Source organism: Streptomyces sp. NPDC058284 (assembly GCF_042881135.1).
Taxonomy (GTDB): Bacteria; Actinomycetota; Actinomycetes; order Streptomycetales; family Streptomycetaceae; genus Streptomyces.
Genome location: NZ_JBHVYE010000018.1, coordinates 1 through 57,671, shown reverse-complemented (window position 1 = coordinate 57,671; position 57,671 = coordinate 1). Strand labels below are relative to the sequence as shown.

Genomic DNA, 57,671 nt, shown 5'->3' with positions numbered 1-57,671 from the left:
TCCTCGGCCTGGGGCACGCAGATGTCGACGAACCGCTGGCGCAGCTCGTCATTGGGGTGCCGCTTGATGCCCCAGGCGATGGCCCGCGCGGTGTGCTTCGCCCCGAAGGCAGCCGCGCGGTCCTTGCTGGCCGGGGTGTCCGGCGGCCCGAACATCAGCGCCACGGCCGGCAGCCACCAGCGGTTCACCGCGTCCTGCGCCATCTGCCGCTGCTCGGGCGTGCCCTGGCACAGCGCGCGCAGGGAGTCGAAGCCCTGGCGTACGTGGAAGGTCTCCTCCTGACAGATGCGCAGCATGGCGCGGGCGTACGGGCCGTACGACGTGCGGCACAGCGGCACCTGGTTGATGACGGCGGCGCCGTCGGTGAGCCAGGCGATGGCCCCGGTGTCCGCCCAGGTGAGCGCCGGGTGGTTGAACGTGCCCGCGTAGCGCTGGCGGCCGCTGTGCAGGGCGTCGAGCAGTTCGCCGCGGCTGACGCCGAGGGTCTGCGCCGCCGCGTAGAGGTAGAGCCCGTGCCCCGCCTCGTCCTGCACCTTCGCGAGGAGTACGGCCTTGCGGCGCAGCGAGGGCGCGCGGGCGATCCAGGCGCCCTCGGGCTGCATGCCGATGATCTCCGAGTGGGCGTGCTGGCCGATCTGCCGTACGAGCATGCGCCGGTAGCCGTCGGGCATCCAGTCGTGCGGCTCGACCCGTTCGTCGTTGCGGAGCAGTTCGTCGAAGCGCTCCTGAAGGCGTTCGGGGAGCGCGGTGTCAGCGGTCAAGTCAGGCCTCCCGTCCGGTGCCTGCGGGCTCGCGTCCGGCGACCGCCGACGGGGGCGCGGCGGGTTCGTCCCGCTCCTGGAGTCCGCTGAGGAAGCGCGTGTGGAAGCGGCGCAGCGGACCGGGCGCCCACCAGTTGGCCTTGCCGAACAGTGCCATCAGCGACGGCACGAGGAGGGCGCGTACGAGGGTGGCGTCGATGATCACCGAGACGGCCGTGCCGAAGCCGAGCTGCTTGATGAAGATCAGCCGGGACAGTATGAGGGCGCCCATCGGGATGCAGAAGAGCACCGCGGCCAGCGTGACCGTGCGGCCGACCTTCTCCAGGCCGCCCGCGATGGCCTCGCGGTCCGGGAGCCCCTGGTCGACGCCTTCCTTGATGCGGGAGAACAGGAAGACGGTGTAGTCGGTGGACATCGCGAGGGCCACGGCGAGCAGGATGATGAGCATCGTCGGCTGGAGCGCGTCCTGGCCGGTGAAGTCGAAGGCGCCCGCCAAGTGCCCGTCCTGGAAGGCGAGGACGAGCAGGCCGAGGGTGCCCGCGAGGGTGAGCAGGTTGGTGATGACCGCCTTCAGCGGGAGCACCACCGAGCCGGTCATCGCGAAGAGGATGAGCAGCGTGGTGAGAGACATCAGGATGATGCTCAGCGGCAGGTGGTCGCCGAGGCTGCTCATCATCGCGTCGTAGAGCGCGGTGTTGCCGGTGGACACCGTCGGGTACGGGGCGTCGACGGCCTTGACCGCGTCCAGGGTGTCCTGGGCCTCCAGCGACAACGGCGCGTCCTTGAGCGCCAGTTGGGTCTCCCACATGCCGTCGCCGATCGGGCGGGGCTGCGTCACGGCGGCCACGCCGTCGAGCCCGGCCAGCTGCTCGCGGTAGCCGGCCAGCTTGGCCCCCGCGTCCTTCGGCGCCTCGGAGATGAGGTGGACCGGCGACTGGAGCGAGCCGGGGAAGTCCTTCTCCAGCGTCGCGTACACCCGGCCCGCGTCGGAGTCGGCGGGCATCGAGGCGGAGTCGATGCCGGTGAACTTGGTGCCGAAGGCGGGCAGCGCGAGGACCACGAGCACCGCGCTCGCGGCCACCGCGGCGCTCACCGGGCGGCGCATCACGCCGTGCGAGAAGCGGTACCAGCGGCCGCCGGACTCGTTGCCCGCGCTCAGCTCCTGGGAGCGCTGCCAGCTCTTGGGGGCCCACTTGTTGATGCGCCCGCCGAGCGCGGTGAGCAGCGCGGGAAGGCCGAGCAGCGCGAAGATCAGCGCACCGAGGGAGGTGGCGATGCCTGCGATGCCCATCGTGTAGAGGAAGCGCTGCGGGAAGACGAGCAGCGAGGCCAGCGCCACGGCGACGGTCAGGCCGCTGAACAGGACGGTGCGGCCGGCCGTGCGCATGGTCCTGCCGACGGCGTCGCGGGTGTCGTGGCCCGCCCGCAGCTCCTCGCGGAAGCGGGAGATGATCAGCAGGCTGAAGTCGATGGACAGGCCGATGCCGAGCGCCATCACCAGGTTGAGGGCGAAGATCGAGAGGTCGAGCACGGTCATCACCGCGCCGAGCACGCCGAGCGCCACGGCGATGGCGACGAGGGCGCCGCCGAGCGGGATCAGCGCCGCGATCACGCCGCGGAAGATGAAGAGCAGCAGGATCAGCAGGATCGGGAAGGCCAGTGCCTCGGCCTTGCCGAGGTCCTCGCTGGAGATCGCGCTGGCCTCGACGTTGGACGCGGTCGGGCCGCCGAGGGTGACGCTGTCGCGCAGCTGCTTGTCCGCGTCGAGGGCGTCCTGGGTGGCGGTGACGGCCTTGGTGACGGCGTCGCCCGGCGCGAAGCCCTTCACGGAGGCGACGAAGTACGTGCTCCGGTGGTCCTCGCGCACCATCGCGGGGTTCTTGGCGGAGACGAAGTCCGCGACGTCCGTGACCTCGGGACGCTTCTTGATCAGGTCGATCGCGCGCCGCAGCCGCTCCGGGCGCTCGGCGGACCGGGGGTCCACGGGCTTGTCGAGATCGACGAGGACGACGTAGCCCTGTTCGAGGCTGGCGCCGGTGGCCTTCTCCACGTCGCCGAGGACCTTGACCGCGGCCGACCCGGAGTCGTCGTAGTCGTCCACGCCCATGGTCATGGACTTCATCTGGGATCCGCCGGCCGCCAGACAGACGAGCGCGAGAAGTCCGACCGTCCAGAGCAGACGCCGCGGTCCCCTCTCCAGCAGGTGCAACAGCCTTTCGAACACTTCGCAAACTCCCTTTCGCGGAGGGGGGCGTGACAGGGCTGAGGGCGGGACACCCCCGTCGGTGATGAGGTCGCGGAACGGCCGTGCAATCCACGGCGGGGCTATGGGGTACGCCACACCGTCTTTTCCGGCCGGCGAGGGATAGCCGGGGCGGTGCGGCGGACTCTTCTGTGGTGCGTGCCGCTTCGGCGCGCAGGCCCTGTGCCCGTTTGCGGGCCACTTCCTTACGTACCGCTTCCGCATCGCCCGAGCGCCCCACCGCTCCCGTACCGCTTCCGTACCGCCCGAGCCCCCGCCGCGCGCTCGTGGCCCTCGCTCGCCCCGCCTGCCAGGAAGGACCGCGCCACCATGTCTTCTGACGTCCGCGCACGCGCCGCCGCGCCGCCCCCCGAGGGGGACGACGGCGCGGATCCCGCGCTGCGGCCCTGGCTCTCGGCGCTGCGCGAACTGGTGCCGATGCCGGAGCGGTTCCGGGAGCTGCGGGTGGGGCGGGACGAGGCGCGTGCCCTGCTCGGCTGCGACGACGCGCTCCTCGACCGGCTCGCGGCGGGCGGCCTCGCCCACGCGGGGTCCGGCGCCGGCCTCCGCTTCGACTACCACGACCTGGCCAACACGGCCCTCTACTCCGGCGCCGTGAGCAGCGTCCCGCTGGCCGGGCAGCGGATGATGCTCCGGTTCGCCTCTGGCGCCCCCGAGACCTGGACCCCGCCGCGCCACTGGACGCTGGACTGGCGGCTGCGCTGCCGCGAAGACCGCTGCCCGGGTGGCGGCTGGCGGATCGCGCTGCCCACGCCCGAGGTCTTCGGCGGCAGCGTCGACGCGCTGGAGTGCGAGCAGCCCGCCGTGCGCGAGGGCGGCGAACTCGTCGTCGAGAACGCCGCGGCACTGCGCCTGACCGGCCGGGTCACCACCTCCGGCCGGCGCGCCCCGCTGCTCTCGGCGACCGCCAGGCGCCACTTCGACACGCTCGTACGCGAGTTGCGCGACGGGCCCTACCGCTTCCAGTGGATGCATCCGGCTCTGCGCACCGACCCGGCCGAGACCGAGCGGCTCGGGATCATGGACTGCACGGTCTGCTCCCTGGAGCTCCGGCGCCGGGCGGAGGCGGACGGGCTCACCGCCCGTACCCGCCGCGGCCGCTACCTGGGGGTGCTCGACGCCGAGCACGCCTGGTGCGAAGTCCTTGACGAGGACGGCGTGTTCAAGCCCGTCGACCCGGTCTTCGCCGTCCTCTCCGAGCGGCACAGACCGCCTCACGAGGAGTTCTCCGATTTCTGCGCCGGCTCCGTCCCGAGCCGGTTCCTGCCCTGGTCCGTGCCGGCCGGCGAACCGCTGGCCGTGCACGACTGCCCCGTCGGCGACGGGTCCTGGGACAACACCTTCAGCGGCACCACAGCGAAAGGCAACGCATGAGCACCGTACGGGAGATGCTCGTCGAACTGACCGGCCTGACGGAGTTCGGCGGCGAGATCACGGACGACGCCAACCTCAGCGCGAGCGGCGTCGACTCCGGCGACCTGGTCCGCCTGGTCCTGCTCATCGAGGAGCGCACCGGCGTGGAGGTCACCGCGGAGGACATGGACGACCTGTCCTCCATCGCCGACTACGAGCGCATGATCGCCGCGCGCCGCCCGGCAGCGGGAGCCGCCTGATGTGGCTCGGGCAGGTCCTGCACCGCAACCGGCAGTGCTTCGGGGACCGCACGGCGCTGATCGACGCCGAACGCTCGGTGACCTGGACCGAGTTGGATGAGCGCACGGCGAGGCTCGCGCGCGCTCTCGCGGCGCGCGGCGTCTCCAAGGGCGACCGGGTCGCCGTCCTCTCGCTCGACCGCGTCGAGGTCATCGAGTCGTACTTCGCGCTGGCCAGGCTCGGCGCCCTCTTCGTACCGCTGAACCACAGCCTCACGGCGACCGAGGTCACCGGCATGGTGCGGCGCACCGGCGTCAGCGTGATCCTCGGCGAGGCCGCGCTCCTCGACCGCCACCCCGGGCTGCCGGTGCGGATGCGCCTCGCGGTGGACGGCCCGGAGTACGCGGAGCTGACCGCTCCGCGGGCCGGGGACGCCGCGGACGCCGATGACGCCGCCCCGGACGACGGGGACCTCTTCCGGTTCCCGCACGTGGCCGACAGCGACCTCGCCGCGATCCTGCACACCTCGGCCACCACGGGCCGGGCCAAGGGCGTCACCGTCGACCACGGTTCGTTCCGCGGCATCTCGCTCGGCTGGCTCGCCGTGGCGGCGCCGTCCGACGACATGGTGCTGGTCAACTGCTGCCCGCTCTACCACGGCAGCATGACCGTCATCCTGACCTACCTGGCGGCGGGCGCCACCGTCGTACTGCTGCCGGGCTTCACGCCGCAGCGGGCGCTCGCGGCGATGGAACGCCACCGTGCCACGCACGTCTGGCTCGTCCCGCAGATGCTCCGCTTCCTGCTGCAGAGCAAGGGCATGGCGAGCGCCGACCTCGGCTCCCTGCGCGAGGTGATGTACGGGGCGGCGCCGATGCCCGTCGAGGTGCACGCCGAGGCCGCCGAGCGGCTCGACTGCGGCTTCCGGCAGGTGTACGGCATGACCGAGGTGGGCGGCCCGTTCGCCACGCTCGGCCCGGCCGACCACCTCGCCGCCACCACCGACGCGCCGCTGCCCGCGGGACGGGTCATCCCCGGCATGTCGGTACGCGTACTCGACGAGGCCGGTGAGGAGCTGCCGGTCGGCACCGTCGGCGAGATCACCGTGCGCGGCCCCGGCCTGATGCGCGGCTACTGGAACAATTCGGCCGCCACCGAGGAGATCACCGTCGACGGGTGGATCCGCACCGGCGACCTCGGCCGCGTCGACGGGAGCGGACTCATCCACCTCGTCGACCGGCGCAAGGACCTGATCCTGCGCGCCGGGCAGAACGTGTACCCCGCCGAGATCGAACGCGCGCTGCTCACGCACCCGCTGGTGCGCGACGCGGCCGTGGTCGGCGTCCCGGACGCGGACTACGGCGAGGTCCCGAAGGCGTACATCGTGACCGGCCCCGCCGGGGCGGGCGACAGCGCCCCGGACGACGGCACCGCGCCGGACGACACCGCACCGCCCGTCACCCGGGCCGAGCTGACGGCCCACCTCGCCGAGCGCCTCGCGCCGTACAAGCGCCCCCGGCATCTGGAGTTCATCGACCACGTGCCGCGCAGCCCCGCGGGCAAGATCCTCAAGCGGCTGCTGCGCGCCTGAGCCGGAAGGAAGGCAAGGCCATGACCAGCGCACCTACGCTCGACCTGCGCTACACCGCGGAGCGCACGCTCCGCGTCTCGGACGACACCGAGCTCTACTACGAGATCCAGGGGGACGAGGGCCCGCACCTCACCCTGGTGAACAACTTCTTCATCATCGCCCCGATGTGGCGCAACTTCACCGCCGAGCTGGCCAAGCGGAACCGGGTCCTCACCTACGACCTGCGCAACCAGGGCGCCTCGTCGGTCTCCCCGGACATGACCTGGGACGACCACGTCGAGGACCTGCGGGTGCTGCTCGACGGTCTCGGCATCGAGCGCACCCATCTGCTCGGCACCTCCGCCTCCGGCTTCATCTGCCGGGACTTCGCGGCCCGTTACCCCGAGCGCGTGGACGGCCTCATCCTCACCGGCCCGTCCTGCACGCCCTCGGACGGCATCCGGCGCAGGGCCACCGAGCGCGCCTGCATCAACTCCCTCGAACTGGGCGGGACGCAGGCCCTCTGGGACCACCTGTACTCGGTCGTCTTCAGCGAGGCGGCGATGCGCGAGATGGGCGCCACCGGCTACCTCGGACTGCGCTCGGCGTTCACGGCCATCCACCCGCCGGACCCGATGCTCACCAACCTCAAGTGCGCCACGCAGGTCACCGACGGGCCCGAACTCCTCGCCGCCATCAAGCAGCCCACGCTGCTGCTGCTCGGCGACAAGGACGACATGTGGAACGAGGCGCTCGGGGCGGAGGCCGGGCGGCTCATCGAGGACTGTGAGGTCGAGTGGATGCACGACGTCGGCCACCTCCCGTACATGGAGGACGGCGACGGTTTCCAGGCCCGCGTCCAGCGCTTCCTCGACTCGCTGGCGGCCCGCGAGGCGGCCGTTGCCCCGCAGACCGGTGACGAGCGGGTTCCGGACACCGCCGGTGGCGCGGCCGAATCGCCCGGTGCGGCGGCCACCGCGCCGGCCACCGTCCCCGAGGGCGGCGACGCGCTGCTCGCCGTGCTCTGCGCACTGCTGCGCGAGGTCGTCGCCGACCGGGCCGACCTGCCCGCGACGGGCCTCGCCGAGACCCCGCTGAACAGCATCGGCCTGGAGTCCTGGGCGTTCACCCTGCTCCTCGGCCGGATCGAGGAGCGGCTGTCCGTCGAGTGGGACATGGACGTCCCGCCGGAGGTCTTCGAAAGCCTCGCCTCCATCGCGGCCCACCTGCGCGCCCACCACAGCCCCACCCTGCCCGACACCTCCCAGGAGTCCGCACAGTGACCGCCACCACGACTTCCGTCACGCCCGTCACACCCGCCGTACACGTCATCACCGGGGCGACCGGGTTCGTCGGCGGCGCCTTCGCGCTGGAACTGCTCCAGCAGACCTCCGACCACCTGGTGTGCCTGGTGCGCGGCGCCGACGACGAGGCCGCGACCCGCCGCCTGCACGACGCCCTCGGCCACGCGGCCGAGATGTACGACGTCCCCGGCCTGCTGCCCGCGATCCTTGAGCGCACCCGCGCGATAGCCGGGGACATCACGGACGAGGCGCTGCCCGGCTCCGCCGACCGGTTCCTGGCCGCCGCGGGAGGCACCGCGCCCGGCACGTTCTGGCACGTCGCCGCCTCCCTCAAGTACGAGGACCGGCACGCCGACGAGATCAACCTGATGAACGTCACCGGCACGCGCAACGTGCTGGCGCTCGCCAAGGCCCTCGGCGAGCCGGTGTTCAACCACGTCAGCACCGCGTACGTGGCGGGCAGGCGCACCGGCCTGATGCACGAGGAGTTCCCCGGCGACACCGAGTCGGCCAACAACGTCTACGAGGCCACCAAGACCATCGGCGAGCAGGAGGTCGCGGGGTCCGGTCTGCCGTGGCGCGTGCTGCGCCCCTCCATCGTCATCGGCCACTCCGGCACCGGCGCCGCCACCAGCTTCACCGGCATGTACGGCTTCGTCTCGTCCGCGCTGCGCTTCCGCCGCGCCGTGGAGAAGGAGTTCGGCAACCTGCTCCAGCACCGGCGGGTGCCGATCATCGCCGACCCGGACATCGAGTGCGACCTCGTCCCCGTCGACCTGGTGGCGAGGAACGCCGTCGCCATCGGCCGCGAGGGCGCGCTGAGCACCGTCTACCACCTCAACAACGGCGGCTCTCCGACGGTCGGCGAGGTCATCGAGGAGGTCTTCGCCCTCGCCGGACTGCGCGAGCCCCGCTTCGTCTCCAACCGGGGCCTGCTCACCGCGATCGACCTGAAGCTCGACGAGGGCATCCAGTTCTACGCCTCGTACATGATCAACGGAAAGCGCTTCGACCAGACGAACACCGAGTCCGTCTGCGGCGTCGGCGCCCAGCGCTTCGACCTGGACCGCGCGGAGGTGCGCCGCTTCGTGCAGTGGTACCTGGACCGCATCGAGGCCGACGGCCGCAGCTCGGCGCCGGCCCGCGCCGCCTTCGCCTTCAAGCCCACGCGCCGACTGGCCACCACCGGCTGAGCCACTGATCACCGACCGCGCCGACGGTGTCCCCCACCGCCGTCGGCGCCCGGTGCCCTCGCTCCACCGCACGCCGCCGTACGCCGCCACCCACGCCCGAGACGCCGCACCCGTCTCCCGTCCCCTCCAGGAGAGGAGACCGCGCATGCACCTGCCCGACGATCTGCCGAAGCCCGGGAAGCTGTTCACACTGGGTCTGATCACCCAGCAGGCCGCGAAGAAGTACCCCGACTCGCTGTTCTACCTGGACCGGCCCTTCGACCTCGCGCCCGGGCTCGGCCTGCGGCCGACCTACGCGCAGGCCGCCGGGCTCGTCGAGGAGACGGCCGCCCGGCTGTACGCCGCGGGCGTACGCCCCGGCGACACCGTGGCCGTCTTCAAGAGCCACAACGCCGACATCCTCTTCCTCGCCTGCGCCATCGGCCGGGTGGGCGCGGTCCCCGCGATGCTCGCGCCGTTCCTTGAGTGGCCGACGGTGGTGACGATGATGAGCCGGCTGCGGCCGGACCACTTCCTCACCGATCCGGCCGTCCTGGCGCGCGCCGGGGAGCACGCCGACGCGCTGCGCGAGCACACCCCGTCCGTCCTGCTCACCCACGGCGAGCAGGACGGGTTCGACTCGCTGGCCGCGATCGCGCCGGGCGAGGCACCGCCGTACCCCGACATCCCCGAGGACGCGCCCGCACTGATCACCCACACCTCCGGTACGACCGGGGTGCCCAAGCTGGTCGCCGCCGCGCGCCGGGGCACGCAGCTGCCCATCAACACCCAGGCGAAGATGGCGAAGCTGCTGCGCTACCGCGAGACGTTCGCCATGTGCATCTCCTTCGTGCACGCCCGCACCTACGCGGCCCTCGCCACCGCGCTCCAGCTCGGCATCGGCATCGCGCCGCTCGCGAGCGCGGACGTGGACAGCGTGCGCGAGGTGCTCTCCGAGTGCAGGCCGGGCTGTGTCGAGGCGCACCCCAACATGTACCTGCACTGGGAGGAGCTGGCCGGCATCCCGGACGGGCCCTTCGAGCGCGTACGCATCTTCATGAGCACGTTCGACGCCATCCACCCGCGCAGCATCCGCACCCTGCTCGGGGCGAGCAGGCGGCGCTCCCCGCTCTTCATCCAGACCTACGGGCAGACCGAGACCGGCCCGGTCACCATGCGCATCTACACCCGCCGCAACATCGAGAAGGCGGACGGACGTTGCGTCGGCTTCGTCTTCCCCGGCATGACCAAGGCCCGCATCCGGCCCCGCCCGCAGGACGAGGGCACCCGCAACGGCTACATCCAGGCCAGGTCATCCGGCGTCGCCCTCACCTATGTGGGCCAGCAGGAGCTGTACGACGAGCGGTGTGACGACGACTGGTGGAACCTCCAGGACATCGGCTACAAGACCCGCTGGGGCTGTGTGCACCTGATGGACCGTGAGTTCGACCAGACGGACGGCCTGGAGAGCCTGCTGGCCGCCGAGGACTCCCTCATCGAGGCGCTGCCCGAGCTGACCGAGGCCGTCTTCGTCCGGGTCGGCGACACCGTACGGCCCGTGGTGAGCACCCGCAGGGACCAGCCGCTGGACCGCGCCGCGTGGAAGGCCGCCGTCGCGCACCTGCCCGAGTTCCCGGATCCGGTGCACGTGGCCTGGGAGCACATGCCGCACACCGCCACCTGGAAGGTGCAGCGGAACGTCCTCGCCGCCGGTCTGACGGACGGTTCCATTCCGGCTCTGGACGGGGTGCTGAACTGAGATGACCACCCATCCTCTGCCCGTTCCGCTCCCGCAGGAGTGGACCACCGGCGCCGGGGTGCGCGTCGAGCGCGCCCGCACCGCCGTCGACGGCGAGTCCGCCCTGCGGGAGCTGGAGAACGCGCTGGACACCCGCAGGGGCGCCGTCCTGCGCTCCGACTACGAATCCCCCGGCCGCTACCGTCGCCACGCCGTCGGCTACGTCGACCCGCCCGTCGAGATCGTGCTGCGCGGCCTGCGCACGGTGGAGGTCCGCGCGCTCAACGGGCGCGGCGAGGTGCTGCTTCCCGTGCTGCGCGCGGCGGCGCGGCGGACCTTGCGTGACGTCCGTGAGCTCGGTGGCGCCGACGAGCCGGGCTTCACCGGCCTGGTGCGCGCCACGCCCGGCCAGGACATGTTCAGCGAGGAGGACCGGTCGCGCAGGCCCGGCGCCTTCGACTTCGTGCGCGCCGTACGCGACGCGCTGTCCGGCCCCGCGGGTGACTTCCTCGGTCTCTACGGCGCCTTCGGCTACGACCTCGTGCTCGCCTTCGACCCCGTACCGCCACGGCAGCCCGGACGCTCGGCGCACGACCGCGACCTGGTCCTCCACCTGCCGGACGAAGTGATCGTCACCGACCAGGCCGCGGGCACCGCCTGGCGCCACCGCTACGAGTTCACCGCCCACGGCCGCTCCACGCACGGGCTGCCGCGGACCACACCCGCGCGGCTGTTCCGCGCCGGGAACCCCGCGGAAGGACCGGTCGGCGACCACGCCCCGGGCGAGTACGCCGCGCTGGTCGACGTCGCGCGTGAGCGGTTCCGCGCGGGCGACATGTTCGAGGTCGTGGCCAGCCGTACGTTCGACCGGCCCGTGCCCTGCCCGCCCTCCGAGCTGTTCCGCGCCCTGCGCGCCCGCAACCCCTCGCCGTACCAGATGCTGGTGAACCTCGGCGAGGGCGAGCACCTGGTGGGCACCTCGCCGGAGATGTTCGTACGGGTCCACGCGCGGCACACCGCCGACGGCACCGGCTGGCGCGTGGAGTCGGCGCCCATCAGCGGCACCGCCGCCCGCGGCCGCGACGCCATCGAGGACGCCGAACAGGTCAAGGCCCTGCTCGCCTCCGAGAAGGAGGAGGCCGAGCTGACCATGTGCACCGACGTGGACCGCAACGACAAGTCCCGGGTGTGCGAGCCCGGCACCGTCCGCGTCATCGGCCGCCGCCAGCTGGAGATGTACTCGACACTGATCCACACCGTCGACCACGTCGAGGGTGTGCTGCGCCCCGAGCGCGACGCGCTGGACGCCTTCCTCAGCCATATGTGGGCCGTGACGGTCACCGGCGCGCCCAAGCACGCGGCCGTCGCGTTCCTGGAGGAGCACGAACGCTCCCCGCGCCGCTGGTACGGCGGCGCCGTCGGTCGCGTCGGCTTCGACGGCACCCTGGACACCGGCCTCACCCTGCGCACCGTGCAGGTGCGCGACGGTCGTGCCCGGGTGCGCACCGGGGCGACCCTGCTCTACGACTCGGTGCCCGAGGCCGAGGAGCGGGAGACGGAGCTGAAGGCGAAGGCGCTGCTCGACGTGCTCACGGATCTGTCGGTCTCGGGGGCGGGTCGGGGCTCCGGGGTCGGGGAGGCCCGTGGGGCTGTCGGGGCGGGCGAGGTGACTGCGGCGACTGGGGTGGCTGGCCGGGTCGCCCGCGGGGTGGCGGCTGTCGGGGCGGGTGGGGACGGGGCGGGTGGGGACGGCGGCTCCGCGTACCGTCCGCGCGTGCTGCTCGTGGACCACCAGGACTCCTTCGTACACACCCTGGCCGGTTACCTCCGACAGGCGGGCGCCCGCGTCTCGACGTACCGCAGCGGCTTCGACAAGTCCCTGGTCGCGGACGTCGCTCCGGACCTGCTCGTCCTCTCGCCCGGACCCGGCCGCCCCGACGACCACGACACGGCGGGCACCCTGCGCGTCGCCGAGGACCACGGCATCCCGGTGTTCGGCGTCTGCCTCGGCATGCAGGCCATCGTGGAGTACCTGGGCGGGCGCCTCGCCGTGCTCGACCGCCCCTTCCACGGCAGACCGTCGCCGGTCTCGGTGGTGGACGGCGGCGGCGAGCTGCTGCGCGGTCTGCCGCCGCGCTTCACCGCGGGCCGCTACCACTCCCTGTACGCCGACGCCGGGTCCCTGCCGCCCGGCCTGCGGGTCACCGCCCGCTGCCCGGACGGGGTGGCCATGGCCGTCGAGCACGAGAGCCGGCCGCTCGCGGGCGTGCAGTTCCACCCCGAGTCCCTGATGACCCAGTTCGACGACCACGGACAGCTGCTGATCGGCAATGTCCTCGCGCGACTCGCACGACGGCCGCAGCCCGTCGGCGGCGTGCCCCGTGTGTGAGATGGAGAGAGGTTCCACGAGCATGACCGACACCATTGCCCCGGCCGTCGTCGATGCGGCCTCCGCCGAACTCCGGCGGACCTGGCTGGCCCCCGGCGAGCTGCACCCCGACGACCGCCGCGAGTTCGCCGCGATGCTGCGCTACTGCCTGGACGGCACCGAGGACGCCCGGATCCACCTGGAGTCCGTGCCCCGGGTCGAGTTCGGCGCCGCCGACGACGCGCACGCCGACCGTGTCGAGCGGTTCCTCGGCGAGGCGTTCAAGCGGTTCGCGGGCGCCCCGCAACGGGCCGACCGCACCCGCCTCGACCGCTGGGACCTGCCCGCCGAACCCGCGGCGCCCGCCGCCCCTGGCCCGCTCGGCGACACCCCCGCCGACGGCCGCATCGGCCCCGGCCTGTTCGTCAGCGGCCCCCGCAACGCGCTCCTCATCCGCACCCTGGAACGGCTCCTCGGACAGCGAGCCGCACGGCTCGGCGCCGCCGAGTACACGGTGCCCGCGCTGCTGCCCTGGACCACGCTGGAGAAGGCCGGCTACACCGGCAACTTCCCGCAGCACATCACCGCCGCCGGCGTCGTCCGCCCCGACCTGGACGCCCTCGACCGCTTCGGCACCGCCACCGACCCGGCGGCCCGCGCGGCCGAGCTGGAGTTCACCCCGGTCGCCCTCGCGCCCGCCACCTGCCTGGGCCTCTTCGAGCGCTTCCAGGGCGCGCGCCTCGACGAGCCCCTGACCGTCACGGCCACCGGCCAGTGCAGCCGCTACGAGGGCAAGGCCACCGCCGACACCTCACCGACCCGCCGCTGGTCGTTCAGCATGCGCGAGATCGTGTACGTCGGTGACCGACCCGGCGCCCGTGCCTTCCACGCCCAGGTCCTCGAGGAGCTTCTCTCCCTCGCCGAGAGCCTCGGCCTGCCGTGCAAGGTGCAGCCCGCGTCGGACCCGTTCTTCACCAGCGCCCGCCCGCAGCTGGCCCAGTACCAGGCGGCGATGGACGTCAAGTACGAGCTGGTGGGGCGGATGGCGCACGACGGCTCCGGCGTCGCGATCTCCTCGCTCAACTACCACAACCAGCACTTCGGCAAGGGCTTCGACATCGCCTTCGCCGGGCAGCCGGGCTTCTCCGTCTGCTGGGCCTTCGGCCTGGAACGCTGGGCGGAGTGGCTCGGCGGCTACCTCGGCGACGACCCGGCGCAGTGGCCGACCCCGCTGCGCGAGCAGCTCTGACCTCGGGCGCCGGGGGGCGTCGCTTTGGCAGCGGCGCCCCCGCCCCGCCGTCACACAGCGCGCCGGGTCAGCTCCAGGCGTCCTGGAAGTTCCGCCGGGCACGGTGCAGCCGGGAGCGAACCGTGCCGACCGGCAGCGAAAGGACGCGCGCCGTCTCCCGCTCCTCCAGGCCGTAGACCGCGCGCAGCGTGAGGATGTCCCGCTGGTGCGAGGGCAGCCGCTCCAGTACGTCCGCGATGGCGACGCCGAGCGAGGGGTCGGCCGGGGACGGCTGGTCGACCAGCTCCGCCGTCGCGACCTGCCCCGCGCGCCGTGCGGTACGCGCGGCCTCCCGTACCGTCACGGCACGCACCCAGCCGTAGAACGCCGCGGGTTCCTTGAGGGTGCGCAGCCCGCGGTACACGGCGAGCAGCGATTCCTGGACCGCCTCGGGCCGGTGGCCCGCGTCCACCGAGGAGCAGAGCCGCCGTACGAACGGCGTGATGTGGAGCAGCAGATCGTTCACCGCGCGGTGGTTCCCCGCCTGCGCGCTACGGATCAGGTTGGCGATTGGTTGGGCCATGGCCGTCTCGTTCATTCCCCCGCCTTGCATACTTGTCGCAATTACCGGTGAATTCGCGGGGGAGCACACTTACCGAAGGCAGCCGGAATGCCCGGCTCCCTTCTGTCCATCCCCCGTGCGTTCGAGGCTAGTGACGGAGATTCACAGAACAAGTGGGTGGCGCTGGCTGGATTCCGCCATGGCAAATCTTCGCCATCGAGTGGCGCGGAGCGAGGGGCGAGAGGCGAGGGCGGCGATAGGGGACCGCAAAGGTGATGGTCCATACCGATAGTCACAAGCCCCGCGCCCGAAGCGTGATCTGACTCTCACTTACCGCCCTCACCTGCGAGGCCGCCTTAGAGTGACCACCTACGCGTCGGTAGCCGCTGGACAGTGCACAGCTCATTCACCGCGGGGGGCCGCTCTGTGAAAAACCGTGTAACCGGCATCAATGCACAGGTCTCCGAAGCCTCTCGGCTCGCCGTCTATATGGAGCTGCGCGAACGCGGAGGTTCCGATCCGGAAGAGCTGACGGAAAGTTTCGGATTGTCACCCGCGGAAGCGCGGGCGACCTGGGCTTCTCTGCGCCGCCTCGGATTGGTGAGCTGGCCCGCCGAGACGGGGGACCGGGTCGTACCGGTGGATCCGGAATTCGCCCTGATGCGCATGCTCCGGCAGCAGCAGGACATGGCGCAGCGCAGCCTGGAGGAATCCCTGCGGATGCACGAGGCGATGGAGTCGCTGCTCGAGGTGTACCTCCCGGCGACCGGCTCCTCCCAGTCGCGCGTCGAGGTCAGCGCCGCCGGCACCGTCGACGAGATGGTGCAGGCGCTGTACGACGTCACCGACTCGGCGCGCTCCACCCTGCGCACCGCCTACGCGGAGAGCAGCCTTCCGGCCCGGCTGCGCCGCAGGCTCGGCCCGCTCCGCCAGCAGATGTTCGACCGGGGCATTCAGATCCGCTCCATCAGGCTCCGCCGCGACTCGATGTCACCCGGCACCTACGACTCCTTCAGCCGCCTGGTGTCGGCGGGCGTGGAGCTGCGGCTCGCCTCGGTCATCCCGATCAACATGGTGATCATCGATTCCGACTACGCCGTGCTGCCCGCCTCCGCCGACAGTGAGGGGCGCGGCTGCCAGCTCACGATCCGTGGAGCGCCCCTGGTCAACGCGTTCTCCGCGGTGTTCGAGCACATCTGGCGCGAAGCGCCGCCACTCGCCCCTGAGGGCGAGCACTACCCCTCCGGTCACCCCTCCGGCCTCTCCAACGAACAGCGCACCCTGGTCCAGTTGCTGGCCGACGGCATGAAGGACGAGGCCATCGCCCGCACCCTCGGCGTCTCACCGCGCACCGCCAGCCGGCTCATCGCCGATCTGATGCAACGCCTGGGCGTCACCAGCCGCTTCGCCGCGGGCGCCCGCGCCGCCCAGTACGGCCTCCTCACCGACGCCCACCCCATGCAGCTGCCCCCGGTCCCCCGACCGGACCCGGAACCGGAACCGGCCCTCGGCGGCTGACCGACCATCAGGGCAGCCGGCTCTCACTTAGAGCCAGCTGGCCCTCACTTAGAGCCGACTGGCCCTCCCTTAGAGCCAGCTGACTCTCACGCTGGTCACCACTCCTGAATCCGGTCCACCCGCGTCCGGACCGTCCACATCCGAGCCAACCGGGTCCGGACCCACCGGATCAACTTGTCGTCGGCCGAGTTCGCCGGCCCACACCCGCTCCAGCATCCGGCGGACGGTGCCCACGATGTCGGGCGCCGCTGCGCGCAGACCATCCGCGTCCGCCGCCGAGATGTCGTCCGGGGAGATACCGGCCTCGTGCAGCAGGCTGGAGATGTCCGTGAGCCTGCTCGTCAGCCATGCCAGGGGATCGTCGGACAGTTCCTCGACGAAAGTCCGCGGACCGGGTTCCCAGCCGACGATGCCGGGGTGATGGTGCGTGCGGTCGAACGTGTTCGGTGCGGCGTTCGCGTCCTGGAGGAGATCCAACCGCCACAGCGGGCGACCAATCGTGATGGGGCGCGCCGAGTACATGGAACCGGGCAGCTCGCCACTTTCGAAGACTCGTAGCTCCAGCCGTACGCCGCGCTCGGCGGACTCCTGGCCGTCCAGCGGGTACGGGTTCAGGAAGTAGAGGTCGCTCACCACGACACCGACCCGCTCGAAGGCGAATGCGCACAGCACGCCGACCCCCTGGGCTTTTCGTGGACATGCGAATCCTGTGCTGCCGAGCCTACGGAAGCCTGCCGCTGCCACGCGGGCCAGAACCGGCCAAGACGAACTTCACTTCCACGCGACTCCGTATGCGTTCCTCTATACGCGTGGTGTGAAGCGCTGTTCGGGTGAGCTTGCGGCCGGCTCCGGCTCAGGCGGTCGCCGACGGGCAAGACGATCTCGACAGCGTCTTCCGAACAGAATGAGGACTCCCCATGCGTCTGCGTACCACCGTCGCCGCGACCGCCCTGGCCGTCGTCTCCGTCCTTGGCATGGCGAGCGCCGCGGCTGCCCATGACAACCCGTACCACGACGGGGCCACCGACCAGACCGGTGCCGCCATCGCCGGCTCCAACGGAAGTGGCCTGGCCTACCACCACAACCAGTCCTGGGACTCCGACCGCTGATCTGACAGCGGACGGAAGCGGCCGGAGCGGCCGGATCGCACGAGCGTGCGGCCCGGCCGCTCAGCGCTGTCCGGGCGCTCTCCCCGTCTGCGGGGCCTGGGTTCGGGCGGGGGCCTGGGTTCGGGCGGGGGCCTGGGTTCGGGCGCGGGCCCGGGTTCGAGCGCGGGCCCGGTGGTCAGCCGGTGCCGCCGAGGAGCCCACCGTTCCCGCCGGTGGCTCCTGTCCCGACGGGCGGCGTGGACGGCTGGAGGGTGACGCCACCGGAGCCATCACCGGCCTGGCACTCGAAGTCGTACAGCAGGCAGCTCGCTTCCGGCGTGGGACTGGCGGCCGGGCCGCTCGTCGGCTCGCCGGTGGGCCCGCTGGCGTGCTCGCTGGTGGGCCCTCTGGTGTGCTCCACCGGCTGAGCGGTCGGCCGGCGGAGCGGTTCAGGGCCGGGTCGGGGACTCCCACCGAACACGGCGACGGCGATCGAGACGACCACGGCGCCGACAATGACGAGGACGACGGCGACGACGAGTCCGCCCGTGCGGCGGGAGGGCGCGGGAGCGCTCACTGACGGTTCCTTCCGGGCCGGGGCGCAGAGCCGGACAGTCGTCCTGAACGAAACATGCGTCGCCGAGCAGGCTCCTACCCGCAACCCCGCGCTATTCCACCTCCGGCACCACCGTCGCCTGCCATGCGCCCGGGCGCATACCTGTCGCCTTCCGGAAGAACGCCGAGAAATTGGACGCGTCGGGAAAACCGAGCGCGCCGGCGCAGCGGGCCGAGGTGAGACGGTCGTGTGCGAGGAGCCGCTTGGCTTCCAGGACGAGCCGCTCGACGATGTACGCCTTCGCGGTCCGGCCGGTGACCTGCTGCACCGCCCTTGAAAGGGTGCGGGGCGCGTATCCGAGGGCCTGGGCGTAGTAACCGGCGTCGTGATGCTCCCGGAAGTGCGCCTCGACACTGGCCCTGAACATGCGGAACACCGGATGCGTCGCCCGCGCCTCGGTGTGCGGCGGCCGGAGCCGGGCGATGAGGGCGGAGAGCAGGATCGCGGGCAGCTCCGCCGAGGCACCACCGGGCGGGGCGGACGCTTCGAGAAGGAGATGGTCTCGCGCGGTGTCGACGAACGGCCAGTCGGCGTCGGAAATGCTCCAGTGCGCGACCAGGTCGGGGGCCGCGACAAGGTCCCGGGTGGCGGGGGTGACCGGCGCCGTCGGCACGAAAAGCACGACGTGCCCTGCCACACCGGCGATGTCGTCCCATCGATGCACCGCTCCTGGGGCCACCCACACCGCGGACCGCTCCCGGAGCGGATGCCGGACGAAGTCCACCGTGACGGATCCGTGCCCGGCATCGACGACCGCCAGGACATGGAAGTCGGCACGCTGTGTCCCGCCGTCGTTGATCTCGCGGAGGCGGTCGAACGTCATCGTCTCGACAGCGGCGGCATCGCACCCGACGGGCTGGTAGGTCATCTGCCTGATCACGGCCATGAGTCCAGTTTTCACCATCGAGCGACCGCTCACGCCGATGCCCTGGCACAACCGCAGGCATTCAATGAAGACACGGAAAAACCGTCCCGCAATGCCGTGCCGATGGGCGCCGATGAACGCCGATGGGCGCCGATGAACGCCGAACGGAAGAGCCACGATGAACACGACACAGCAGCCGCTCCTGCCCGCTTATGACCACCGGCCGGGAACCGGACCCACCCTCGTGTTCCTGCACTACTGGGGTGGCTCCGCCCGCACCTGGGACCTCGTCGTCGACCGTCTTGCGGGTCGCGACATCCTCACCGTCGACTTCCGCGGCTGGGGTCGCTCCAGCGACATGACAGGCCCCTACACCCTCCGCCGGTTCGCCGACGACACACTCGCCGTGATCGCCGACGCGGGCCTCACCGACTACCTGCTCGTCGGCCACTCCATGGGCGGCAAGGTCGCGCAGCTCATCGCGGCGACCCGTCCCGCCGCCCTGCGCGGGATCATCCTCGTCGGCTCCGGCCCGGCGAAACCGGCCGCGCAGATCACCCCGGAGTACCGGGAAACCCTTTCCCACGCCTACGACTCCGAGGAGTCCGTCGCCTACGCACGGGACAACATTCTCACCGCGACCGCCCTGCCCGAACCGATCAGAGAACAGGTCGTGACCGATTCACGCACCGGCACCGACGCCGCCCGCACGGAGTGGCCGCTGCGCGGCATCGCGGAGGACGTCTCCGAGTACACCCGCATGATCGACGTCCCCGCCCTCGTCATCGCCGGAGAGAACGACCATGTCGAGCCAGTCCACGTCCTCGTCGACCACCTGCTCCCCTACCTCCCCGAAGCCGACTTCACGGTGCTCCCGGACACGGGCCACCTGATCCCCCTGGAAGCTCCAGCCGCCCTAACCAAGGCCATCACGGCTTTCGCCCCGACCACCTGACCATCCGATCGGCCTGCCCGTCGCCATGCACCAACTCCCCGAACCACTCGGCAGTGCCCTCACCGTCGAAGATCTCCGACCGCTCCTTGCCCCCACGACTGCCCCGGCCGCCACCGGACCACCCACGAGACCCGACCACCCTTGCGCCCACGCGCCACCCCCCGCGCCAGAGTGGGCACACAGGGCACGAACAAGCCCCTCCGACCTACGTTTCCGCAGGTCAGAGGGGCTTTCCGATTGTGGAGCCTAGGGGAGTCGAACCCCTGACATCTGCCATGCAAAGACAGCGCTCTACCAACTGAGCTAAGGCCCCAAGACGACACCTCGACCGGAAGAAGCGCCTCCCGCCGTGCATCGCAGACCAGAGTACCGGGTCACCCCCCGGATCCCGCAAAAGGATTGGGGCTCCCGGTCGACGACCACGCTCCGTAAGATGCACGACGTGGTTCGCGGCAGCGAACCGCGGTCTTAGGGGAAGCGATGGGGAGACGCAAATGGACGCCGCACAGCAAGATACGACCGCGAGAGCACGAGAGCTCCAGCGGAACTGGTACGGGGAGCCGCTGGGGGCGCTCTTCCGTCGCCTCATCGACGACCTCGGCCTGAACCAGGCACGCCTCGCCGGAGTCCTCGGCCTGTCCGCGCCCATGCTGTCCCAGCTGATGAGCGGGCAGCGCGCCAAGATCGGCAACCCCGCCGTGGTCCAGCGCGTCCAGCTCCTGCAGGAACTGGCGGGCCAAGTCGCGGACGGCAGCGTGAGCGCCGCCGAGGCCACCGACCGCATGGACGAGATCAAGAAGTCCCAGGGCGGCTCCGTCCTCACCAACACCTCGTCGACGGCGACGAGTTCCGGCGCCCCCACGGTCAAGCGCGTCGTGCGCGAGATCCAGTCGCTGCTGCGCTCCGTCGCGGCCGCCGGTGACATCATCGATGCCGCCGACTCCCTCGCCCCCACCCACCCGGAACTGGCAGAGTTCCTCCGGGTGTACGGCGCCGGGCGCACCGCGGACGCGGTCGCCCACTACGAGGCGCACCAGAGCTGAGCCGTCGACCGGGTCGCCGCCCGGCCCGGAAGGGGAGCGGAGCGCGACCATGGGTGAGGTCTTCGCCGGCCGGTACGAACTGGTCGACCCGATCGGACATGGGGGAGTCGGAGCGGTCTGGCGCGCCTGGGACCACCGGCGACGCAGGTACGTGGCCGCCAAGGTGCTCCAACAGAGCGACGCACACTCCCTGTTGAGGTTCGTACGGGAACAAGCCCTGCGAATCGATCACCCCCATGTACTCGCGCCCGCCAGCTGGGCCGCCGACGACGACAAGGTCCTGTTCACCATGGACCTGGTCGGCGGCGGCTCGCTGGCGCATGTCATCGGGGACTACGGCCCGCTGCCGCCCCACTTCGTCTGCGCCCTCCTCGACCAGCTCCTCTCCGCACTCGCGGCCGTCCACGCCGAAGGCGTCGTACACCGTGACATCAAGCCGGCCAACATCCTGCTCGACGCCACCGGCGCCGGCCGCCCGCATCTGCGCCTGTCCGACTTCGGCATCTCGATGCGCAAGGGCGAGCCCCGGCTGACCGAGACCGACTACGTGGTGGGAACGCCCGGCTACTTCGCCCCCGAGCAACTACTGGGCTGCGAGCCGGATTTCACCGCCGACCTCTTCGCCGTCGGCCTCGTCGCCCTGTACCTCCTGGAGGGCGCCAAGCCGGACAGCAAGGCGCTGATCGAGTACTTCGCCGAGCACGGCACACCACGGGCCCCGCAGGGTATGCCCGAACCTCTCTGGCAGGTCATCGCCACCCTTCTCCAACCGGATCCCCAGACGCGCTTCCGTACCGCCACGGGTGCGCGCAAGGCGCTTGCCTCGGCCGTGGAGATGCTGCCCGAGCCGGGCCCCGACGACGAGCTCATCGAGATCTTCGACCAACTCCCTCCACTACCTGCCGGTTTCGGCCCCGTCGGGCCTCTCGCCCCCATGCCACGCACGGGCTCCCGCCCCCGCCATGCGCGCCCCACACCTGGGTCCACACGGCCCGGCACGTCGGCCGCGCCACCTTTGGCACCACCTTCTTCGGCCCCGCCTCCTTCAACGCCGCCGTCTCCCGCCCCGCCGTCTTCAGCCCCGCCTTCCTCAACGCCGCCGTCTTCAGCCCCGCTTCCCTCGGCGTCGCTGTCTTCGGCACCGCCTCCCTCGGCGCCACTGTCGTCCGCCCCGCCTCCCTCAGCCCCGCTGTCTTCGGCCCCGTCCCCTTTCACACCACCACCTTTCGCTGAGGCACCTTTCACCTCACCGTCTCTGACCCCACCGGACGTGGCGCCGCAACCGCTAGCCCCAGCGCCCATGGCCCCGCCGCCTCCACAGTCACCGGCTCCGATACCACCAGCTCCGATGCCACCGATGCCATCGCCCTCGGCATCAGCTCCCACGCCCCTTCCGACGCCGGCCCCCACCGCCACCTCGACGCCGACTCCGATTCCCCTCGCTGACGACTCGCCTGAGCAGCCATCAGGTCTCGGGCCAGGCGCCCGGCCGCCCTCCCGCTCGGGCACGGGCGGCTTCCACTTGCCCCCGCCTCTGCTGCCCCCTCAGCCGTCCACTCCCCCCACTCCGATGCCGTTGCCTTTACAGGTGACGCCCGCGCCCGCGCCCGATCCCACGCAAGTCCCCTCCTCCCACCGGAACGCGCCCCCGCCCCCGCCCGCACCCCAAGACCCCGCACAAGCCCCGACGTCCTCGGCACACCGCGATCCCGCTCTCGCTCCTGCTCCCGCTCTCCCTTCTACTTATCGATACACCGCTCAAGCCGTCCAGGTTCCACCTCTGAACCACCCAATCTCCCGGCCCCACACCGCGGCTCGTCCCGGCCCATCGGAGCGTTTCGGGCCGCCCGCGAAAGTGGCGATCCCGATGCTGTTCGTCGCCCTGACCTGCCTCACCGTGGGGTTTTGGGCCCTCGCGCAGCTCTGACGGGCCAGACGGTGTCGCCGGATCCGAGCCGACAGCTTCACCAGCCTCGCGACGGCCCGAACTCCACGGACTCAGGAGCATCCGCTCCCCCGGCTCCGGCTCCGGCCCCGGTTCCCGTTCCGGCCCCGGGCCCAGCCGACGCCCCAGCCCCAGCCCCCGCCGAGGCCGCCGCAGCAACCGCAGCCGACGCCCTGCGCCGCCCGATGAGCGTCCACATGCCAAGGACCCCCAGCAGCACCGCCCCGCCCCCGATCCCACCGGCGGCGACCACCACCAGCAGCCCGTCGGTCTCGGCATCCGCGCCGCTCCCGACCGCCGTCTCGCCGCGCTTCGCGGCCTCCGTGTCCCGCTCAGTGACGCCGAAGTCCTCGGCGGGGACGGGCGATCCCGCGTAGGCAGGACCCGGCTGCGGCGACCCGTCGACGTCCACCCTCAGCGTCAGTTCCAACGGAGCGTCACCGAACCTCTCCGCGACTTGCGGGCTGAGGTGGACCGACAGGTAGTACCAACCGGCGAACCTCATCGCGGACACCTTGTCGGCCAGGGCAAAGCGGTTCTCGTACGCCACCGGTGGCAGTGGGTCCAGGGCAACGGACTTCTGCCGGCCGTCATACGCCGTATCGGCGTCACCGGCCTCGGCGCGCACCGGGTTGGACAGCGACATGACCAGAGCGGAGGAGACATACCCCGCACTCCGGCCCAGCCCGCGCCCCGTCCGGTCTGAGCCGCTCTCCGTCGCGCCCGCTCCGCTCCCCGCCCCGTCCCTCTTCGCGCCCACCCCGTTCGTACTGCCGAGCTCGGCAGCGACCGAGATTTGCTGCCCCCAGTCGACCGGCACTCTGTAGAAGAGGGTCTCGCCAGGCTCTATGCCGGATCCCCAGACACCTTTTGCCAGCCCTCGCGCCGTACTGAAGCTCGTGCCGCCCTCACGCGTCCTCCGCTCGCCCGACGGTGGTACAGGGGTCGCGGAGTCCCACGTCCTCGGTGGCTCCGACGCACTGCCCGTTCTCAGCGCGGGTTCTGACGCCACGTGAAGTTCCAGGTCCCAGTCCTCCTGGACGGAACGCCGCACCGAACCCGAGGCTCTGGCCCGCTCGACGAGCACGTAGTAGGTACCGGCCTGGGCACACGTCCTCTCGTCTGGTCCGACCCTGCGTACCGCCGTGGCCGTGATCGGACGCGGGCTCTCCGAAGAGCCGAACCGTGCCTCTTCCGTCTCCATAGGGCTGCAGTTGTTGCCGTCGGCGTCCTGGACGGACACCTCGACCCCGTCGGCATAGGAGACCTGGCTGCCGGGCTTCGGAACAGCGGTGACGGAGACGTACGCGCTGTCTCGTGCCTTGAGCTCAAGACGGTAGAAGCGCTGTCCCACGCGCGGGAGGGTGCTTTTGTACGTCTTCCCGGGCGTGAGTCGGGGCCCCTCGACGTTGTTCATCGCGCCCTCGACCGTCTCGGCGTCGGCCGCGAAGGCGTAAGGGCGGGGTGTGCCCGCAGCGGCCCCGGCCTGCCCCGGGCACCCGGCCACCCCCCACAACGCGGCGACGGCCAACGCGGCCACGGCAGGCACGGCTCGACGGCGGCCCCATCCTGTCGCCCCCGCCCCCCGGCACTCGCTCAGCCGCCGCCCCATCTCACGCCACCCCTTGCCGCTCGCGAACACCCAGCCGTCCCGCCCGTCCCGACGGTCCTGCCCGCCCGGCGCCACGCGGACACCCACACGAACTCGCCACCGGCGCGACCGCCGCGTCCCTTACGTTCGCTTACGCAAGCACCTCATTCACGCATGCGAATCGACGGCGAATCGGCGACGGCTCCGCCATCCGTGATCCACCACCCCGGAGCCACGACCACGGACATGCCCGTCCCACCCGGCTCCACAGCCACTCAAGCCCCACCCGACCCCAAGCACCACAAAGCCCCGGCCGCAAATGCGACCGGGGCTTGTGAAGTGACTGTCGTCGATACTCACGAACCCGTGGGCACGGAGTCAGTCGCCTCCGTCCACAGATCCTGCTCGGCGCGATCCGCCTGGATCTGGCGGTACACGAGGAGCCCGCCGATGGCGGCCAGTGCGACCAGGAGAAGCTTCTTCACCGCGCGACCTCGTCTTTCCTTGACGTAGGGGACTTCTGGCGCCCGACTATACACACCGAGCGATATCGATCGGTGACCTGGATCGGTCTCAACTCCCGCCCCGCGCACAGCAGTCGATATGGGCCCCGGCAGCCCGCGGAGTTCCCCGCCTCGCTGTGACTTTCGCCGCTTTGCCCCTTTCTCGGCTCTCTTGCGGCCATCCGGGTGGTGTTCATCGGAACATCGACGCCACGCGAGCGTCGGTCCCTCACTCCCGGCCCCACATACACATCATGAGGAAAGTACGCAAATCGCCCAACCCGAATTGAGGGACCATGTCCGGCAACAAGGCCACGAAGCTGTGGACAACGATCGTCACCGCATTCCTCGCGCTCTTCGCCGCGCTGGGGCTCACCACGACGGCCGCCGCGGCCACGGCCGTACAGGAGACCACGAACGCACGTGACACCACGGTGTGCGCGCCGACACCGATGATGGCGGCCCTCTGGTCGGCGGCGTACGAACGGTCCCTGCCACCCACGATGAAGCAGCGCATCCGCGCCGAGGCCCATGGTTCGTCCCCCAGCTGCCGGCACCTGCCCCCATCGGACACGGAAGCCGAGGCTGAGACCACCGCGAACGAACCAAGGCTGGCCGCGGAACCGTAACCCCCGGCCCACACCCAGGGCGCCCGCCCTCCAAAGCCTCCTCAGAAGGCCCCCGGCCACCACAGGCCGGGGGTCTTCTCGTGCCCGCAGGGGCACAGTCAGGTGCGGGATCGTCAGAGGATCGGCCCGGAAAGGTGAGGCAGGAGGCATACTGGGCGCAGAGCGCGACAGGGGTGCCGGTCGATGACCGTGCGCCTAGGCGTCCCCGAACCCCGGACGGCGATCTCATCGGGCTTGGCCGTGTCCGGCTAGCGAGACCGGTCGTAACAGCGCGGAGAATTGCTCGGCTGGGGCCCCAGCCGTTCATGTTCCGGGCGGTGTTCGGCCAGCAGCACCGCCAGCAGCTGTTGGCCCTCTTCCGCCGTCGCGGCGGTAGAGGGCCTTTCAGCGCGCTCCCACCCGGGGGCAACCATTCTCGCCGAGCTCCTGGAAGGCCCCTGACCGGCTGATGTCAGCTGACACCAGCCGCAGATGACAAAGACCCCCAACCATGATCGGTTGAGGGTCTTCATGCTGGTGGGGCTAACAGGATTTGAACCTGTGGCCTCATCCTTATCAGGGATGCGCTCTAACCAACTGAGCTATAGCCCCGCCGCGCTGCGGTGTGTCCCGCGCGCTGACCTCTGAAGATTAGCGCACCTGGGGGCCAGTCCCAAAATCGATACCCGCGCGCGGGGGAGCGGGCGCTACTCGTCCTCGGCCAGGGTCAGCTCGACGCCGCCCACGAAGCCCGCGGAGAGGTTGTAGATGAAGGCGCCCAGCGTCGCGAGGGCGGTCGCCAGGATGACGTCGATGACCGCGATGATCGACGTGAACATCAGGACGCGCGGGAGCGACAGGAAGGACTGCAGGTCGAAGCCGTTGGACTCGTTCGAGCCCGTCGCCTCGGAGATCGTGCCGCCGACCGTGGAGAAGACACCCATGGCGTCCATGACCATCCACAGGACGGCCGCCGCGACGATCGTGCAGATGCCGAGGGCGATGGAGAGCAGGAAGCTGACCTTCATCACCGACCAGGGGTCGGTCCTGGACACGCGAAGACGTGCCTTGCGGGTGCGCGGCACCGTGCGCGCCCCGGTCCGCGGCCGGCGCACCGAGCCCGTCTGGGAGCCCTGCTGATACGCCTGCGGCGGGTGGTAGGGCTGGGAGGACTGCTCCCTGGCCTGGCGCTCCCCCGGCAGCGCCCCGCCCGCCTGCGCGCCCTTTCCGGCCGCGTACGACGTGTCGTACTGGCCGGAAGCCTGACTGGAAGCATGACCAGAAGTCCCTGGCCCTCGGGTGTCCGTCACAGTCCCCCCCTGGGATCCATGAGACTCATGAGAGTCGTGTGCATCAGTGGCGGAGCCACGGGCACCGTCCGTACCGGTAGTGCCGGTCCGCTTTGCCTCGGCGCCCGTGGCTCCGCTCACGATGATTCTCCTCGCGCTACTCGGCCGAGGAGTCCGTGCCCTCGTCCGTACCGGTGGCCGGCTCGGCAGCGTCCGATTCGTCGACGACGATGTCTCCGTCGACTTCCTCGGCCTCGCGCCCGGCCTCGGCGTTACGAGCGATACCGACCACGGCATCGCGCTTGCCCAGGTTGATCAGTTGGACGCCCATGGTGTCACGGCCCGTCTCCCTGACCTCGTTGACTCGCGTACGAATCACACCGCCGGACAGCGTGATGGCGAGGATCTCGTCGGTCTCCTCGACCACCAGGGCGCCGACGAGCTCGCCGCGGTCCTCCACGATCTTGGCGGCCTTGATGCCGAGGCCACCGCGACCCTGGACGCGGTACTCGTCGACGTTGGTCCGCTTCGCGTACCCACCGTCGGTGGCGGTGAACACGAACGTACCCGGACGAACGACATTCATCGAGAGAAGCTCGTCGCCGTCGCGGAAACTCATTCCCTTGACGCCCGAAGTGGCGCGGCCCATCGGGCGCAACGCGTCGTCCGTTGCGGTGAACCTGATCGACTGGGCCTTCTTGCTGATGAGGAGCAGGTCGTCCTCGGACGAGACGAGCTCGGCACCGATCAGCTCGTCGTCCGAACCGTCGTCCGTCTCGCGGAGGTTGATGGCGATGACGCCGCCCGAGCGGGGCGAGTCGTAATCCTTGAGCGGTGTCTTCTTTACGAGGCCGCCCTTGGTGGCGAGCACCAGGTAGGGCACGGCTTCGTAGTCACGGATCGCGAGGATCTCGGCGATCTGCTCGTCCGGCTGGAAGGCGAGGAGGTTCGCCACGTGCTGGCCGCGCGCGTCGCGTCCGGCGTCGGGAAGCTCGTAGGCCTTGGCGCGGTAGACGCGTCCCTTGTTGGTGAAGAACAGCAGCCAGTGGTGTGTCGTCGACACGAAGAAGTGGTCGACGATGTCGTCCTGCTTGAGCTTCGTGCCGCGCACGCCCTTGCCGCCGCGCTTCTGCGAGCGGTAGTCCTCCGTCTTGGTGCGCTTGATGTAGCCACCGCGCGTGATGGTGACGACGATGTCCTCTTCGGCGATCAGGTCCTCCATGGACATGTCGCCGTCGAAGGGCACCAGGGCGGAGCGGCGGTCCTCGCCGAACTTGTCGACGATCGCCGCGAGCTCCTGGCTGATGATCTGGCGCTGCTTCTCGGGCGAGGCCAGGATCGTGTTGTACTCGTTGATCTTCGCCTGGAGCTCGTCGTGCTCGGCGACGATCTTCTGGCGCTCCAGGGCGGCGAGGCGGCGCAGCTGCATCTCGAGGATGGCGTTGGCCTGGATCTCGTCGATCGAGAGCAGGCCCATCAGGCCCTCGCGCGCGATGTCGACGGTCTGGCTGCCGCGGATGAGCGCGATGACCTCGTCGATGGCGTCCAGGGCCTTGAGGAGGCCACGCAGGATGTGCGCCCGCTCCTCGGCCTTGCGCAGCCGGTACTTCGTGCGCCGGACGATGACCTCGACCTGGTGCGTGACCCAGTGCCGGATGAAGGCGTCCAGCGAGAGGGTGCGCGGCACGCCGTCGACCAGGGCCAGCATGTTGGCGCTGAAGTTCGACTGCAGGTCGGTGTGCTTGTAGAGGTTGTTCAGGACGACCTTGGCGACCGCGTCCCGCTTCAGGACGATGACGAGGCGCTGGCCGGTGCGCGAGGAGGACTCGTCGCGGACATCGGCGATGCCGCCGACCTTGCCGTCCTTGACCAGGTCGGCGATCTTCTGCGCGAGGTTGTCGGGGTTGGTCTGGTACGGCAGCTCGGTGACCACCAGGCACTGGCGGTTCTGGATCTCCTCGACCGCGACGACCGCGCGCATCGTGATGGAGCCACGGCCCGTGCGGTACGCCTCCTCGATGCCCTTTCGGCCCACTACGAGGGCACCGGTCGGGAAATCGGGTCCCTTGATGCGCTCGATAAGGGCGTCGAGCAGCTCCTCGTGGGAGGCGTCGGGGTGCTCGAGGGCCCACTGCGCGCCCGCCGCGACCTCGCGGAGGTTGTGCGGCGGGATGTTGGTGGCCATACCGACCGCGATGCCCGCCGAACCGTTGATCAGCAGGTTCGGGAAGCGCGCCGGCAGGACCGTCGGCTCCTGGTTGCGGCCGTCGTAGTTGTCCGTGAAGTCGACGGTCTCCTCGTCGATGTCACGGACCATCTCCATGGCCAGCGGCGCCATCTTGCACTCGGTGTACCGCATGGCGGCCGCCGGGTCGTTGCCCGGGGAGCCGAAGTTGCCGTTGGAGTCCACCAGCGGCATCCGCATCGACCACGGCTGGGCGAGGCGCACCAGGGCGTCGTAGATGGAGGAGTCACCGTGCGGGTGGTACGTGCCCATGACGTCGCCGACCACGCGGGCGCACTTGTAGAAGCCCTTCTCGGGGCGGTAGCCGCCGTCGTACATCGCATACAGGACGCGGCGGTGCACGGGCTTCAGGCCGTCCCGTACGTCGGGCAACGCGCGGGACACGATGACGGACATCGCGTAGTCGAGGTAGGAGCGCTGCATCTCCGTCTCGAGCCCGACGGGCTCGACACGCATGCCCACGCCGGGAACGGCGGGTTCCTCTTCAGGCGTCACAGGCGTCACAGGGGTGTTCTCGTCGGCCATTGCTGGTCAAAGTCCTTTCGAGGTGCGGCTTGTACGGGCCGACTCAGATGTCGAGGAAGCGAACGTCCTTGGCATTGCGCTGAATGAACGAGCGCCGTGCCTCGACGTCCTCTCCCATCAGCACCGAGAAGAGGTCGTCGGCCTGTGCCGCGTCGTCCAGGGTGACCTGTCCGAGCACGCGGTGTTCCTGGTCCATCGTCGTGATGCGCAGTTCCTCGGCGTTCATCTCACCGAGGCCCTTGAAGCGCTGGACCGAGTCGTCCCTGATGCGCTTGCCCGCTTGGCGGCCGAGGTCCACCAGGGCGTCGCGCTCGCGGTCCGAGTACGCGTACTGGAAGTCGTCGCGCGACCACTTGATCTTGTAGAGCGGCGGGCGCGACAGGTAGATGTGCCCGTGCTCGACCAGCGGACGCATGAAACGGAACAGGAACGTCAGGAGCAGCGTGTTGATGTGCTGACCGTCGACGTCGGCGTCCGCCATCAGGATGATCTTGTGATAGCGGAGCTTCTCGATGTCGAAGTCCTCGTGCACACCGGTGCCGAACGCCGAGATCAGCGCCTGGACCTCCTGGTTGTGCAGGATCTTGTCGACGCGCGCCTTCTCGACGTTCAGGATCTTGCCTCGGATGGGCAGGATCGCCTGGTACATCGGGTCGCGGCCGGACTTCGCCGAACCACCGGCGGAGTCACCCTCGACGATGAAGATCTCGCACTTCGTCGGGTCGTTCGACTGGCAGTCGGAGAGCTTGCCGGGCAGCGACGCCGTCTCCAGGAGGCCCTTGCGGCGGGTCAGGTCGCGTGCCTTGCGGGCGGCGACGCGGGCCGTGGCGGCCTGGATGCCCTTGCGGATGATGTCCGCCGCCTCGTTCGGGTTCCGGTCGAACCAGTCCGTGAGGTGCTCGTGGACGACCTTCTGCACGAAGGTCTTGGCCTCGGTGTTGCCCAGCTTGGTCTTGGTCTGGCCCTCGAACTGGGGTTCGCCGAGCTTCACCGAGATGATCGCCGTCAGACCCTCGCGGATGTCCTCGCCCGTGAGGTTGTCGTCCTTCTCACGCAGCAGCTTCTTCTCGCGCGCGTAGCGGTTGACCAGACCCGTCAGCGCGGCCCTGAAGCCCTCCTCGTGCGTACCGCCCTCATGCGTGTGGATGGTGTTCGCGAAGGAGTACACGCCCTCGCTGTACTGCGAGTTCCACTGCATGGCGATCTCGGCCGAGAGGAGGCGGTCCTTGTCCTCGGCCTCGACGTCGATGACGGTCGGGTGGACGACCTCGCCCTTGCGGGAGTTGAGGTACTTCACGAAGTCGACGATGCCGCCTTCGTAGTGGTACGTCACCGTGCGGGCCTCGGCGGCCTCGTCGTCGGTCGCCTCGGCCGAGTCCGCGTTCGCGGTCGCCTTCGCCGACTCGCGCTCATCAGTGAGTTTGATGGTCAAACCCTTGTTGAGGAACGCCATCTCCTGGAAGCGCCGTGCCAGCGTCTCGAAGGAGTACTCGGTGGTCTCGAAGATGTCGCCGTCGGCCCAGAAGGTGACCGAGGTGCCGGTCTCCTGAGTGGCCTCGTGCCGCTCGAGCGGGGCGGTCGGGGCGCCGCTCTTGTAGTCCTGCGTCCAGCGGTAGCCGTCGGTCCTGATCTCGACCGAGAGCTTCGTGGAGAGCGCGTTCACCACGGAGACGCCGACGCCGTGCAGACCACCGGAGACGGCGTAACCGCCGCCGCCGAACTTGCCGCCCGCGTGCAGCACGGTGAGCACGACCTCGACGGCCGGCTTCTTCTCCACGGGGTGCATGCCGACCGGGATGCCACGGCCGTTGTCGATGACGCGCACGCCGCCGTCGGCGAGGATCGTGACGTCGATCGTGTCCGCGTGTCCGGCCAGGGCCTCGTCGACGGAGTTGTCGACGACCTCCTGCACCAAGTGGTGCAGGCCACGCTCACCGGTCGAGCCGATGTACATGCCCGGTCGCTTGCGGACCGCGTCCAGACCCTCGAGGACGGTAATCGCGCTGGCGTCGTACGCCGTGGCTGAGGCCTTGGCAGTCCCTGCCAGGGCCTCGGTGGACGGAATGTTCTCGTTGGGGTTGCCGGAATCGGCCACGAAGCGCCCTTTCTGGCACAGCACAAGCCAAGCGTCCGGCGGTGGCCGGAGCGGCTGCGTCGTTCAGCGATAGTCAGCGTTGCTCGGTGCGTCCCACAAGTGAGGCGGGATTAGCTTCCAGTCTACCGGTAGCGCTGACAGTGATGGGGGTTTGCCGGTACCTGAGTCCGCATGTGCCGTCCTGAACGGGACTCGGCCGACTCCCCATATGCGGAACGGGGCTCCAAAGGGCTCACAGCGGCACTCAGCGCTTCGGGCCGTCAACCCCCAGCTACCGTCGCCGACGGCCTCAGCCGTAGGTGTCGCCGGGACCCGTGCTTCCCGGTGCGCGCAAGGGTCCGAAGCGGTGCGTGGGGCCCTGGGGGCCGAGCACCTTGATGAGGCGTACGGTGCCGTGGCCCAGGTCCTCGTTGAGGCGCGCGACGAGTTGCGGGGCCATGAGGCGGAGCTGCGTCGCCCAGGCCGTCGAGTCGCACTGCACGGTCAGGACGCGCTCGTCCTCGTCGTACCTCTGCGGGACGCAGTGGTTGGCCAGGTCGTCGCCGACGATCTGTGGCCAGCGCCCCATCACGCCGCCCACCGCGGCCGGCGTCTCCCAGCCACGCTCGGTGATCAGGCGATTGATCGCGGAACCCAGCGGCAGCGGGTCGCGTCCGTCGGCGCGCGCGCCGGACCGCAGTCCGCCCCGCCGTGCCTGCTTCTTCTGCTGCGCGGCGTCCCCACGCGCGCGTGCCTGTTCTTTCGCGGCCCGCAGGGCGACCCGGGCGAGGTCGACACCGGAGGGCTCGGGGGTCTTCGGCGTGCCCGCGTCACCGGCGCCGCCCTTGGCGGGCTCCTCGGTGCTCATACGCGTTCCACCGCGCCGTCCGAGACCGCGAACCGGGTGCCGGCCAGGACACCCGGCACGTCGTCGCCCACAGCCGCGGTGACCAGCACCTGCTCGCCCGGCGCCACAAGCTCCGCCAGACGCTCCCTGCGGCGCGCGTCGAGCTCCGCGAAGACGTCGTCGAGGACGAGCACCGGTTCGTTGCCCTCGGCCCTCAGGAGGTCGTACGAGGCGAGGCGCAGCGCCAGGGCGTACGACCAGGACTCGCCGTGGCTCGCGTACCCCTTCGCAGGGAGCTGGCCCAGCTTGAGGACGAGGTCGTCACGGTGCGGGCCGACCAGGGTGACACCCCGCTCGATCTCCTGCTTGCGGGCCTCTTCCAGGGCGGCGGTCAGCTGTTCGTAGAGCGCCTCGCGCGTGTGCCCGCTGCCGGGCGCCGAGGGCTTGTACTCCAGGGAGACGGGGCCGCCGCCGGGCGCCAGCTGTTCGTACGCCTTGTCGGCCAGCGGCTGGAGCGCAGAGATCAGGTCGAGCCGCTGGGCGAGGAGTTCGGCGCCCACCCGCGCGAGGTGCTGGTCCCAGACGTCGAGCGTGGACAGGTCCATGGAGCGACCGCCGTGGCGCCGGGCGAGGGCGGCCGACTTCAGGAGGGTGTTGCGCTGTTTCAGTACGCGGTCGTAGTCGGAGCGGACGCCCGCCATGCGCGGGGAGCGCGCCGTGATCAGCTCGTCGAGGAAGCGCCGCCGCTCCCCGGGGTCACCCTTGATCAACGCGAGGTCCTCGGGCGCGAACAGCACCGTACGGACGATCCCCAGCACATCGCGTGGTCTGACCTGCGATGACCTGTTGATGCGGGCGCGGTTGGCCCTGCCGGGGTTGAGCTCGAGCTCGATCAGCTGCTGGCGCTCGCCCTGGCGGACCGCGGCCCTGATGACGGCGCGCTCGGCGCCCATGCGCACCAGGGGGGCGTCCGACGAGACACGGTGGCTGCCCAGCGTGGCGAGGTAGCCGACGGCCTCGACGAGGTTGGTCTTGCCCTGGCCGTTGGGTCCCACGAACGCGGTGACGCCCGGGTCGAGAGGGACCTCGACCCGGGCGTACGACCGGAAGTCGGCCAGCGAGAGATGCGTGACGTGCATGGTGTGCGCCGACCTCCCCCGGCCTACTTCACTTGCTTCGAGGCCTGTGGGAAACCGCTGGAGTTCCCCACAGGCTGTGGATCAGTTCTCGCTCTTGGACTCCACCGCGTGACCGCCGAACTGGTTGCGCAGCGCGGCGATCATCTTCATCTGCGGGGAGTCGTCCTGGCGCGAGGCGAACCGGGCGAAGAGCGAGGCCGTGATCGCGGGCAGCGGCACGGCGTTGTCGATGGCGGCCTCCACCGTCCAGCGGCCCTCCCCGGAGTCCTGCGCGAAGCCGCGCAGCTTCTCCAGGTGCTCGTCGTCGTCCAGGGCGTTGACCGCGAGGTCGAGCAGCCAGGAACGGATGACCGTGCCCTCCTGCCAGGAGCGGAAGACCTCACGGACGTCCGTGACCGAGTCGACCTTCTCCAGGAGCTCCCAGCCCTCGGCGTAGGCCTGCATCATCGCGTACTCGATGCCGTTGTGGACCATCTTCGAGAAGTGGCCCGCGCCGACCTTGCCCGCGTGGACGGAACCGAAGTCCCCCTCGGGCTTGAGCGCGTCGAAGATGGGCTGGACCTTCGCGATGTCCTCGGCGTCGCCGCCGTACATCAGCGCGTAACCGTTCTTGAGGCCCCAGACGCCGCCTGAGACGCCGCAGTCGACGAAGCCGATGCCCTTGGCCTTCAGCTCCTCGGCGTGCTTCTCGTCGTCCGTCCAGCGGGAGTTTCCACCGTCCACGACGACGTCGCCGGGCTGCAGCAGCTCGGAGAGCTCGTCGATGGTGGCCTGGGTCGGGCCCCCGGCCGGGACCATCACCCACACCACCCGCGGGCCCTTGAGCTTGCCGACCAGCTCTTCGAGGCTGGCGACATCCGCGAGGTCCGGGTTGCGGTCGTATCCGATGACGGTGTGACCTGCGCGGCGGATGCGCTCGCGCATGTTGCCGCCCATCTTGCCGAGGCCGACGAGACCGAGCTCCATCAGAGGTTCCTTCACTAGCGAGGTGGCGTTACGGCACTTTCGTACCTGTGCCCGAGCCTACGCCCGGACACACGCTCACACCTGTGGGCTCAGCCGCTCAGACGTACGGGCATGATCAGGTACTTGTAGGCGTCGTCCGCCTCCGCGTCGACGGCCGGCCTGCCGCTCAGGAGCGCGGGCTTCGTCGACGTCGTGAACGACAGCTGGGCGACCGGGGAGTCGATGGCGCTGAGGCCGTCGAGCAGGAAGGTCGGGTTGAAGGCGATCGAGATGTCGTCGCCGTCCAGCTGGGCGTCGACCCTTTCCACAGCCTGTGCGTCGTCGCTGGAGCCCGCTTCCAGGATCAGCACGCCCTGCTCGAAGCTGAGCCGCACCGGGGTGTTCCGCTCGGCGACCAGGGCCACACGCTTGACGGCCTCCACGAAGGGGGCGGTCTCGATCACGGCCACCGAGTTGAACTCGGTCGGGAAGAGCGTGCGGTACTTCGGCAGGTCACCCTCGAGGAGACGCGTGGTCGTACGCCGTCCGGCGCCCTCGAAACCGATCAGGCCCTCGCCGGCACCCGATCCTGACAGGGCCAGGGTGACCGTGTCGCCGCTCGTGAGCGCCTTGGCGGTGTCCAGGAGCGTCTTGGCGGGCACCAGGGCCACCGCGGACGCCTCGGGGTTCTCCGGCTTCCACAGGAACTCGCGGACCGCGAAGCGGTAGCGGTCGGTGGAGGCCAGGGTGACCGTGTCGCCCTCGATCTCGATGCGCACACCGGTCAGCACGGGCAGCGTGTCGTCGCGGCCCGCGGCGATGGCCACCTGGGAGGCGGCCGAAGCGAAGACCTCACCGGGGACGGTGCCCGTGGCGGTCGGCATCTGCGGCAGCGCGGGGTACTCCTCCACAGGAAGTGTGTGGAGTGTGAACCGGGAGGAGCCGCAGACGACCGTCGCCCGTACACCGTCTGTGGAGATCTCCACCGGGCGGTTGGGGAGCGCGCGGCAGATGTCCGCGAGCAGCCGGCCCGACACCAGGACGGTGCCTTCCTCGTCGATCTCCGCGTCCACCGAGACACGCGCCGAGACCTCGTAGTCGAAGCTCGACAGGCTCAGTGCGCCTTCCTCGGCCTTCAGCAGCAGGCCTGCGAGGACGGGCGCAGGCGGCCGGGCCGGGAGGCTGCGCGCCGCCCAGGCCACCGCCTCCGCGAGTACGTCGCGTTCAACCCGGATCTTCACCGTTAGCCGCCCTCCTGCTGTTGCTGGCTGCTCTCGCCCGCTGGACCTGTGGCCCTCGTCGTCTGACTCGGTGTCTCTCAGCCATGCCGTGGGAAGGACACCGGGGAACAGTCTGACGCACCGCACTGACAGTCGTTGCCTGTCGGGGTCAAGTCGTGGCGAGTGGTGCTGGAGCTCCGGAGCGCGAGTTGTGCACAGGCCCCACTTCGAAACGAATTCCCCGGACTCTCTAGTTGTCAGTAGTAGTAGGGCCTGTGGAAACCGTGGATAACCGCGAAAGCGCTGGTCAGGCCCGGTTTTTTATCCACTGCGCCTGTGGGCGGGACCGGTGGACAACCAGGTGTTTCTGTGGACGGGCGAAAGTTCTGCACACCCGGTGCACAGGCAGGGGCCACTTCTCCCCAGCACTGTCCCCAGCTTTACCCAGCTTCCCCACAGGCCAACCAAGCACCTTGGTGTGACGCCTTTCACTCGACCCGGTGAGAGAGCGCGTTGCGTTGCCGAACAGTGGACAGCCGTGTGGAGAAGCTGAGGAAAGCTGGGGACAACACGTCGCAGCCTGTGGGCCGCCGGTGGACAACTTTCTCCACAGGCTGTGGACGAAGATTTCCTCCACAGGCTGTGGAGACTCGTCGTCCACGAATCCACAGCCGACTGACCTGGCCTGATGATCTCTCAGCAGGGCTCCCTGTGGACAGGGTCTGGACAACTTCCCGGTCCCCAGGGTGTGGACGGCAGAAAGTCGGCACATCTGTGGAGAACAGCCGTATGAGCAGGGGAAATCGAACAGCGAGAGGCGGCCGTACGACATCTCTGTACGGTGCGCCGCGCCCGGAACGGAACCCGGCAGCCCTCAGAACGGGACCCTGCAGCCCTCAAAGCACCCTCCATGCGCGCGTGAATCGCCCTCCACGCGCGCGTGGACAACGAAAAAGGGCGCCCCAGGAGTTGGTTGTCCCGGAACGCCCTCAGTGACGTGTCGCGGCCGACGTCAGCCGTTCTTGATGCGGTTGGTGAGCTCGGTGACCTGGTTGTAGATGGATCGACGCTCCGCCATCAGGGCGCGGATCTTGCGGTCCGCGTGCATGACGGTCGTGTGGTCGCGCCCCCCGAACTGGGCACCGATCTTCGGCAAGGAGAGATCGGTCAGCTCCCGGCACAGGTACATGGCGATCTGCCGGGCCGTCACCAGTACCCGGCTGCGCGACGATCCGCACAGGTCGTCCACCGTCAGACCGAAGTAGTCGGCGGTCGCCGCCATGATGGCCGTCGCGGTGATCTCCGGGGCCGCGTCCTCACCGCCCGGGATCAGGTCCTTGAGGACGATCTCGGTGAGCCCCAGGTCCACCGGCTGCCGATTCAGCGACGCGAACGCGGTGACCCGGATCAGCGCGCCCTCCAGCTCACGGATGTTCCGCGAGATCCGCGACGCGATGAACTCGAGCACCTCCGGCGGGGCGTTGAGCTGCTCCTGCACCGCCTTCTTACGGAGGATCGCGATCCGCGTCTCGAGCTCCGGCGGCTGGACGTCGGTGATCAGTCCCCACTCGAAGCGGTTGCGCAGCCTGTCCTCAAGGGTGACCAGCTGCTTGGGCGGCCGGTCACTGGAGAGCACGATCTGCTTGTTCGCGTTGTGGAGGGTGTTGAACGTGTGGAAGAACTCCTCCTGCGTCGACTCCTTGTCCGCGAGGAACTGGATGTCGTCGACGAGCAGGATGTCCATCTCGCGGTAGCGCTTGCGGAAGCTGTCGCCCTTGCCGTCGCGGATGGAGTTGATGAACTCGTTGGTGAACTCCTCCGAGCTCACGTAGCGCACTCGCGTGCCGGGGTAGAGGCTGCGGGCGTAGTGCCCGATCGCGTGCAGCAGGTGCGTTTTCCCGAGCCCGGACTCGCCGTAGATGAAGAGCGGGTTGTACGCCTTCGCGGGCGCCTCGGCGACGGCGACCGCGGCCGCGTGCGCGAAACGGTTCGACGCGCCGATGACGAAGGTGTCGAAGAGGTACTTCGGGTTGAGGCGAGCGGTGGGCTCGCCGGGGCCCGTCGCGGGCGCCGGCTGTGCGGCGAGTGGCCCGGGGGCGCCACTGGACGAGGTGGGCCCGACCGGCCCACCCCTGTGCACGCCGTGGCCGCCGTGGCCGCCGCCCCGGTGGCCGCCGGGCGGCTCGGACATGTCGTGGCGCTCGCGCCGGTCCTGCGGCTCGGAGCGCTGCTCGTACGGCGAACGTTCCTGCGGCGGCTGCGAGCGGTAGTCGTGCTGCGGCTGCTGCACCGGATTCGCGTACGGGTCGCGCTCGGGGAAGCCGAGCCGCGGTTGCTGCCAGCCGTAGTCGTCCTGCGGCGGGGGCTGCTGCGGCCAGGCGCCGGGGGACGGGCGCTGGTACTCCGGGTAGGCGGGGCGTGCGGTCGGCATCTGGTCGGACCGGGAACCGCCCTGGTGGTCGTCCGAGGGCCGGCGGCCGTAGCTCTCGTAGGAGTCGTGCCCCTGGCCGGAGGAAGGCGGCAGCTCGGGCTCTTCATACCGCTGCTGGTGATGCTGCTGGTGTTGCGGAGAGGGGTGCTGCTGGTGCGGCGGAGCCGGCGGGCCACCGGGTTCACCGACGGAGTCGTCGACGGTGATGGCGATCCGGATCGGGCGGCCGCACTCGCGGCTCAGGGTCTCGCTCACCACGGGCGCGAGACGGCCTTCCAGTACGCCCTTGGCGAATTCGTTCGGGACGGCCAGCAGCGCGGTGTCGGCGACGAGCGCCAGGGGCTGACAGCTCCGGAGCCACCGCTCGTCCTTCGCCTCGACGCCCTGCCCGCGGCCCTCACCCAGCAGATGTTCCAGAACTCGTGGCCACACTGCGGCAAGATCGGCAGGTACGTCAGCCACAGGGCACGCTCTCTCACGGGGTCCCACGAACGTGTGGTTCTCGGGACGGAAATCGGGATGGGGAGAAGGAAGGGAACGAATCGGAGTTCCGTCACGGTAGTCAGGGCGACCCGTAGGGTTCAAGTTGTTGTCCACAGGCTGTGCACAGTGTCTCCCTCTGGCGGCCGGTTTGACCGGATGGCGTAGCCCCGCGTACCGTGACCAGGTCGAGTTGTCGATGGCTGCTGCCGCCTGCCTCCGATGGGCAAAGATCACGATCTGTGATTGTGAAGCGGTGCACTCGGTGCGTATTCGCGAGCTTCTCGTGGGCGCACGGTGACAGCCAGGCGATGTCCCGCCACCACACGATCATTTCTGGAGCCCCCGAGTGAGCAAGCGCACCTTCCAGCCGAACAACCGCCGTCGCGCCAAGACCCACGGCTTCCGCCTGCGGATGCGCACCCGCGCCGGCCGCGCGATCCTCGCCAACCGTCGTGGCAAGGGTCGCGCCAGCCTGTCCGCCTGATATCAGTCAGGTCATGACGTCGTGCTGCCTACCGAGCATCGGCTGAGGCGGCGCGAAGACTTCGCGACCGCGGTACGCCGAGGACGCCGGGCCGGACGCCCGCTTCTCGTCGTCCATCTACGTAGCGGCGCAACGGACCCGCACGTGCCAGGGGAGAGCTCTCCCCCGACACGTGCGGGTTTCGTCGTCAGCAAGGCCGTGGGCATCGCGGTCGTACGCAACACCGTGAAGCGCAGACTGCGTCATCTGATGCGCGACCGGTTGGCCAAGGTGCCCCCCGGTAGCCTGGTAGTAGTACGAGCGCTGCCCGGAGCGGGCGACGCCGACCATGCACAGCTGGCCCGAGACCTGGATGCCGCCTTGGAGCGGTTGCTGGGAGGGGGCGCGCGATGAAGTACCCGCTGCTGGCTCTGATCAAGCTGTACCAGTGGACGATCAGTCCGCTTCTGGGCCCGGTGTGCAAGTACTACCCGTCGTGTTCCCGCTACGGCTACCTGGCCATCGACCGGCACGGTGCGATCAAGGGAACGGCGCTCACTGCCTGGCGCATCCTGCGGTGCAACCCGTGGTCGCTCGGTGGTGTCGACCATGTTCCGCCGCGCAAGCGTCCGCGGTGGCACGAGATGCTGCGCGCTGCCTGGCGCGAACGCAAGGGCGGGCCCTCCGCCGCAGGTGCGCCGACCGGGGACCTTCCCCCGGGAACGGCTGCCGAGACCGAGACCCCGTCCCATGCTCAAGGAGCTTGATTAGTGGACACGATTGCCAGTCTCTTCAGCTTTATCACGACACCAGTTTCGTGGGTCATCGTCCAGTTCCACTCGGTGTACGGGAAGATCTTCGGTCCCGACACGGGCTGGGCCTGGGGTCTGTCCATCGTGTCCCTGGTGATTCTGATCCGGATCTGCCTGATTCCGCTCTTCGTGAAGCAGATCAAGGCGACTCGGGCGATGCAGACGCTGCAGCCCGAGATGAAGAAGATCCAGGAGCGCTACAAGAGCGACAAGCAGCGCCAGTCCGAAGAGATGATGAAGCTGTACAAGGAGTCGGGTACCAACCCGCTCTCCTCGTGCCTTCCCATCCTGGCGCAGTCGCCGTTCTTCTTCGCCCTGTACCACGTGCTCAACGGCATCGCGACCGGCAAGACGATCGGCGTCATCGACGATCAGCTCCTGGAGAGCGCGCGTAAGGCGCACATCGTCGGCGCCCCGCTGGCGGCGAAGTTCACCGACAGCGCGGACAAGGTCGCCTCCCTCGGTGCCACTCTGACGGATGTCCGGGTCGTCACCGCGATCATGATCATCATGATGTCGGCGTCGCAGTTCTTCACGCAGCGCCAGCTGATGACGAAGAACGTGGACACCACGGTCAAGACGCCGTTCATGCAGCAGCAGAAGATGCTGATGTACGTCTTCCCGGTCATGTTCGCCGTCTTCGGCATCAACTTCCCGGTCGGTGTCCTCGTCTACTGGCTGACCACCAACGTCTGGACCATGGGCCAGCAGATGTTCGTGATCCGCCGCAACCCGACTCCGGGCTCCAAGGCCCAGGCCGCGTTCCTGGAGCGCCTGCAGAAGCAGATCACGCACACCAAGAAGGTGCGGGGTCGTGGCAACACGAACGTCATCAAGGCGATCGTCGCCAAGGGCCGCGACCGCAACGAGTTCGAGCGCAAGTTCATCAACGGTCTGACCAAGGCGGGCCTCTCGGCCCAGGCCGACGGCACCGTGGTGGAGGCTGACACCGCCGTCGTCACCGAAACCGAGGACGGCACTCCTGTCGGCGGCGCCGCGAAGCGCCAGCAGCCCAAGCGCCAGAGCAAGTCCAAGCGTCAGTCCGCCACGACGCAGGCGGCGGCCGGTGCCACCAAGGCCGATGTCTCCTCCGAGACGAAGACTTCGCTGGAGAAGACCGAGGCCGAGCCCGAGGACGACGCCCCCAAGACCAAGCCGACCGGTGGCGCCAGCAAGCAGGGCAGCCAGGGCAATCAGCCCGGCGCCGGTCAGCGCAGCCGAGCCAAGTCGGGACAGCAGCGCAAGGGCCAGCAGCGGCCCAAGCACCCGTCCTCCAAGAAGTAGAAGGAGCCCATCCAGTGACGGAAGGCACCACCACCTCCGCCGCAGCTGAGGCCGGCGACACCCTCACCCACCTCGAGCAGGAGGGTGAGATCGCGGCGGATTACCTCGAGGGTCTGCTCGACATCGCCGACCTCGACGGCGACATCGACATGGACGTCGAGGCCGACCGGGCCGCTGTTTCGATCATCAGCGACTCCAGCAGCCGCGATCTGCAGAAGCTGGTCGGGCGTGACGGCGAGGTCCTGGAAGCTCTCCAGGAGCTCACGCGTCTCGCCGTCCACCGCGAGACCGGCGACCGCAGCCGCCTGATGCTGGACATCGCGGGTTACCGCGCCAAGAAGCGCGAGGAGCTCTCGGAGCTGGGCGCCAAGGCCGCGGCCGAGGTGAAGAGCTCCGGCGAGCCGACCAAGCTCGAGCCGATGACGCCGTTCGAGCGCAAGGTCGTGCACGACGCGGTCAAGGCCGCCGGCCTGCGCAGCGAGTCCGAGGGCGAGGAGCCGCAGCGCTTCGTCGTCGTCCTCCCTGCCTGACCGGCACAGCGTCTCCCGGCCCCGTCTGTTCGCAGGCGGGGCCGATCTTTGTCAGCCTGATAGACAGCCACCCCCAGTGCGGTACGGAAGGACGGTCCCCGTGACGGAGGCAGCGGAGCTCCCCCCGGCGCCGGAAGAGGCCCGGACGGTTTTCGGCGATCGCTTCTCGGACGCGGTCCGGTACGCGGAACTGCTGGCCGATGCGGGAGTGCAGCGAGGACTGATCGGCCCGCGCGAGGTGCCACGGCTGTGGGAACGGCACCTGCTGAACTGCGCCGTGCTGTCCGAGGTCGTGCCCGAGAACGTCAGCGTGTGCGATGTCGGCTCGGGTGCCGGGCTGCCGGGTATCCCGCTGGCCCTAGTCCGGCCGGACCTGAAGATCACGCTCCTTGAGCCGTTGCTGCGGCGTACGAACTTCCTCAACGAGGTCGTGGAGCTGCTCGGCCTCGACCATGTGACGGTCGTGCGGGGGCGCGCTGAGGAAGTCCTCGGCAAGCTGCCGCCGGTCCACGTGGTGACCGCGCGGGCCGTCGCACCGTTGGACCGCCTGGCGGCCTGGGGCGTACCGCTGCTCCGCCCGTACGGGCAGATGCTGCTCCTGAAGGGCGATACCGCCGAGGAGGAGGTCAAGGCGGCGGGTGCTGCCCTGAGCAAGCTCGGCGCGGTGGGCACCTCGGTGCTGCACGTCGGTCAGGGCGTGGTGGACCCGCAGTCCACGGTTGTCCGCGTCGAGGTCGGGGAGAGCCCCGGCGGTGTACGTTTCGCGGCCAAGCGGGCCAAGGCCGCTCGCACCGGCCGTACTCGTCGTCGCCGATGAACGCTCCGGCTGCCGTTGTTGATCCGTCCTGACGACGAGCCGTACTCCACAAAAGCTGTCAAACGTACGCATACCGGGGTGTCGCGCCAGCGGCACCCCGGCTGCCGTGCATCGTGTTTCACGTGAAACGTCGCTCACTGCTGCATGGCATCATCAGTCGCGGCCGCGCTGCGGAACCTCGCGACCGCCGACCACTCGGTTCCCTCGATAAGGGCACGGAGTTGTCCACAGAGGTGGATTCGTCCACAGAAGACCCGGCCTCGCTGGTTCATGACCCTCAAAGCATGGGAGGCTCTGTTCATTGCGAGCCTGATGTCGAGGAGAGTGAATCCTTGCGGTCCGACGCCAACATCGCGGGACCGATGACCGATCCGGTCCCCGGTCCCCGTACCGAGTCGGCGGGGGAGGATGTTTCACGTGAAACACCGCCCCCGATGGACGACACCCCCATCGGTCGTGCTGCCCAACTGGCTGTGGAAGCGCTTGGCCGCGCAGGCGAAGGCCTGCCGCGTCCCGAGCAGACCCGCGTCATGGTGGTCGCCAACCAGAAGGGCGGAGTGGGCAAGACGACGACGACCGTCAATCTCGCCGCCTCGCTCGCTCTGCACGGTGCCCGCGTCCTGGTGATCGACCTAGACCCGCAGGGAAACGCCTCCACGGCTCTCGGTATCGACCATCACGCCGAAGTACCGTCCATCTACGACGTCCTGGTCGAGAGCAAGCCGCTCTCCGACGTCGTCCAGCCGGTGACTGATGTCGAAGGACTCTTCTGCGCCCCGGCCACCATCGATCTCGCCGGTGCGGAGATCGAGCTGGTGTCACTGGTGGCGCGGGAGAGCCGACTACAGCGGGCGATCCAGGCGTACGAGCAGCCGTTGGACTACATCCTCATCGACTGCCCGCCGTCCCTCGGCCTTCTGACGGTCAACGCGCTGGTGGCGGGCGCGGAGGTGCTGATCCCGATCCAGTGCGAGTACTACGCGCTGGAAGGGCTCGGTCAGCTTCTGCGCAACGTCGACCTGGTACGGGGCCACCTCAACCCGAACCTGCACGTGTCGACGATCCTGCTCACCATGTACGACGGCAGGACCCGTCTTGCCTCCCAGGTGGCGGACGAGGTGCGCAGCCACTTCGGTGAGGAGGTCCTGCGGACGAGCATTCCGCGATCGGTTCGCATCTCCGAGGCCCCCAGCTACGGCCAGACGGTGCTCACCTACGATCCGGGATCGAGCGGTGCCCTCTCCTACTTCGAAGCGGCGCGAGAGATCGCACTGCGGGGAGTCGGAGTGCACTACGACGTCCAGCACGCCCACATGGGCGCTCAGAAAGACCAGCACAGCATGACGGAGGGGATGCAGTGAGCGAACGACGGAGGGGATTGGGCCGAGGCCTCGGCGCCCTGATTCCTGCAGCCCCGACGGAGAAGCAGCCCTCGCACAGCGCGGGACCCTCGACCTCTCCCTCGGCAGTTCCGGTACTGACTGCCGAGCGCGGCGTGGCGGCCGCGAAGGTGACGTCGCTTCCCCAGAGCCCTGTTGCACCTGTTTCACGTGAAACAGCGGAGCCGCCCCAGCAGTCCATGGAGGTGCCGGAGACAGTCGCCGGTGCACACTTCGCCGAGCTGCCGCTGGACGTCATCACGCCCAATCCGCAGCAGCCGCGAGCGGTGTTTGACGAGGACGCTCTCGCCGAGCTGGTGACCTCCATCAAGGAGGTTGGCCTGCTCCAGCCGGTCGTCGTACGGCAGGTGGGTCCCGCGCGCTATGAGCTCATCATGGGCGAGCGGCGCTGGCGAGCCTGCCGGGAAGCCGGTTTGGAGCGCATCCCCGCCATCGTGCGGGCAACGGAGGACGACAAGCTCCTTCTGGACGCGTTGCTCGAGAACCTGCACCGGGCCCAGCTGAATCCGCTGGAAGAGGCTGCGGCCTACGACCAGTTGCTCAAGGACTTCAACTGCACGCATGACCAGCTGGCCGACCGCATCGGCCGGTCCCGCCCGCAGGTCTCCAACACGCTGCGACTGCTGAAGCTCTCGCCGACGGTGCAGAACCGGGTCGCTGCCGGGGTCCTCTCCGCAGGGCATGCCCGTGCGTTGCTTTCCGTCGAGGACTCGGAGGAGCAGGACCGGCTCGCGCTCCGCATCGTGGCCGAAGGTCTCTCGGTGCGTGCTGTCGAGGAGATCGTGACCCTCATGGGTTCGCGCCCCCAGCGCGCTCCGAAGGCCAAGGGGCCGCGTGCCGGCGCCCTGGTCTCGCCGGCGCTGAACAAGCTCGCCACCCGGCTCTCGGACCGGTTCGAGACGCGGGTCCGGGTGGACCTCGGCCAGAAGAAGGGGAAGATCGTCGTTGACTTCGCTTCTCTGGAGGACCTGGAGCGCATCCTCAGCTCACTCGCCCCGGGCGAAGGGCCGGTGCTGAAGAACGGGCTTGCCGAGGTGAACTCGGAAGACGCGTCCGAGAACGACAAGGGCTGAGCCTCGTAGGTCGGCACCGCGAGAGCGGGCCGTGTCCGGTGTGTACCGGAACACGGCCCGCTCTTTGCTTTCCTACGGTTTCGGTGCAATCACATCGTGGATACGATGCGTTCAGGTATGGCGCATCCACCTGACGGCACCTCATAGGGGAGGCAGGGGCCATGCGAGAGATGGGCCGCACCGGACTGATGACCGCAGGCCTCGGGCTGGGAGCGGTCGGCGGCTTCGTCGGCAGCCTGATCAGGGAACACAGCGCTCTGGCAGCCGCCCGCAGCGCGGCGGCCGAGGGAAGTGAGGAACCGCCTTCATGGGGCGTCGGCTCGTACCGCTCACACTGGACAACCTCCCGGATCTCCCCAATCGGTGCCGGGCGTGCGTCTTCTGGGAGCTGGACCCGGTCAGCGGCCAGGCCGCGGTAAAGACCGGCACCGCGGAGCTGGAGAAGGAGGCGTGGATCTCCGGCGTCCTGCTGGAGTGGGGGTCCTGCGGCCGAGTCGTCTACGTCGACGACGTGCCGGTCGGATTCGTTCTCTACGCGCCTCCGGCGTACGTACCGCGCTCCACGGCATTTCCCACGAGCCCTGTCTCTCCCGACGCCGTTCAGCTGATGACGGCCTGGATCATGCCCGGCTACCAGGGGCAGGGGCTGGGCCGAGTGATTGTCCAGACGGTCGCTAAGGATCTGCTGCGGCGGGGGTTCAAGGCCATCGAAGCGTTCGGGGACGCGCGGTGGGAGAAGCCGGCGTGTGTACTTCCCGCGGAGCATCTTCTGGCGGTGGGCTTCAAGACGGTCCGCCCGCATCCTGCCTATCCGAGGATGAGGCTCGAACTGCGCACGACGCTCTCCTGGAAGGAGGACGTCGAGATGGCGCTCGACCGACTGCTGGGAGCGGTGCAGAAGGAACCCGTCCTCCGGCCGTTGTGACCACAGGAGTCGGATGAGGTCCTAGACGCACGAGCCCCTGAGGTTAGCCGAAAGACGAATGGACCAGCCCTGCGGAGGGACTGGTCCATTCGTGTTTCACGTGAAACATCGACGCTGATTACTCGGCGATGAACTCCGCCAGGTCCTTCTCGATGGCGCCCTTCGGCTTGGCACCGACGATGGTCTTGGCGACCTCACCGTGCTGGTACACGTTCAGCGTCGGGATGGACATGACGCCGTACTTGGCGGCCGTGCCCGGGTTCTGGTCGATGTTGAGCTTGACGACCTCGATCTTGTCGCCGTACTCGGCCGCGATCGCCTCCAGGGCGGGCGCGATCTGGCGGCACGGGCCGCACCAGGCGGCCCAGAAGTCCACCAGTACGGGCTTGTCGCTCTTGAGGACGTCCTCCTCGAAGGAGGCGTCCGTTACCTGCTTCAGGTTGCTGTCGGCCACTGCGGGGCTCCTCGTTACTCGGGGTGTTGCGTGGGTGGAGTCGAAATCAGACGCTGGCGGTGGGGGTCTTCTCCGGCTCAGCGGCTTCGGCGTCGGACAGCGCCGCCAGGAAGCGCTCGGCGTCGAGAGCGGCGGAGCAGCCGGTGCCGGCTGCCGTGATCGCCTGACGGTACGTGTGGTCGACCACGTCACCGGCGCCGAAGACACCGGTCAGGTTGGTCCGCGTCGAGGGCGCGTCGACCTTCAGGTAGCCCTCGTCGTCCAGCTCGAGCTGACCCTTGAAGAGCTCGGTGCGCGGGTCGTGGCCGATCGCGATGAAGAGGCCCGTCACCGGCAGCTCGGAGGTCTCACCCGTCTTGAGGTTGCGCAGCGTCAGACCCTCGAGCTTCGGGTCGCCCTTGATCTCGGCGACCTCGCTGTCCCAGATGAACGAGATCTTCGGGTCGGCGAAGGCGCGCTCCTGCATCGCCTTGGAGGCACGCAGGGTGTCACGGCGGTGCACGATCGTCACGGACTTGGCGAAGCGCGAGAGGAAGGTGGCTTCCTCCATCGCGGTGTCACCGCCACCGATCACGGCGATGTCCTGGTCCTTGAAGAAGAAGCCGTCGCAGGTGGCGCACCAGGAGACACCGCGGCCGGACAGGGCGTCCTCGTTCGGCAGGCCCAGCTTGCGGTGCTGCGAACCGGTCGTGACGATGACGGTCTTCGCGCGGTGCACCTTGCCCTGGGTGTCCGTCACGGTCTTGATCTCACCGCTGAGGTCGACGGCGACGACATCGTCAGGCACGAGCTCGGCACCGAAGCGCTCGGCCTGAGCCCGCATGTTGTCCATGAGCTCAGGGCCCATGACGCCGTCCTGGAAGCCGGGGAAGTTCTCCACCTCGGTGGTGTTCATCAGCGCACCGCCGGCGGTGACGGCGCCCTCGAACACCAGCGGCTTCAGCGACGCGCGCGCGGTGTAGAGCGCCGCCGTGTAGCCGGCGGGCCCGGAGCCGATGATGATCACGTTACGGACGTCGGTCACGGCTTGATTCCTCGTCTCTGGGGACTGCTGCGTAGTGCTGGTGGGGCCCGTCTCAGGGCTCTCACCCCACCCAACGGATCCTACGGGGCATGCATTCCCCGACATGGCCGAGCGCACGGAAGCACGGCAGAAGGAAGAGTGCCATGTGCCACAAGACCGCTGGCAGCGGCGTCGAGCGCCTACCGGACAGCGCGGCAAAAAGCTGCGGGGGTCAGCCCTGCGAGTACGTGTGCGTCATGAGAACCCTGCCTGCGGCGGGCGAGGACCTGCCCACACAGGCGGCATCGACGACGTACGCGGAGACCTTGGTGCTGTCGGAGGCATGGGGCACCACGACGAGGTAGGCGCGCTTGCCTTCGTACGAACCCTGCTCGGCAGCGAGCGGCGTCCTGTCACCGATGCCGCGCTGGATGCACTCGGGCACCTGGACCGCCTTCAGCGGAGAGTTCTTCTCCGGGGAATTCGGGCTGGAGCGTGTGTCGAAGGACGGCGTGGAGACCTCTGACTTCCCCGGGGGCTCTTTGGCGCTGTTCTTGTCGAGGAGAGCGGCTACCTGTCCTTCGAGCTTTCCTTCGGAGAAGGAGTTCGCGGAGTCCTTGTGCTTCTGGGCCGCTCCCGTCGTCTCCGGGTCACCGCCCATGGTCTGGATCAGCAGGGTCCCCAGGCCGATGGCAGCCGCCGTGAAGACAGCACCTAGCACCGTCGTACGCCGCCGCGTGGTTCGCAGACGGCCACCGCGCCCTGGGCCGGTGGCAGCACGGGAGTGTCCTGCGGGCCTGTCTGCTGCTCCGGAGAGAGCAGGGGCGGACGCTGTTTCACGTGAAACACGTGCGGCGGCAGGAGGCGAAGGAGCGGCTGCGGACTCGGAGACCACATCCTCCGGGGCATGGCCTTCGGAGGTGCTGGCGTCCAGCAGCGCTTCGGCCGCCAGTGCCGCGTCGATGCGACCGGCGACATCGTCCGGCATCCGCGGCGGGCCGGGGAGAGTGCCGAGCAGGCCGCGGATCTCCTCCAGGGAGGCGTAGACGTCTGCGCAGAGTTCACAGCCGTCCAGATGCCCTCGTACGTCGCTCGTGCGTGACGGGGGGAGCAAGCCCTCGCTCAGATCGGAGATCTCCGCGACGTCCGGGTGCCCGTCCGAGTCGGTCGTGGTTGTCACGCTCGCCCACCTCCGCCCTTCACAGCAGCTGAATCGCTCGATCCCGTATCTCGTGGTCCCGCTGCCGGTGGGACGGATGCCCCCTGCGTCCGGTTCCTTCCCGTGCCGGGCCTCTTGCCATCGTCGGCGTCGTCGCTGTCCACGTCACTCGGAGGGGGCTCCGTACGCAGATGAGTGAGGAGCGGCAGCAGTCTGGCTCTGCCGCGTGCACAGCGGCTCTTGACCGTGCCGGTGGGGACGTCCAGGACGCGGGCCGCCTCCGCCACCGGGTAGCCCTGCATGTCGACCAGGACGAGTGCGGCACGCTGGTCATGGGGGAGGGTGCCCAGCGCCTCCTGGAGCTCCCGGTGCAGGTCGTCGCGCTCGACCGGGGCGGCCGCCGATTCCTCGGGCTCCAGGAGCTGCTCAAGGCGCTCGGCGTCGTCGATGGGAGAGGTCTTGCGCGAGGCCGCCTTGCGAGCCCGGTCGAGGCAGGCGTTCACGGTGATCCGGTGCAGCCACGTCGTCACTGCGGACTGCCCGCGGAAGGTGTGTGCCGCGCGGTAGGCGGAGACCAGGGCGTCCTGCACCGCGTCGGCCGCCTCCTCACGGTCCCCGAGGGTGCGCAGCGCCACCGCCCACAACCGGTCACGATGACGCCGCACGAGCTCACCGAAGGCGTCCTTGTCACCGGCGACGTGTCGGGCGAGGAGGTCCTTGTCGCTCAGGTCACCGTGCGCGGTGCCGTCCATCGCCGAACCCCCTCCCCCAGAGCCGTGGCGGGCCGCTTCTTCAGCCCCTGAGCTTCACGTCCGTGATGGCTTGCTTGTATCCCGCCTGGTAGTACCCGTCCTGCCCGGAGCTCGGCACGTCGGTGATCCAGAGGAGTACGTACTGCGACTTCACGGGCTTCCTGGCCTTGATCGTCGCCGTCTTGCCCGATGTGGTGGCGGCACCGATCTTCTTCATGGACTTGATGTCCGTCGAAGGGATCAGCGAGTCCGTGGCGTACAGCTCGACCGTGGTGTGGTCGCCCCCATAGCGAAGGGCCACCGACGCCTCCGACACATCTCGTTCCGATCCGAGGTCGTAGACGATACCTACACCGGGCTTGTACGGGGCAAGACGTGGTCCCTCGTTGAACGTCTTGGTGCGCCAGAGCGTGGACGGGTCATTGTCATAGGTTTTGGGGACGTCCCTCGGGGCCTGGGCGCTGCCCTTCAGGACCAGCTCCTGGCCCCTCTTGATCTGGATCGGCTTCATGGGCTTGGGCTGGCCCTTGTCGCCGCCGCCTCCGGTGGTGTGCGACGTGCCGGAGTCGTTGGAGTTCTCGCGCTTCATCAGCGCGTCCGCCAGCTGCCAGCTGCCCAGGCCCAGCGCGGCGATGAGCAGCGCGGAAACCCCCCACTTGAGGACCTTGCCGGTACGGCTCTGCAACGGAGGCGGGGGTGTCGGTACGGGCTGAGTGACTCCCGGATGGGCCGCGGGACGACCGTACGTGCCCTGCTGGTACGTGGTGCGCTGGTACTCGGGGGGCGCGGTGAACACGGGCTCCGGCGGGCGGATGCGGGGCATCTCGCCGATCGCCTTCACCAGCTCCTCCGGCGTCGTGCACGGAGGGTCCTGGCGGGACGCGGTCGCACCGTCATTGACGAGCGCGCGCATGGCGAGCTCGGAAAGCCCACGATGGACGCCCGCGCGCACCTGGTCGGGGGCGATGAGACCGACGTCCTTGGGGAGCCCGGAGAGGCCGTACGCATCGTCCTCGTACGGCCAGCGCTGCGTCAGCGAGGCGTACAGGAGAGCACCGATGGCTTCCGTGTCGGCGCGCTGAGGGGTCTCGGAGCTGATGCCACGCAGCGCGGCGTTCACGGCGAGACCGCGGATGCGGTACTGCCCGGTGGAGGTGCGCAGCACGGCGCTGGGAGACAGCCGCAGATGTGCGAGGCCCTCCCGGTGGGCCGCGGCCATGGCCTGGGAGACCTGGTTGACGAGCTGGTAGGCGTCGTGTGCCTCGAGCGGACTCGCGGCCAGGAGCGTGGTGAGCTCCGTGGCGTCCGGCAGCCACTCATGGACCACGTAGACGAGGTCGTTCTCCTCCACCGCGTCCAGGACCTGCACGAAACGTGGGTCGCCGAGCAGCGCCGAGGAACGGGCCGCGGCGAGAACCGAGCGTGCCCGCGGATGGTCGGCCGGCAGGAGATGCACGCCAACGGCACGCCGCAGCTTCTCGTCGACCGCGCGCCAGCTGCTGAAACCGTCCAGACGGGTGACGCACTCTTCGAGTCGGTAGCGTCTGGCGAGTTTGTGGCCACTGTGCAGTTCTGGGGGTGCGGACGCCCCGCGGCTCGTGGGCTTGTCGTTCTCCGCCCCGTCTTCTTCTGCTGCCGTGTCCCGCTCCCGGGTCTGGGCCACCCCGTCGGCCGTGGCCTGCTCCGCCTTGGCGGTCAGCGGCTCATCACCGCTGTTGTCTGCCACGTCGACGGCAGCCGTGCTCCGTTCTGCCACCGTCGTTCCTGCCTCCCCATCCGTTGCGCTTCGTCAGACGCCAAAGCCAATTGTGCCCACAGTCTGGCGCTATGCACGACACACGGTGGCCGACGATGGTTGTGCGAAGCCGACCATCTCAGCGACCGAGACGGCCGCGGACCATGCCGACCATCGAGTTGAGCTCCGCGATACGCATGCGCTTCGCGGCGATGAAGAAGACGCCGAGCAGCACCACGCCTCCGGCGATGAGCGCCCCCAGCGACCCGATGACGCCCTGGCCGAGCGCCTTGGTGACCATGTACGCGGCGCCGCCGCCGAGCACCGCCCCGGGCAGCGCGGCAATGCCCAGACGGGCGTAGGTACGCAGGACATGGGCACCGTCCAGGTCACCGCCGAGGCGCTTGCGCAGCCTGCGCCAGGCGACGCCCACGCCGATGGCGTACGCGAGACCGTAGACGGCGGCCATGCCGGTGACCGCCCAGCGGGTGGGCAGAACGACGTAGCAGGCCGCTGAGGCGGCGGCGTTCACGGCAGCGACGATCACCGTGTTGTAGAAGGGCGTCCGGGTGTCCTCGTAGGCGTAGAACGCGCGGAGCACGACGTACTGCACGGAGTACGGGATGAGGCCGAGGCCGAAGGCCATCAGCATGAAGCCCATGTTGGTGGCCTGGGCGCTGCCCGAAGAGCCGAAGATCAGGGTGCACATGGGGATGCCGAGCGCGACGAATCCGAAGGCGATCGGAACGATCGCGACCGCCGTCGTGCGCAGGCCCTGGGAGATGTCGTCGCGAACGGAGCCGGTGTCCCCGTCCTGTGCGGAACGGGAGAGTCGGGGCAGCAGGGCCGCCATCAGGGAGACCGTGATGATGGCCTGCGGGAGGCCCCAGATGAGCTGCGCGTTGGCGTAGGCGGCGAAGCCGATGCCGCTCGTCGAGGGCAGGTCGACGGTGGACGCGGTGGCCAGCTGGGTGACCACGAGGGCACCCGCCTGGTTGGCAAGGACGAACAGGATCGTCCACTTGGCGAGCTTGGCGGCCTTGCCCAGGCCGTGTCCGCGCCAGTCGAAGCGCGGGCGCAGACTGAACCCGGTCTCGCGCAGGTACGGGATCATCGCCAGGGCCTGGACGACGAGACCGAGAAGGACACCGATACCGAGGAGGCGCTCGGCCTCCGGAGGGATGCTGGTGACGGTCATGCCGGATGTCTCTGACGTGCCGTACACCCAGATGAACATGCCGAGCGTGAAGATGATGACGATGTTGTTGAGGACCGGGGTCCACATCATCGCGCCGAACTTGCCGCGCGCGTTGAGGATCTGCCCCATCACGACGTGCACGCCCATGAAGAAGATCGAGGGCAGGAAGTACCGCAGCAGCGTGCTGCCGACATCGGTGGCCGCCGCGTCATCGGCGACCGGGACGGACATCATCCGCACCAGCTGGGGGGCCAGCACGATGCCGAGGGCGGTGAGCACGCCGAGCGCGACCGTGACGAGGGTCAGCAGACGGTTGGCGTACGCCTCGCCGCCGTCCTCGTCCTCCTTCATGGAGCGCACCAGCTGCGGTACGAACACGGAGTTGAGACCGCCGCCGACGGTGAGGATGTAGATCATCGTCGGAATCTGGTAGACGACCTGGAAGGTGTCGCCGAGCAGGCCGACGCCGAGCGCCGAGACGATCAGGGCGGAGCGGATGAAGCCGGTGAGGCGCGAGACGAGCGTGCCCGCCGCCATGACGGCGCTGGACTTCAGCAGGCTCGACGCGCGGCCGCCCGACTTGGCAGCGGGTGCGGGTGCGGGCGGCGGCGGGGTGGGGTCGGCTGCCGGTGCCGGAACGACGGGCTGCTCGCCGACGGGCGGATAGCCCCCGGCCGCGGGCTGCTGGTAGCCGGCGCCCTGCGGATAACCCTGGCTCTGCTGATAGCCGTCGCCCTGGGGGTAGCCGTTGTCCTGGGGATTCTCCCCCTGGGGGTACCCACTCTGCTGATAGGCGCCCTGCTGGTAGCCGCCCTGCTGATATCCGCCTTGCTGATAGCCGCCTTGGGGATGAGCGTCCTGCTGATAACCACTCTGGGGGTACGCGTCCTGCTGGTAGTCGGCCTGCCGGCCCTGGTAGCCACCGGACTGCTGGTCGCGGAAGAGATGAGCGAAGGCGTCCGGCTCGTGGCGCTCCTCGCCGGCCTGGGTGACCAGGTCGTCGACGCCCACGAACTGCGTCGTCCGGGCATCGTCACCGTACGGGAGGTGGCGGGTCGGCCCCTCCGGCTCGGGGGCCGGGGTCTGCGCCCACCTCCGGGGGTCGGGTGCGTACTGCGAGGTGGGCGGCTGAGCGTAGAGCGGCTGCTGCGGGTAGGTGCCGGGCGGCGGCGGGGGGTGTGCCGCGCGGTCGTAGAGCGCCTCGGTCACGGGGTCCTGGGCGGAGAGGTCCTGCGCCCGGTAGGGATCCTGGTCGTAGGCGTCCTGGAGATACATGTCCGGCGCGGGCTGCGGTGGCACCTGCCCGTGCTCGGGGGAGCCGGGCGGTGGGCCCTCGGGCGAGGCGGAACCGCCCGTGCCCTGGCCACGGTCACCGTCGTACGGCGCGTTCATGGTTACCCCACCTCATCGTCCCCGGGCCCACGGGCCACGACATCGCTCAACGGTCCACTCTCTCACCCGTGTCCGACGGGTCGGTGCTTTCCGGGGCGGTGTCCGGTGTCGGGTCACTCGGCTGCTCGGGGCCGTCCTCCCCCGGCTCGGTGCCGGTTTCACCCTCCGGGCCGTCGTCAGGGCCCTCACCCGGGCCTTCCTGGGCCTGTTTCCGGGCCGCGCGCTTGCGCTGCGTGTACATCCGGAATCCGGCCAGCACGAGCAGCAGAAGGCCGCCGGCGATGACGAGCATCACCGTAGGGGTGACCTCTGTGACGTTGACCTCGAAGCGCACGGCGTCGCCGTAGGGCTCCCCGTCCTCCGTGTACAGCTGGGCGTAGACCGGCACCGGACCGTTGGCGTTCGCCGTGGTCGTGAACTTCACGGACTGGGAGTGGCCGCCCGCGATCTTGATCGGCTTCTCCTCGGACTGCCCGCCGCCGATCTTGAGACGCGTGGGGTTCCTCGAGGACAGCCGCAGGGTCAGGTGATCGACGCCCTGCACCAGGTTGTTCTGCACGGACACCGGGATGGTGGCGCTGCGGCCGGAGAGCTTCGCGTCGGCCCGCTGGATCAGGGACACCTGTTGGGTGAGGTCGTTCAGGTACGCCCAGACGCTGTCCTGGTAGGCCTTCGCCTCCCGCGGGTGCCCGCGCCAGGACGTCGACATCTCACGGTCTATGGCCCTCCCGAAGGGGGTGACCACGCGGTCCTTCTCGTCGAGGATCACCTGGAAGCGTTCGAGCCGGTTCTGGGTGTTCTGGATGCTCTCGAACGACTGCTGCGTCAGCTCCTGCCTGCGCAGCGACGCGGGGTACGCCCCGGCGGACGGGACCCGGGTGGTGGCCTGCGGGTCCGGCTTCGCCTTCGCCGCGGCGGTCAGCTCCTCGGGCTGCGACCACTTCTCGTCGGCGAGGGCCGAGAGGGCCTTCTGCATGGTCTGGGCCTGACTGGCCGACGGCATGCGCTGCGGGGCGATGACGATGCTCCGCTGCCTGTCCGGGTCCTGAAGATTGAGCATCAGGCTCTGGGCGAGGAACTCCTGGACGGCGAGCGTGGAGTTCTCGGCCTCCGACATGTCGCCCTGGAAGGCCGTCGAGAGGCGCGCGTCGGCCACCACCGCGGTCGTGCCGCCACCGATGGGCCGGGCCGCGGTCGGCGAGTACTGCAGGTCGTTCGTTTCGCGCATGCTGTCGCTGCGCGTGATCACCGTGTGGGCACCCGCGGAGGTGGCGACATCGACGATCGACGGATCGATCGCCCCGTCCGCCGGCCATGCGAAGTCCGTGCTCGGCTTCACCTGGAGGATCGTCTGTACCGCCTTGGCCCCCACATCAGTGGCTTCCTTGAGGTGGCCGAGCGAGCCGGTGACCGCCTTGCCGGTGTGGGCGAGGGATGCGAGGTCGGGGTCGGCGAAGGGCAGCGCGACGACCTTCTTGCCCTTGACGGCGGACTGGAGGTTGTTGAGCCACTGGTTGGCGACCGCCTGGTGCTTGCCCGCCCTGCTGGTCTTCCCGTCGGGGTTCTCGATCCGGTAGCTCTTCGTCATCGCCTCGACCGAGGCGAGCAGGTACGGATCGATGACCCAGGTGACGTCCAGGCCGCTGCCGAGGGACAGGAGCTGTTCCAGGCGCCCGCCCGTTGCCAGTTCCTCGGCCAGGTCGTCGTTCTTGAAGACAGGCGTCTGCTGCTCGTCGGAGCCGGTCTTCGCGGTGAGGTGGTTGGCGGAGATGAGCGGCCACATGTACGTGGTCTTGGTCTTCGTGCCCGCGGCACCGGGCTGCCATGGCAGGAACGTGCGCTTGATGCCCAGCACCTGGGCGTACGGCTGGGCGGCGGTCTGGCCGGTGAGGGCGACCCCCAGCTGATAAACGCCGTCGACGCCCAGAGGCAGCTCCTTGACCGGTACGGAGATGCTGAAGTCCTGCCGCACCCCCGGAGCGAGCCTGCTGAACTTGTCGACGTACTTTCCGCCGACCTCCGTGCCCTCTGACCCGGGCTGATACCCCGTGCGCTGCGCGGCGCTGTCGATGGAACTCCGGGAATTGAGCGGCGCGACGCGCAGACCGACCTGCGCCTGGGTCACCGGCTGCTTGCCGTTGTTGGTGACCGTGCCCGACACGGTGAGCGTGTCGCCCTCGCCGGGAGCCGTGGGGGTGAGCGAGTCCACAGAGACGTCGACGGTGCGCGATCCGGTCGCGTCGGCCTTCGCGCTCGGCACGGCCGTGCCGGCTTTCGCGCTTGTCCCGGTGGCATGCGCCACGGGCCCCGCCGGGACCTGCAGGAGGCCGGCCAGCATAGGGGCACCCACCAGCAGTGCTGCGGTGCGCCGCAGCCACCGGCGGGCAGGTGAGGGGCTTGTCCCCGGGAAGTCTGCCGCCTCGGCCACGCGTTCGCCCGTCCCTCGTCATCAGTGGTCGTCGGTTGTGCGTCCACGCATGGTAACGATGCGCGCTGGGGCGAAGTGCCGCGGACTGCTCCACGTGATCGGGAGACCGGCCGAAGCGGCGGTGGGAGCCCTTCGGGGCCGGGGCGGAATCGGGTCGGCCGGGGGCGCCGGGGGCACGTACCCTTTTCTGTTGTGCCGAACGCCAATGAAGACAATTCCAGCGCACTGAGCCAGGTGCAGCGCCGCGCGGTCAGCGAACTGCTGCGTGTGTCCCCTGTCGCGGACGACCTCGCCCGCCGTTTCCAGGAGGCCGGGTTCTCCCTCGCCCTGGTCGGTGGCTCGGTCAGGGACGTCCTTCTGGGCCGGCTCGGCAATGACCTGGACTTCACGACCGACGCCCGCCCCGAGGACGTACTGAAGATCGTGCGGCCGTGGGCCGACGCGGTGTGGGAGGTCGGGATCGCCTTCGGCACGGTCGGCTGCCAGAAGGACGCCCGCGTCGAAGACACTGATATGAGCTTCCAGGTCGAGGTCACGACGTACCGCTCGGAGGCGTACGACAGGACCTCGCGCAAGCCTGAGGTGTCCTACGGCGACTCGATCGAGCAGGATCTCGTCCGTCGTGACTTCACCGTGAACGCGATGGCGGTCGCTCTCCCCGAGAAGGAGTTCATCGACCCGCACGGCGGTCTCGAAGACCTCGCGGAGCGCGTGCTGCGTACTCCGGGCACCCCTGAGGAGTCGTTCTCGGACGACCCGCTGCGGATGATGCGGGCCGCGCGCTTCGCCGCGCAGCTGGACTTCGAAGTGGCTCCCGACGTCGTCGCGGCGATGAAGGCGATGGCCGAGCGCATCGACATCGTCTCCGCGGAGCGCGTGCGGGACGAATTGAACAAGCTGCTCCTCTCCGCACACCCGCGCAAGGGCCTCGCTCTCCTCGTCGAGACCGGGCTCGCCGAGCGGGTCCTGCCCGAGCTGCCTGCGCTGCGTCTGGAGCGGGACGAGCACCACCGCCACAAGGACGTGTACGACCACTCGCTGATCGTCCTCGAGCAGGCGATGGCCCTGGAGACGGACGGCCCCGACCTGACGTTGCGGCTCGCGGCGCTGCTGCACGACATCGGCAAGCCGCGGACCCGGCGCTTCGAGAGCGACGGCCGGGTCTCCTTCCACCACCACGAGGTGGTCGGCGCCAAGATGGTGAAGAAGCGCATGACGGCGCTCAAGTACTCGAACGAACTCGTGAAGGACGTCTCGCGCCTGGTCGAGCTCCATCTGCGCTTCCACGGCTACGGCACGGGAGAGTGGACGGACTCGGCCGTACGTCGCTACGTACGCGACGCGGGCCCGCTCCTGGAGCGTCTGCACAAGCTGACCCGGTCGGACTGCACGACGCGCAACAAGCGCAAGGCGAACGCCCTGTCGCGTGCGTACGACGGCCTGGAGGAGCGCATCGCCCGCCTCCAGGAGCAGGAGGAGCTGGACTCGATCCGCCCCGACCTCGACGGCAACGACATCATGGAGATTTTGGATGTGAAGCCGGGCCCGGTGATCGGCAAGGCGTACAAGTTCCTGCTGGAGCTGCGCCTGGAGAACGGGCCGATGGAGCGGAAAGCGGCGGTGGCGGCGCTCGAGGAGTGGTGGGCCGCGCAGGGCTGAGGCCTCAGAACGGGGACGATTCGGTAGGTGTTTCACGTGAAACACCCATCGCACCCGAATACGCCGAGGGGCCGCTGTTTCACGTGAAACCGTGAAAC

Annotated in this window: 47 protein-coding genes and 2 tRNA genes (1 of these 49 running past the window's edge); 24 read left to right on the top strand and 25 right to left on the bottom strand. The window is 69.5% G+C overall.

What is annotated here, in order from left to right:
• Both paaA and ACFVYR_RS24240 read right to left on the bottom strand, forming a co-directional pair.
• Window positions 1–761, bottom strand: the 5' portion of a protein-coding gene (paaA, locus tag ACFVYR_RS24245) for a 1,2-phenylacetyl-CoA epoxidase subunit PaaA (RefSeq protein ID WP_384252440.1). It extends 268 nt beyond the left edge of the window; the window shows 761 of its 1,029 coding nt (coding positions 1–761); its start codon is at window positions 759–761; its stop codon lies beyond the left edge, outside the window.
• 1 nt (window position 762) lies between these two features.
• Window positions 763–2,985, bottom strand: coding sequence for an MMPL family transporter (locus ACFVYR_RS24240; protein ID WP_384252443.1), 2,223 nt, complete (start codon window positions 2,983–2,985; stop codon window positions 763–765).
• A 348-nt stretch (window positions 2,986–3,333) separates the two neighbouring features.
• Here ACFVYR_RS24240 and ACFVYR_RS24235 point away from each other — a divergent pair, with 348 nt between their 5' ends.
• From ACFVYR_RS24235 to ACFVYR_RS24200, 8 genes are all read left to right on the top strand, one after another.
• Window positions 3,334–4,398 (top strand): hypothetical protein, encoded by a 1,065-nt coding sequence (locus ACFVYR_RS24235; protein ID WP_384252445.1) that lies wholly within the window; start codon window positions 3,334–3,336, stop codon window positions 4,396–4,398.
• Entirely contained in the window at window positions 4,395–4,637 is a 243-nt protein-coding gene (locus ACFVYR_RS24230; protein WP_384252447.1) for an acyl carrier protein, read from the top strand. The genes ACFVYR_RS24235 and ACFVYR_RS24230 overlap by 4 nt, the downstream gene beginning before the upstream one ends.
• Window positions 4,637–6,208 carry a class I adenylate-forming enzyme family protein gene (locus ACFVYR_RS24225; protein WP_384252449.1) on the top strand — a complete coding sequence of 524 codons (1,572 nt, stop codon included), beginning with the start codon at window positions 4,637–4,639 and terminating at the stop codon, window positions 6,206–6,208. Before ACFVYR_RS24230 ends, ACFVYR_RS24225 begins: the two co-directional genes overlap by 1 nt.
• 20 nt (window positions 6,209–6,228) lie before the next feature.
• Complete coding sequence (locus tag ACFVYR_RS24220) at window positions 6,229–7,470, top strand: alpha/beta fold hydrolase (RefSeq protein WP_384252452.1); 1,242 nt, start codon at window positions 6,229–6,231, stop codon at window positions 7,468–7,470.
• Window positions 7,467–8,684, top strand: a complete 1,218-nt coding sequence (locus ACFVYR_RS24215; protein ID WP_384252454.1) for an SDR family oxidoreductase — start codon at window positions 7,467–7,469, stop codon at window positions 8,682–8,684. The genes ACFVYR_RS24220 and ACFVYR_RS24215 overlap by 4 nt, the downstream gene beginning before the upstream one ends.
• A gap of 145 nt (window positions 8,685–8,829) precedes the next feature.
• Window positions 8,830–10,422 carry an AMP-binding protein gene (locus ACFVYR_RS24210; RefSeq protein WP_384252457.1) on the top strand — a complete coding sequence of 531 codons (1,593 nt, stop codon included), beginning with the start codon at window positions 8,830–8,832 and terminating at the stop codon, window positions 10,420–10,422.
• A gap of 1 nt (window position 10,423) precedes the next feature.
• Window positions 10,424–12,790, top strand: a complete 2,367-nt coding sequence (locus ACFVYR_RS24205; protein WP_384252460.1) for an anthranilate synthase component I — start codon at window positions 10,424–10,426, stop codon at window positions 12,788–12,790.
• Between the two features lie 22 nt (window positions 12,791–12,812).
• Window positions 12,813–14,018 (top strand): hypothetical protein, encoded by a 1,206-nt coding sequence (locus tag ACFVYR_RS24200; protein ID WP_384252462.1) that lies wholly within the window; start codon window positions 12,813–12,815, stop codon window positions 14,016–14,018.
• Window positions 14,019–14,085: 67 nt separating this feature from the next.
• Here the strand turns inward: ACFVYR_RS24200 and ACFVYR_RS24195 are convergent, their stop codons facing one another.
• Window positions 14,086–14,580, bottom strand: a complete 495-nt coding sequence (locus ACFVYR_RS24195; protein ID WP_384252465.1) for an RNA polymerase sigma factor — start codon at window positions 14,578–14,580, stop codon at window positions 14,086–14,088.
• Window positions 14,581–15,159: 579 nt separating this feature from the next.
• Between ACFVYR_RS24195 and ACFVYR_RS24190 the strand changes: the two genes are divergently transcribed.
• Window positions 15,160–16,077 (top strand): LuxR C-terminal-related transcriptional regulator, encoded by a 918-nt coding sequence (locus tag ACFVYR_RS24190; RefSeq protein ID WP_384252467.1) that lies wholly within the window; start codon window positions 15,160–15,162, stop codon window positions 16,075–16,077.
• Window positions 16,078–16,146: 69 nt separating this feature from the next.
• On the opposite strand, the gene ACFVYR_RS24185 is transcribed toward ACFVYR_RS24190, so the two are convergent.
• Window positions 16,147–16,749, bottom strand: a complete 603-nt coding sequence (locus ACFVYR_RS24185; protein WP_384252470.1) for a hypothetical protein — start codon at window positions 16,747–16,749, stop codon at window positions 16,147–16,149.
• 245 nt (window positions 16,750–16,994) lie between these two features.
• Between ACFVYR_RS24185 and ACFVYR_RS24180 the strand changes: the two genes are divergently transcribed.
• Complete coding sequence (locus ACFVYR_RS24180) at window positions 16,995–17,186, top strand: hypothetical protein (protein WP_384252473.1); 192 nt, start codon at window positions 16,995–16,997, stop codon at window positions 17,184–17,186.
• Between the two features lie 175 nt (window positions 17,187–17,361).
• Here ACFVYR_RS24180 and ACFVYR_RS24175 read toward each other — a convergent pair whose 3' ends face one another.
• On the bottom strand, window positions 17,362–17,742 hold the full coding sequence (locus ACFVYR_RS24175) for a hypothetical protein (RefSeq protein ID WP_384252476.1): 381 nt from the start codon (window positions 17,740–17,742) through the stop codon (window positions 17,362–17,364).
• 91 nt (window positions 17,743–17,833) lie between these two features.
• Window positions 17,834–18,667, bottom strand: coding sequence for a helix-turn-helix domain-containing protein (locus ACFVYR_RS24170; RefSeq protein ID WP_384252479.1), 834 nt, complete (start codon window positions 18,665–18,667; stop codon window positions 17,834–17,836).
• A 157-nt stretch (window positions 18,668–18,824) separates the two neighbouring features.
• On the opposite strand from ACFVYR_RS24170, the gene ACFVYR_RS24165 reads away from it, so the two are divergent.
• Window positions 18,825–19,601: an alpha/beta fold hydrolase gene (locus ACFVYR_RS24165; RefSeq protein WP_384252481.1), complete on the top strand. Its 777-nt coding sequence runs from the start codon at window positions 18,825–18,827 to the stop codon at window positions 19,599–19,601.
• Window positions 19,602–19,841: 240 nt separating this feature from the next.
• Here the strand turns inward: ACFVYR_RS24165 and ACFVYR_RS24160 are convergent.
• Window positions 19,842–19,914, bottom strand: a tRNA-Ala gene (locus tag ACFVYR_RS24160).
• Window positions 19,915–20,095: 181 nt separating this feature from the next.
• On the opposite strand from ACFVYR_RS24160, the gene ACFVYR_RS24155 reads away from it, so the two are divergent.
• On the top strand, window positions 20,096–20,644 hold the full coding sequence (locus tag ACFVYR_RS24155) for a helix-turn-helix domain-containing protein (protein WP_384252483.1): 549 nt from the start codon (window positions 20,096–20,098) through the stop codon (window positions 20,642–20,644).
• Between the two features lie 49 nt (window positions 20,645–20,693).
• Complete coding sequence (locus ACFVYR_RS24150) at window positions 20,694–22,571, top strand: serine/threonine-protein kinase (RefSeq protein WP_384252486.1); 1,878 nt, start codon at window positions 20,694–20,696, stop codon at window positions 22,569–22,571.
• Window positions 22,572–22,608: 37 nt separating this feature from the next.
• On the opposite strand, the gene ACFVYR_RS24145 is transcribed toward ACFVYR_RS24150, so the two are convergent.
• On the bottom strand, window positions 22,609–24,138 hold the full coding sequence (locus ACFVYR_RS24145; protein WP_384252488.1) for a hypothetical protein: 1,530 nt from the start codon (window positions 24,136–24,138) through the stop codon (window positions 22,609–22,611).
• 398 nt (window positions 24,139–24,536) lie between these two features.
• The gene (locus ACFVYR_RS24140; protein ID WP_003999697.1) at window positions 24,537–24,665 is read right to left on the bottom strand and encodes a DLW-39 family protein; all 129 of its coding nucleotides are present in this window, start codon (window positions 24,663–24,665) and stop codon (window positions 24,537–24,539) included.
• Between the two features lie 314 nt (window positions 24,666–24,979).
• Here ACFVYR_RS24140 and ACFVYR_RS24135 point away from each other — a divergent pair, with 314 nt between their 5' ends.
• The gene (locus ACFVYR_RS24135) at window positions 24,980–25,312 is read left to right on the top strand and encodes a DUF6344 domain-containing protein (RefSeq protein WP_384252490.1); all 333 of its coding nucleotides are present in this window, start codon (window positions 24,980–24,982) and stop codon (window positions 25,310–25,312) included.
• 514 nt (window positions 25,313–25,826) lie between these two features.
• Here the strand turns inward: ACFVYR_RS24135 and ACFVYR_RS24130 are convergent.
• From ACFVYR_RS24130 to dnaA, 9 genes are all read right to left on the bottom strand, one after another.
• Window positions 25,827–25,903 (bottom strand) — tRNA-Ile (locus ACFVYR_RS24130).
• A gap of 95 nt (window positions 25,904–25,998) precedes the next feature.
• The gene (locus ACFVYR_RS24125; protein ID WP_384252493.1) at window positions 25,999–26,721 is read right to left on the bottom strand and encodes a DUF3566 domain-containing protein; all 723 of its coding nucleotides are present in this window, start codon (window positions 26,719–26,721) and stop codon (window positions 25,999–26,001) included.
• A gap of 16 nt (window positions 26,722–26,737) precedes the next feature.
• Window positions 26,738–29,350 (bottom strand): DNA gyrase subunit A, encoded by a 2,613-nt coding sequence (gene gyrA, locus ACFVYR_RS24120; protein WP_384252495.1) that lies wholly within the window; start codon window positions 29,348–29,350, stop codon window positions 26,738–26,740.
• 43 nt (window positions 29,351–29,393) lie between these two features.
• Window positions 29,394–31,469 (bottom strand): DNA topoisomerase (ATP-hydrolyzing) subunit B, encoded by a 2,076-nt coding sequence (gene gyrB, locus ACFVYR_RS24115; RefSeq protein WP_384252497.1) that lies wholly within the window; start codon window positions 31,467–31,469, stop codon window positions 29,394–29,396.
• 265 nt (window positions 31,470–31,734) lie between these two features.
• Entirely contained in the window at window positions 31,735–32,292 is a 558-nt protein-coding gene (locus ACFVYR_RS24110) for a DUF721 domain-containing protein (RefSeq protein WP_384252500.1), read from the bottom strand.
• Complete coding sequence (gene recF, locus ACFVYR_RS24105) at window positions 32,289–33,410, bottom strand: DNA replication/repair protein RecF (RefSeq protein WP_384252503.1); 1,122 nt, start codon at window positions 33,408–33,410, stop codon at window positions 32,289–32,291. Before recF ends, ACFVYR_RS24110 begins: the two co-directional genes overlap by 4 nt.
• 81 nt (window positions 33,411–33,491) lie before the next feature.
• Window positions 33,492–34,376 (bottom strand): phosphogluconate dehydrogenase (NAD(+)-dependent, decarboxylating), encoded by an 885-nt coding sequence (gene gnd / locus ACFVYR_RS24100; protein ID WP_384252505.1) that lies wholly within the window; start codon window positions 34,374–34,376, stop codon window positions 33,492–33,494.
• 89 nt (window positions 34,377–34,465) lie between these two features.
• Window positions 34,466–35,596, bottom strand: a complete 1,131-nt coding sequence (gene dnaN, locus ACFVYR_RS24095) for a DNA polymerase III subunit beta (RefSeq protein WP_384252507.1) — start codon at window positions 35,594–35,596, stop codon at window positions 34,466–34,468.
• Window positions 35,597–36,587: 991 nt separating this feature from the next.
• Window positions 36,588–38,468, bottom strand: coding sequence for a chromosomal replication initiator protein DnaA (gene dnaA / locus ACFVYR_RS24090; protein ID WP_384252510.1), 1,881 nt, complete (start codon window positions 38,466–38,468; stop codon window positions 36,588–36,590).
• Window positions 38,469–38,835: 367 nt separating this feature from the next.
• Here dnaA and rpmH point away from each other — a divergent pair, with 367 nt between their 5' ends.
• The 9 genes from rpmH to ACFVYR_RS24045 all read left to right on the top strand — a co-directional run bounded on the left by rpmH (window position 38,836) and on the right by ACFVYR_RS24045 (window position 45,793).
• Window positions 38,836–38,973 (top strand): 50S ribosomal protein L34, encoded by a 138-nt coding sequence (rpmH, locus tag ACFVYR_RS24085; RefSeq protein WP_006381191.1) that lies wholly within the window; start codon window positions 38,836–38,838, stop codon window positions 38,971–38,973.
• A gap of 21 nt (window positions 38,974–38,994) precedes the next feature.
• Window positions 38,995–39,366, top strand: a complete 372-nt coding sequence (gene rnpA / locus ACFVYR_RS24080) for a ribonuclease P protein component (protein WP_384252513.1) — start codon at window positions 38,995–38,997, stop codon at window positions 39,364–39,366.
• Complete coding sequence (gene yidD / locus ACFVYR_RS24075) at window positions 39,363–39,719, top strand: membrane protein insertion efficiency factor YidD (protein ID WP_384252516.1); 357 nt, start codon at window positions 39,363–39,365, stop codon at window positions 39,717–39,719. Before rnpA ends, yidD begins: the two co-directional genes overlap by 4 nt.
• A gap of 3 nt (window positions 39,720–39,722) precedes the next feature.
• On the top strand, window positions 39,723–41,048 hold the full coding sequence (yidC, locus tag ACFVYR_RS24070; RefSeq protein WP_384252519.1) for a membrane protein insertase YidC: 1,326 nt from the start codon (window positions 39,723–39,725) through the stop codon (window positions 41,046–41,048).
• Window positions 41,049–41,062: 14 nt separating this feature from the next.
• A complete protein-coding gene (locus ACFVYR_RS24065; protein WP_384252522.1) occupies window positions 41,063–41,578 on the top strand; it encodes a protein jag in 516 nt (171 codons plus the stop codon).
• A 100-nt stretch (window positions 41,579–41,678) separates the two neighbouring features.
• Entirely contained in the window at window positions 41,679–42,395 is a 717-nt protein-coding gene (gene rsmG / locus ACFVYR_RS24060) for a 16S rRNA (guanine(527)-N(7))-methyltransferase RsmG (protein WP_384252524.1), read from the top strand.
• Between the two features lie 284 nt (window positions 42,396–42,679).
• On the top strand, window positions 42,680–43,756 hold the full coding sequence (locus tag ACFVYR_RS24055; protein WP_384252527.1) for a ParA family protein: 1,077 nt from the start codon (window positions 42,680–42,682) through the stop codon (window positions 43,754–43,756).
• Window positions 43,753–44,868, top strand: coding sequence for a ParB/RepB/Spo0J family partition protein (locus ACFVYR_RS24050; RefSeq protein WP_384252530.1), 1,116 nt, complete (start codon window positions 43,753–43,755; stop codon window positions 44,866–44,868). Before ACFVYR_RS24055 ends, ACFVYR_RS24050 begins: the two co-directional genes overlap by 4 nt.
• Before the next feature lie 307 nt (window positions 44,869–45,175).
• Window positions 45,176–45,793 (top strand): GNAT family N-acetyltransferase, encoded by a 618-nt coding sequence (locus ACFVYR_RS24045; RefSeq protein WP_384252533.1) that lies wholly within the window; start codon window positions 45,176–45,178, stop codon window positions 45,791–45,793.
• Between the two features lie 118 nt (window positions 45,794–45,911).
• Here ACFVYR_RS24045 and trxA read toward each other — a convergent pair whose 3' ends face one another.
• The 7 genes from trxA to ACFVYR_RS24010 form a co-directional block, all read right to left on the bottom strand.
• Window positions 45,912–46,247, bottom strand: coding sequence for a thioredoxin (gene trxA, locus ACFVYR_RS24040; protein ID WP_384252536.1), 336 nt, complete (start codon window positions 46,245–46,247; stop codon window positions 45,912–45,914).
• A gap of 46 nt (window positions 46,248–46,293) precedes the next feature.
• Window positions 46,294–47,271, bottom strand: a complete 978-nt coding sequence (gene trxB / locus ACFVYR_RS24035) for a thioredoxin-disulfide reductase (RefSeq protein WP_384252539.1) — start codon at window positions 47,269–47,271, stop codon at window positions 46,294–46,296.
• A 211-nt stretch (window positions 47,272–47,482) separates the two neighbouring features.
• Window positions 47,483–48,430 (bottom strand): anti-sigma factor family protein, encoded by a 948-nt coding sequence (locus tag ACFVYR_RS24030; protein ID WP_384252542.1) that lies wholly within the window; start codon window positions 48,428–48,430, stop codon window positions 47,483–47,485.
• The gene (gene sigM / locus ACFVYR_RS24025; RefSeq protein WP_384252545.1) at window positions 48,427–49,161 is read right to left on the bottom strand and encodes an RNA polymerase sigma factor SigM; all 735 of its coding nucleotides are present in this window, start codon (window positions 49,159–49,161) and stop codon (window positions 48,427–48,429) included. Before sigM ends, ACFVYR_RS24030 begins: the two co-directional genes overlap by 4 nt.
• 40 nt (window positions 49,162–49,201) lie before the next feature.
• Window positions 49,202–50,917 carry a protein kinase family protein gene (locus ACFVYR_RS24020; RefSeq protein WP_384252548.1) on the bottom strand — a complete coding sequence of 572 codons (1,716 nt, stop codon included), beginning with the start codon at window positions 50,915–50,917 and terminating at the stop codon, window positions 49,202–49,204.
• 118 nt (window positions 50,918–51,035) lie between these two features.
• On the bottom strand, window positions 51,036–53,486 hold the full coding sequence (gene murJ, locus ACFVYR_RS24015; protein ID WP_384252551.1) for a murein biosynthesis integral membrane protein MurJ: 2,451 nt from the start codon (window positions 53,484–53,486) through the stop codon (window positions 51,036–51,038).
• 46 nt (window positions 53,487–53,532) lie between these two features.
• A complete protein-coding gene (locus ACFVYR_RS24010; protein ID WP_384252554.1) occupies window positions 53,533–55,914 on the bottom strand; it encodes a DUF6049 family protein in 2,382 nt (793 codons plus the stop codon).
• Between the two features lie 192 nt (window positions 55,915–56,106).
• Here ACFVYR_RS24010 and ACFVYR_RS24005 point away from each other — a divergent pair, with 192 nt between their 5' ends.
• Entirely contained in the window at window positions 56,107–57,573 is a 1,467-nt protein-coding gene (locus ACFVYR_RS24005; RefSeq protein WP_384252557.1) for a CCA tRNA nucleotidyltransferase, read from the top strand.
• The last annotated feature ends 98 nt before the right edge of the window (window positions 57,574–57,671 follow it).

Excerpts from the sequence above, each read along its gene's own strand:
- ACFVYR_RS24235 (WP_384252445.1), top strand. The coding sequence starts at position 3,334 with ATGTCTTCTGACGTCCGCGCACGCGCCGCCGCGCCGCCCCCCGAGGGG.
- ACFVYR_RS24230 (WP_384252447.1), top strand. The coding sequence starts at position 4,395 with ATGAGCACCGTACGGGAGATGCTCGTCGAACTGACCGGCCTGACGGAG.
- ACFVYR_RS24225 (WP_384252449.1), top strand. The coding sequence starts at position 4,637 with ATGTGGCTCGGGCAGGTCCTGCACCGCAACCGGCAGTGCTTCGGGGAC.
- ACFVYR_RS24220 (WP_384252452.1), top strand. The coding sequence starts at position 6,229 with ATGACCAGCGCACCTACGCTCGACCTGCGCTACACCGCGGAGCGCACG.
- ACFVYR_RS24210 (WP_384252457.1), top strand. The coding sequence starts at position 8,830 with ATGCACCTGCCCGACGATCTGCCGAAGCCCGGGAAGCTGTTCACACTG.
- ACFVYR_RS24205 (WP_384252460.1), top strand. The coding sequence starts at position 10,424 with ATGACCACCCATCCTCTGCCCGTTCCGCTCCCGCAGGAGTGGACCACC.
- ACFVYR_RS24200 (WP_384252462.1), top strand. The coding sequence starts at position 12,813 with ATGACCGACACCATTGCCCCGGCCGTCGTCGATGCGGCCTCCGCCGAA.
- ACFVYR_RS24195 (WP_384252465.1), bottom strand. The coding sequence starts at position 14,580 with ATGGCCCAACCAATCGCCAACCTGATCCGTAGCGCGCAGGCGGGGAAC.
- ACFVYR_RS24180 (WP_384252473.1), top strand. The coding sequence starts at position 16,995 with ATGCGTCTGCGTACCACCGTCGCCGCGACCGCCCTGGCCGTCGTCTCC.
- ACFVYR_RS24170 (WP_384252479.1), bottom strand. The coding sequence starts at position 18,667 with ATGGCCGTGATCAGGCAGATGACCTACCAGCCCGTCGGGTGCGATGCC.
- ACFVYR_RS24165 (WP_384252481.1), top strand. The coding sequence starts at position 18,825 with ATGAACACGACACAGCAGCCGCTCCTGCCCGCTTATGACCACCGGCCG.
- ACFVYR_RS24155 (WP_384252483.1), top strand. The coding sequence starts at position 20,096 with ATGGACGCCGCACAGCAAGATACGACCGCGAGAGCACGAGAGCTCCAG.
- ACFVYR_RS24150 (WP_384252486.1), top strand. The coding sequence starts at position 20,694 with ATGGGTGAGGTCTTCGCCGGCCGGTACGAACTGGTCGACCCGATCGGA.
- ACFVYR_RS24135 (WP_384252490.1), top strand. The coding sequence starts at position 24,980 with ATGTCCGGCAACAAGGCCACGAAGCTGTGGACAACGATCGTCACCGCA.
- gyrA (WP_384252495.1), bottom strand. The coding sequence starts at position 29,350 with ATGGCCGACGAGAACACCCCTGTGACGCCTGTGACGCCTGAAGAGGAA.
- ACFVYR_RS24110 (WP_384252500.1), bottom strand. The coding sequence starts at position 32,292 with ATGAGCACCGAGGAGCCCGCCAAGGGCGGCGCCGGTGACGCGGGCACG.
- recF (WP_384252503.1), bottom strand. The coding sequence starts at position 33,410 with ATGCACGTCACGCATCTCTCGCTGGCCGACTTCCGGTCGTACGCCCGG.
- gnd (WP_384252505.1), bottom strand. The coding sequence starts at position 34,376 with ATGGAGCTCGGTCTCGTCGGCCTCGGCAAGATGGGCGGCAACATGCGC.
- yidD (WP_384252516.1), top strand. The coding sequence starts at position 39,363 with ATGAAGTACCCGCTGCTGGCTCTGATCAAGCTGTACCAGTGGACGATC.
- ACFVYR_RS24055 (WP_384252527.1), top strand. The coding sequence starts at position 42,680 with ATGGGAGGCTCTGTTCATTGCGAGCCTGATGTCGAGGAGAGTGAATCC.
- ACFVYR_RS24045 (WP_384252533.1), top strand. The coding sequence starts at position 45,176 with ATGGGGCGTCGGCTCGTACCGCTCACACTGGACAACCTCCCGGATCTC.
- sigM (WP_384252545.1), bottom strand. The coding sequence starts at position 49,161 with ATGGACGGCACCGCGCACGGTGACCTGAGCGACAAGGACCTCCTCGCC.
- murJ (WP_384252551.1), bottom strand. The coding sequence starts at position 53,486 with ATGAACGCGCCGTACGACGGTGACCGTGGCCAGGGCACGGGCGGTTCC.